This window comes from Kocuria oxytropis (assembly GCF_040981195.1).
In the GTDB taxonomy this organism is placed as follows: domain Bacteria; phylum Actinomycetota; class Actinomycetes; order Actinomycetales; family Micrococcaceae; genus Kocuria; species Kocuria oxytropis.
In genome coordinates this window covers 55,766-111,204 of record NZ_JAVFXA010000002.1, presented here as the reverse complement: position 1 = coordinate 111,204, position 55,439 = coordinate 55,766, and the positions used below count along the sequence as shown (strand labels likewise).

The window sequence follows — 55,439 nt, the reverse complement described above, 5'->3', positions numbered from 1 at the left end:
ACGGGACTCCGACGGGCTAAAGCGGTCCGCCGGGACGGGGCCCGCTCCCGGCGTCCTGCCCGGGGGCCGGGACGAGGACGGCCAGCAGCTCCCCGATCTCGTGCGCGGCGACGGCCGGGTGCCGGAAGGGCCGGTGCCCGTCGACCGTGTAGTGGCTGCGCCGTCCGTTCCGGTGCCGGCGGAGGTAGCCGGCCGACTCGAGGTCCTTGAGGATCGTCAGGGTGGCGCGCTCCGAGATGCCCACCTGGGCCGCGATCTCGCTGACCCGGGCGTCCTGGGACCCGGCCACGGCCAGGAGCACGTGGCCGTGGTTGGTGAGGAAGGTCCACGCCGGCCGGGAGAGAGCGGGGCCGCCGCTCCCGGTGCTCCGCCCGTCCGGACCCGGGACGCCCGGGGCCGGGGCGTCCGAACCGTTAGCGGGAGCGGGAGGGGCCGGGGCGACCGGACCGGGTGCGGGAGGGGCCGGGGCGTCCGGGCCGGGAGCGGGAGGGGTCATGGCGGGGTCCTTCCGGAGGGCGGGCGGTTCACAGCTGGTCCAGCCGGCGGGACCGTGCGGGGCGGTGCACGGCCAGCCGGGCGGCCGCACGGGCGGCGACGAGCACCACGCCGGGGCCCTGCTCCACCGTGGGCACCGGGACGTGGGCCGGCGTGACCACCAGCACCGCCCCGGCACGGTGCGCCGCGTGGGCCAGGGCGACGGCCCGGGCCTGCCGGGCGCGGCGCAGCGGGCAGTTGCGGTGCCACACCACCTGCACCCGCCACGGCACGCCGGCGGCCTCCAGCGCCGGCCGGGCCCGGGCGGCGACGGCCTGCGCCTCCAGGAGCGCCTCCTCCTGGGCCCGCCGGGCGATGACGGCGTCGGCGCTGAAGGCCGAGCGCAGCGTCGGCACCAGCAGGAGCACGGGCCGGCCCTCCTCCGTGGCGACGCCCGCGGCGCGGCGGGCGACCGCCGCGGCCTCGGGCCCGTCGGTGACCACCGCGGCGACCGGGCGCCGGGTCCCGGTGACCGGGCCGCTCACCGCGCTCCCCCTCCGTGCGGCCGGTCGCGGTCGTCCCGGGCACCCGTGCGGGCCTCGTCCCCGGCCCGGGTGCCGGTCCCGGTGTCGGCCCCGGCGTCGGCCCCGGCGTCGGCCCGCGGGCCGTCCCCGGCCGGCACCGTCCCGGCAGCGGTCTCCCGGCCGCCCCGTCCTGCGCGGGTCCTGCGGCCCCACACCGGGTCCAGGGCGGCGATCTCGTCCTCGGAGGCGGTGCGGAAGGGCGGCTCCGCCGGGGCCGGCAGCGGGCGGCGGCCCGCACCGCGCGTGGCCCGCAGGCTGGCGACGACGGAGACGGTGATGATCGTGGCGACCACGGCCAGCGAGACCGGGGTCGGGATGTAGAACACGTCGATCTTCAGCAGCATCTTGATCCCCACCCAGACCAGCACCAGGGCCAGGCCGATCTTGAGGTAGACGAAGCGGTGGATCAGGTCGGCCAGCAGGAAGTACATCGCCCGCAGCCCCAGGATCGCGAAGGCGTTAGCGGTGAAGACCAGGAACACCTCGTCGGTGACGGCGAAGATCGCCGGGATCGAGTCGACGGCGAAGACGACGTCGGTGACCTCGATCAGCACCAGCACGGCCAGCAGGGGCGTGGCCAGCAGCACCCCGTTCCGCCGGACCAGCAGCCTCTGCCCGTGGTAGGCCTCGGTCATCGGCACGAAGCGGCGGAAGCCGCGCAGCACCGCCGACTGCTCGGGGTCCAGGTGCTCGTTGCGCTGACGGATCATCCGCCACCCGGTGTAGAGCAGGAACGCGGCGAAGACGTAGAGGATCCAGGAGAAGTTCTGGATCAGCACCGCCCCGGCGGCGATGAAGATCCCGCGGAACACGAGGGCGCCGAGCACGCCCAGGAACAGCACCCGGTGCTGGAACTCCCGCGGCACGGCGAAGTAGCTGAAGATGATGGCCCAGACGAAGACGTTGTCCACGGCCAGGGACTTCTCGATGAGGTAGCCGGCGAAGTACTGCTGGCCGAACTCCGCGCCCCAGACCTGCCAGACGACGACGCCGAAGGCCACGCCGAAGGCCACCCACACCCCCGACCACGCGGCCGCCTCGCGCACGCCGATCACGTGGGCGTGCCGGTGGGCGAACAGGTCGACGGCCAGCATCACCACGATGAAGCCGACCACCGCGGCCCAGATCCAGAACGGGACATCCATGACAGCACCTTCCGATCGATCCGATCGGAGGTCTCTCCCGGCCCTCGCGGGCCCGCCCGCCGGGCCCCTCGCGGGGCCGTAGTGACGACGGAACGGTGGTGGGATACTCCCCTCCCTGTGCGGACAAGTGAAGCACACTTCACCTGTTGCGACAAGGTCCCCGCGCCGCCGGTGGTGCGTGGCGGGTCGGAGGCGCCCGGTACGGTGGTGCCATGTCGTCGCCCTCACGCCCCGCCGAGCCCACCGACCAGCCGCCCCTGTTCGAGGCCGCACCGTGGCGCGCCCCGCGGCCGGAGCCCTCCGGGGCCGCCGCCGGCGCCGAGCAGGAGGTCCTGTTCGAGCTCGACCCGCCGCAGGACGCGTCCGGCGCCACCGCGGCGTGGACCCGGGGCCCGCGGGCGGCGTTCGACCTGGAGACGACCGGCCGCGACCCGCACACGGCCCGCATCGTCACGGCCTCCGTGGTGCGCACCGACGCCGGGGGCGCCGTGACGGACGAGTGGGAGTGGCTGGCGGACCCGGGGGTGGAGATCCCCGAGGAGGCCGCCGCCGTGCACGGGGTGAGCACCGACCGGGCCCGCGCCGAGGGCAGGCCCGCCGCGGAGGTGGTCGGGGAGATCGCCGGCCTCCTGGACGCCCTCTTCGCGGCGGGCACGCCCGTGCTGGTGTTCAACGCCTCCTACGACTTCACCGTCCTCGCCCACGAGGGGCGGCGCCACGGGGTCGAGGTGCCCCGGCCCTTCCCGGTACTGGACCCGTACGTGCTCAACAAGCAGGTGCACCGGTACCGGCGCGGCAAGCGCACGCTCGGGGCGCTGTGCGAGGAGTACGGCGTGGAGCTCACGGCGGCGCACACCTCGGCCGCGGACTCGCTGGCCACGGAACGGCTCGCGGTCCTGATGGCCCGCCGCTTCCCCGAGCTGGTGCGTCCCGCCGCCGAGCTGCACGAGGCCCAGGTCGGCTGGGCCGCCGACCAGGCGGCGAGCCTCCAGGAGTACTTCCGCAGGACCTGCCCGGACGCCGTGGTCGACGGCGCCTGGCCGCTCCGCCGCCCCGAGGACGCCTGAGCGCTCCCCGGGACGGCGGCCCGGTCCGGGCTCAGGCGGCCGGCCGGGCCTCGGCGGCCGCGCGGGCCGCGGCCGGCAGGGCGGAGACGATCCGGTCCATCGCGGCGTCGTCGTGCGCGGCGGAGAGGAACCACGCCTCGAACACTGAGGGGGGCAGGTAGACGCCCTGGTCCAGCATCGCGTGGAAGAACGCCGGGTAGCGGAACGTCTCCTGCGCCTTCGCCTGCGCGTAGTCGTGCACGCCGGTGGCGGAGGTGCCGAACGCCACGGAGAACAGGTTGCCGGCCGACTGCACGGAGTGGTCCACACCGGCCTCGGTCAGTGCGGCCCGCACCGCCTCCTGGAGCTGGGCCGAGCGCCGGTCCACCGTCTGGTAGGCGATCCGGTCGGCGGTGCGCAGGGTCACGGCCCCGGCCGCCATCGCCACCGGGTTCCCCGAGAGGGTCCCGGCCTGGTAGACGGGCCCCAGGGGGGCGAGGTGGTCCATGACCTCGGAGCGGCCGCCGACGCCGGCGACGGGCAGGCCGCCGCCGATGACCTTGCCGAACATGAACAGGTCGGGCTCCCACCCCTCCTCGCCGGCGGCCGTGAGGCCCCAGTAGCCGGCCTCGTGCACGCGGAAGCCCGTCAGCACCTCGTCGAAGATCATCAGGGCCCCGTGCTCGCGGGTGATCCGGCGCAGCCCGGCGTTGAAGCCCTCGCCGGGGGTGACCACGCCCATGTTGGCGGGTGCGCCCTCCGTGATGACGGCGGCGATCCGGCCCGGGTGGGCGGCGAAGGCCTCCTCCACGGCGGCGAGGTCGTTGTACGGCAGCACGAGGGTCTCGGCCGCGGTGGCCGCCGTGACACCGGCGGAGCCCGGCAGGGCCAGGGTCGCGACCCCGGAGCCCGCCTCGGACAGCAGCGAGTCCACGTGCCCGTGGTAGCACCCGGCGAACTTCACCACGAGGTCCCGGCCCGTGACGCCGCGCGCCAGGCGGATCGCGGTCATGGCCGCCTCGGTGCCGGTGGAGACCATGCGCAGCTCGTCGATCGCCCCGACCCGCTCGACCACGAGCTCGGCGAGCTCCGTCTCCCCGCGGGTCGTGGCCCCGAAGGACAGGCCGCGCTCCACGGCCTCGTGCACGGCCTCGATGACGGCCGGGTGGGAGTGCCCGACGAGGGCGGGCCCCCACGAGCTGACGAGGTCGACGTACTCGCGGCCGTCGGCGTCGGTGAGGTACGGCCCCTTGGCCGCGGTGATGAAGGGCGGGGTGCCGCCCACGGACGCGAAGGCGCGCACCGGGGAGTTGACCCCGCCGGGCATGACCTTGCGCGCGCGGTCGAAGAGTTCCTGGGAAACGCTCATGAGTTCTGTGTGTGTCCTTCCGCCGGGGCTGCCGGCTCGGGGGTCGGTGGGGGTCAGGAGAGGCCGTTCTCGTCGCGGAACCAGTCCGCGAGCTCGACGGCGAAGTAGGTGAGCACGGTGTCGGCGCCGGCGCGGCGGATGGACAGCACGGACTCCTGGACCGCGGCCCTGCGGTCGATCCAGCCGTTGGCGGCCGCGGCCTCGATCATGGCGTACTCGCCGGAGATCTGGTACGCGGAGACCGGCACCGGGGACACCTCGGCCACGTCGCGGAGGATGTCGAGATAGCTCATAGCCGGCTTGACCATGACCATGTCGGCGCCCTCGTCGAGGTCCAGCTGCAGTTCGTGCAGGGCCTCCCGGCGGTTGGCGGGGTCCATCTGGTAGGTGCGGCGGTCGCCTTGGAGCTGGGAGTCCACGGCCTCCCGGAACGGGCCGTAGAACGCGGAGGAGTACTTGGCCGAGTACGCCAGGACGGAGACGTCGTGGCGCCCGGCCTCGTCGAGGGCCGAGCGGATCACGCCGACCTGGCCGTCCATCATGCCGGAGGGGCCGAGCACGTGGGCGCCGGCCTCCGCCTGGGCCACGGCCATCCGGCCGTAGATCTCCAGGGTCGCGTCGTTGTCCACGGTGCCGTCCTCGGCGAGGACGCCGCAGTGGCCGTGGTCGGTGAACTCGTCCAGGCACAGGTCCGCCATCACGACGAGGTCGTCGCCGACCTCGGCGCGGACGGCGCGCAGCGCCCGGTTCAGGATCCCCTCGGGATCGCACCCGGCGCTGCCCTCGGGGTCCCTCTCGGCGGGCACGCCGAAGACCATGAACCCGCCGAGGCCCTTGGCCGCGGCCTCGGCGGCGGCGCGCCGCAGGGAGTCCAGGGAGTGCTGGACGACTCCCGGCATGGACCCCAGGGGGGCCGGCTCGGAGAGTCCCTCCCGGACGAACACGGGCAGGATGAGGTCCGCCGGGTGCACCCTGGTCTGCGCGGCGAGCCGGCGCACGGCCGGGGTGGTGCGCAGTCGGCGGGGGCGGGAGACCAGGTCGTAGCGCGGGGTCGGGTGGGTCACGGAGTTCGTCTCCTCGGTCGTCGGGATCGATGTGGTCGGGGCGGGTGCCAGGGGGTGCGGCGCCACGGGTCCAGGTGCCTCGGACCTCCGCACGCGGGGCCCGGCTGTCCCGGCCGCGGCGGGCGCGGGGGCCGGGACCGGCGCGGGGGGTGGGTGCGCCGCGGCGGCGGGCGCCAGGCGCCCCGGGGCGGCGAGGGCCCGGACGAGGGCGTCACGGATCCCCGCGGGGGTGGGCCGGGAGGCGGCCACGGACGGCAGGCCCAGCGCCGCGGCGGCCCGCCGCGTGGGCTCGCCGATGGCCACGAGGACGGTGCCCGCCAGGACGGACGGGTCGTCGCCCACCAGCTCCGCGAGGTGGGACGGGGCCGTGAGCACCACGGCGTCGGCCTCGCCCGCGGCCAGGGCCGCCAGCAGCTGCGGACGGCGCAGCGCCTCCACGCCGCGGACCGGGCCCGGCGGCACGAGGGGCGCGGCGGCCGGCCAGGGCACGGTCTCGTAGGCGGTGGCCGTCAGGACAAGGTACCCGCGCCCGGTGAGGCCGTCCGCCAGCACGGGCCGGGCCCGGGCCGAGAGCGGCAGCAGGACCGTGCCCGGGTCCGGCTCCCGCGGCCAGTCGGCGAGCAGCCCGGCCGCCGAGTGCGCGGTGCCGGGCACCAGGTCCGGCGCCAGCCCCGCCGCGGTGAGGGCCGCGGCCGTGGCGTCCCCCACCGCGGCGACGCGCAGCCCGGCCCGCCGGGCCGCCGCGAACCGGTCGCCCAGCGACGTCCCGTCCCGGTCCCCCGAGATCGCGCGCAGCGCGTGGACCGTGGTCACCGCGGTGACCGCCAGCCAGGTCCGTCCGGCGGGCGCCGGGTCCGCCGCCCGCTCGAGAAGGGCGGTCACGGGGCCGGTGTCCCGGGGCAGGGTCGCCTCGAGCAGCGGCGCGAGCCGCACCCGGGCCCCGTGCCCGGTCAGCAGGTCCACGAGCTCCCGGGCCCGGTCGGCGGAGCGGGTCACGACGACCCTGGCGCCGCGCAGGGCGGCGGCGGGGTCGTCGTGGCGGTCTGCGGGCCCGGCGGACGGCACGGGGCTCAGAGCGTCAACCGGGCCAGCCGGCCGGCGCCGTCGGCGAGCAGCTCGTCGCCCAGCCGGGCGCCGAGGCCCCGGGCGGCGTCGAGGTCGGGCTCCGCGGCGCGGCCGCTGCGGCGCATGACCCGGCTGCCGTCCGGGTCGGCCACCACGACGTCGAGCACGAGCTCACCGTCCTCGATCCGCCCGAACGTGCCCACGGGGGCGGCGCACCCGGCCTCGAGCCGGGTCAGCAGCGCCCGCTCGGCGGTCACGGCCAGCCGTGTCCCCGGGTCGTCCACCGCGGCGAGGCCGGCGGCGAGCGCAGTGTCCCCGGAGGCGTCCTCCGTGCGGCACTCCAGGGCCAGGGCGCCCTGCCCGGGGGCCGGGAGCATGACAGACGGGTCGATCAGCTCGGTGATCGCGTCCTCGAGCCCGAGGCGCCGCAGCCCGGAGGCCGCGAGCACCACGGCGTCGAGGTCGCCGGGGGCCACCCGCCCCAGCCGGGTGCCCACGTTGCCGCGGATGTCGACGATCTCGAGATCCGGTCGCGCCGCGCGCAGCTGCGCCGCCCGGCGCGGGGAGCCCGTGCCGATGCGGGCCCCGGCGGGCAGGCCGGCCAGGGTCAGCCCGTCACGGGCGCACAGGGCGTCCCGGGGGTCCTCCCGCACCGGCACCGCGGCGACCTCGAGCCCCGGCACGGGGGCGGTGGGCAGGTCCTTGAGGGAGTGCACGGCCAGGTCCACCGAGCCGGCCAGCAGGGCGGCCCGCAGCGCCGTGGCGAAGACCCCGGTGCCGCCCATCTGGGACAGAGGGCCGGTGAGGACGTCGCCCTCGGTGCGGATCGTGACGAGCTCCGGCTCCAGCCGGCCCGCGGCCGCGACGGCGCGGGCGGCCGTGGTGGTCTGGGTCAGCGCGAGCTGGGAGCCCCGGGTGCCGACCCGGAACACCGGCAGGTTCTGCGCGGCGGCCGTCACGCCCACTGCACCTCCCCGGAGTCGTCGAGACCGACCGGGAGGGGCTCGCCGTGGGGGCGCTGGGCGATGGTGGGGCGCGGCCCGGCGGCGCCGCGCAGCACCTTGACGCAGCAGTCCGGGGCGCAGTCGTCGAACCACGTGCCCGGGGCGCACGCGGAGACGCGCGGCGGGGCGGTGCGCCCGGCGACGCGCTGCTCCACGAGGTCGGCGAGCCCGGCCACGAACGCCGGGTGGGTGCCGGCGGTCGGGGTGCGCACGGCCGGCAGCCCGAGCCGCTCGCAGGTCTCCAGGGCCTCGGTGTCGAGGTCCCACTTGACCTCCATGTGGTCGGAGACGAAGCCCAGCGGCACGAGGACCGCGCCGGCGACCCCGCGCCCGGCGACCTCCTCGAGGGCGTCGTTGACGTCCGGCTCGAGCCACGGCACCTGCGGGGGCCCGGAGCGGGACTGGTAGACGAGGTCCCAGGTGTGCTCGCCGAGCTCCTCGGGGCCCACCCGCTCGAGCACGGTGCGGGCCACCGCCAGGTGCTGGGCGACGTAGGCGGAGTTCTCCTCGAAGTCCATCCGGGCCGGCCCGGACGCCTCGGCGTCCGTGGTCGGGATGGAGTGCGTGCAGAACAGGATCGCGATCCTGCCCTCGCCGGCGCCGAGCCGGTCGCGCACCTGCGCGAGCCCCTCGCGGAGGCCCTCGACGAACGGCTGCACGAAGCCCTCGGAGTCGTAGTACTGGTGGACCTTGTCGACCTGCATCGTGTCCGTGAGGCCGAGCTCCTCGAGCGCCACCCCGTAGTCCTCGCGGTACTGGCGGCAGCCGGAGTAGCTGGAGTAGGCGCTCGTGGCGAGCACGAGCAGCCGGCGCATCCCGCGGTCGTGGCACTCCCGCACCACGTCGGCCACGTAGGGCGCCCAGTTGCGGTTCGCCCACAGCACCGGCACGCCCACGCCGCGGCCGAGCAGCTCGGCCTCGAGGGCGGAGCGCAGCGCGCGGTTCTGCGCGTTGATGGGGCTCACCCCGCCGTTGGCCCGGTAGTGGGTGGCGACCTCCTCGAGCCGCTCGTCGGGGATGCCGCGGCCGCGCGTGACGTTGCGCAGGAACGGCAGGACGTCGTCCTGGCCCTCGGGGCCGCCGAAGGACGAGAGGATCACGGCGTCGTACGGCTCCGGCGCGTGCGCCCGGGCCCGGGACAGGGCGTTCTCCGCGCTCATCGGAGCACCTCCGCGAGCTCCTCGGCGCCGACCCGGCGGCCCGTGTAGAACGGCGTCTCCTCGCGCACGTGCAGCCGGGCCTCCGTGTTGCGGAAGGCGCGCATCACGTCGACGAGGTCCACCAGCTCGGGGGCCTCCAGCGCCAGCAGCCACTCGTAGTCGTTGAGCCCGAAGCACGCGATGGTGTTCGCGAGGACCTGCGGGTAGTCGCGCGCCGCCATGCCGTGGTTGCGCAGCATCTCGGAGCGGCGCTGGGGGTTCATGTAGTACCACTCGTACGAGCGCACGAACGGGTAGACGCAGACCCACTCCTCCGGGGCCAGGCCCCGCGCGAAGGACGGGGAGTGGTTGCGGGTGAACTCGGCGTCCCGGTGGACCCCCATCGCGTTCCAGGCCTGCCCGGTGCCGGCGAGGAGCTCCGTGCGGCGCAGCCGGCGGACCGCCGACTGGAGGGCCCGGGGGTCGTCGCCGTGCAGCCACGTGAGGACGTCGGCGTCCTCGCGCATCCCGGAGACGTCGTAGGCGCCGCGCAGCGTCACGCCCTCGGCCGCCAGCTGCTCGACCACGCCGTCGAACTCGGCGGCCGCCGAGGCGTCGTCGCCGGCCGTGCGGGCCGGGGCGCCGCCGGCGGGACGGGCGAACACGGACCAGACGGCCCAGTGCAGCTGCTCCGCGCCGCCGTCCTCCGTCGGCTCGGGCCGCGGGGCCGAGGGGCCGCCGTTCTCGTGGGAGCTGGTGTCGTGGGACAAGGCTCAGTCCTTTCGTCGGGTGCTGGTCGGTGGGGTGCGCGCCGGCTCGGGGCCGGCCGGCGCGGCGGGGTCCGGGACGCCCGCCTCGGCGAGCAGCGCGCGGACCTGGGATCGGGTGTCGGCGACGACGGAGGCGAGGCCCGTGCCCGCGAGCCACCCGCCGACGGCGACGGCGTCGGGCAGCACGGACAGCGCCCGGCGGAACTCGGCGACGCGCCGGGCGTGGCCCACGCCGGCGCGGGGCAGCGCGGAGCGCCAGCGCACGACGTCCGCGCCGGCGAGCTGGCCGGGCCGCAGCGGCATCCCCAGGAGGGTGGAGGCGTCCGAGAGGGCCAGCCGGATCAGCTGGTCGTCGGGCAGGGCCACCTCGGGCGGGACCGCCGAGGCGTCGGGCTGCGCGCGCCCGTAGGAGAGCCGCAGCACGTGCCGGCCGGGACCGGCGGCCTCCCGGACCCAGTCCCACTTGGCGCTGGCGTGGGTCAGGGCCTTGGCGCGCACGCCGCGGGCGTCCTCGCTCACGAGCAGGCCGGTGCCCCGGGGGGCGCCGTCGAGCCGCGGCTCGTCGAGCACGAGCGTGGCCAGGGCCACCTGCGGCCCGGCCTGGGGGGCGAAGCGCTGGAGCTCGTGCTCGTGCCCGGCGAGGAGCCGGACGGCGGTCGTGCCGTCGGTGGCCAGCACGAGCAGCTCCCCGCGGGCCACGGCCGTCTTGTGCCCGTGGCGCGGCTGGCGCTGGATCACCATCCAGCCCTCGCGCCGCGGGTCGCGGTCGAGGGCGATCACGTCGTAGCCGGTGACGAGCTTCACGCCCGTCCGCTCGAGGTCGTGCACGAGCGTCTCGGACAGCGCGTTCATCCCGCCGCGCAGCCCGGCCACGTTCGCCCCGGCCGGCGCGGCGCGGCGCAGGGCGCCCGCCGCGGCACCGAGGGAGCCGTGCTCGCGCAGGGCCCGGCGCAGGCCGGGGGCCACGGCGTCGACGTCGAGGTCGTCGGGGTGGGCGGAGTGCACGCCCGTGGCGAACGGCGCCACGAGCCGGTCGACGACCCGGTCCCCCATCCGGGCCCGGACGAGACCGCCGAGGGAGCGCTCGGTCATCCCGACGAAGGCCGGCAGCCGGCGGTCGAGGCCGGCGCGCAGCATGCCGGCGCGGCCCAGCGCCGCCCGCAGCCGGGGCGCCGTGGGGTCCGCGGGGATGCCCAGGATCCCGGAGTCGGGCGCGGGCACGGCGCCGTCGGGCAGGAACAGCCACGACCCGGAGCGGTTGGGGTGCACCACGCGCTCGCCGAGGCCGAGCTCCTCCAGGAGCTCGGGGACGGCCCGGGAGCGGGTCGCGAAGGACTCGGCGCCCGAGTCCAGCACGAGGCCCGCCACCTGGTGGGCGCCGACCGCCCCGCCCAGGTGGTCCTCGGCCTCGACCAGGGTGACCCGCAGCCCGCGGGCGGCGAGATCACGGGCGGCGACCAGCCCGGAGATGCCGCCGCCCACCACGAGGGCGGAGCGGGGCGGAGTCCGCCGGGGGGCCGCGGCGTCCGGCTCCGCGCTCACGGCCGGCCACCGCCCGGGGACTGCTCCAGCGGCTGGTCGTGCACGAAGGACACGAGGTCCGTGAGCACCTGGGGGTCGGTGCCCGGCGGGACACCGTGGCCCAGGTTGACGACGTGGCCCGGGGCCGCCGCGCCGCCGCGCAGCACCTCGCGCACGTGCTCGGCGAGCACGGGCCAGGGCGCGGCGAGCAGGGCCGGGTCGATGTTGCCCTGGAGCACGGTGGACCCGCCGAGCCGGCGGTTGGCCTCCGCGAGCGGGAGCCGGTAGTCCACACCCACGGCGTCCGCGCCGGCGTCCCGCATCGCGGCGAGGAGCTCACCGGTGCCCGTCCCGAAGTGCACGCGGGGCACGGCGAGGTCCTCGACGGCCCGCAGCGCGGCCGCCGAGTGCTCCAGGACGTGCCCGGTGTAGTCGTCCAGGAACAGGGAGCCGGCCCAGGAGTCGAAGAGCTGCACGGCGGAGGCGCCGGCCTCGACCTGGGCGCGCAGGAACGCCCCGGACGTGCGGGCCGCCCACTCGGCGAGCGCCCGCCAGGCCGCCGGGTCGGCGTGCATCATCGTGCGCGGCAGCAGGTGGTCCCGGGAGGGGCCGCCCTCGACCATGTAGGCCGCCACGGTGAACGGCGCGCCGGCGAAGCCGATGAGCGGGGTCGGGCCGAGCTCCGCGACGGTGCGGGCGACGGCCTCCCGGATCGGGTCCAGGGCGGCCTCGGCGAGCTCGGGCAGCGCGGCGACGTCGGCGGCCGTGCGCACGGGGCGCTCCAGCACCGGCCCGCGGCCCGGGACGATCTCGACGTCCACACCGGCCACGCGCATGGGAACGACGATGTCGGAGAAGAAGATCGCGGCGTCGACGTCGTGCCGGCGGACCGGCTGGAGCGTGATCTCCGCGGCCATCGCGGGGTCCAGGCACGCGTCGAGCATCGCGGTGCCCTGGCGCAGGGAGCGGTACTCGGGCAGCGACCGGCCCGCCTGCCGCATGAACCACACCGGGCGGCGGTCGGGGGCGCGGCCGGTGAGGGCCTGCAGCAGCGGGGCGTCCAGCGTGCCGGCCGCGCGCAGCGGATGGCCCTGCGGCAGCGCGCCGAGCGATCCGGTCAGGCGCCGGAACGCCGTCGAGGGGTGGGTGCCGCCCGTGGGGTGCCCGGGAGCGGCTGCGGTCGACGTGTCCGGCGTGCTCGCCGTCTCAGGGGTGGTAGGCATAGTGCTCCCATTGTGCCAAGGAACACCGACGTCGTTTGCCGACGCAGCGTCAGCGGGGCCGGGGCGCGGGCTCGACGGCGGGGGTGAGTCTTCTCTCGCACGTCACCGAGCCACGGATCGGCGGCGACCGTCTAGGATGGGTGCACTGTGGTCCTCTTCGCTCTCGTCGCCTCTCATCAGAACGTCGATCTGAACACCGTTGCCCGTCTGAGCACCGGTGCGCTCGGGCTGTCCGAGGAGATGGTCCGCGGCGGTCCCCTGCGGGGCGCCGTGACGCTCTCTACGTGCAACCGGCTCGAGATCTACGGCGAGCTCGAGGACGTCCCGGGCACCTCCCCCGGGGCGGCGCTGGACCGGGTCCTCGCCGAGCTCGCGGAGCAGATCGGCTCCCGCGCCGGGCTCGACCCCGAGTTCGTGGCCGGCTCCCTGCGCGCGTTCACCGACTCGGGCGCGGCCCGCCACCTGTTCACCGTGGTCTCCGGGCTGGAGTCCGCCGTGGTGGGCGAGCGCGAGATCACCGGGCAGGTCCGGCGGGCCCTCAACGACGCCCAGCAGGCGGGCACCGTCTCCGGGACGCTGCTGCGGCTGTTCGAGGCCGCCGCCCGCACCGCCCGGAAGGTGGGCACCCAGACCGCGCTCGGCGAGCGCGGCCGCTCCATCGTCTCCGTGGCCCTGGACCTGGCCGACGACGTCACGGCCGGCACCTGGCCGTCCCGCCGGGCCCTCGTCTTCGGCACGGGCGCCTACGCGGGGGCCACCATGGCGGCCCTGCGCGACCGCGGGTGCGCCGACATCGAGGTGTACTCGGCCTCGGGCCGCGCCGAGCAGTTCACCGAGAACCGCGGCGGCACGCCGGTGGACGGCGAGGGGCTGGCCGCCGCCCTGGAGCGCGCCGACGTGGTCATCGGCTGCAGCGGCGGTGCCGCCCCCATGGGAGCCGCCGCGTTCCCGGCCGGGCCCCGCACGGTGGTGGACCTCGCCCTGACCCGGGACTTCGACCCCGCCGTGGCGGACCTGCCCGGGGTGGAGCTCATCTCCCTCGAGTCGGTGCGCCTGGCCGCCCCGGAGGAGACCCGGGAGTCCGTCGAGGCCGCGAGCGGAATCGTCGAGCGCGCCGCCCAGGAGTTCACCGCGAGCCAGGAGGCCCGGGACATGGACGCCGCGATCGTCGCCCTGCGCAAGCACACCATGGCCGTCCTGGACGCCGAGCTCGCGAAGGTCACCTCCCACCACGGGTGCACGGCGGCGCAGGAGCAGATCGAGCTCGCGATGCGCCGCATGGTGCGCTCCCTCCTGCACACCCCCACCGTCCGCGCGCGCGAGCTCGCCGCGCAGGGCCGGCAGGACGAGTACATCACCGGTCTCGCGGCGCTGTACGGGATCGAGGTCCCCGCGCCCGCCGCGGAGCGGACCGGTCCCCCGGCCGCCGGGCCGGCGCAGGACACCCGGCGCCCGCAGGCGGGGTAGGCCGGCAGTCGTTCGGCCGGCGCCGCCGGCCGGTTGAGGAGGAGCGGTTCATGACCACTGAGACCAGGAGAGGCCGCCCCGCGCGCCTCCCGCGCGAGGCCCGCCGACGGCAGCTGCTCGAGACGGCCCTGACCGTGTTCTCCTCGAACGGCTACCACGGCTCGTCCATGGACGACATCGCCGACGCCGCGCAGGTGAGCAAGCCCGTCCTGTACCAGCACTTCCCCGGCAAGCGGGAGCTCTACCTCGCCCTCGTGGACCACTACCTCCAGGAGCTCTCGGCCGGGCTCGTCTCCGCGCTGCAGGCCAGCGACGTCAACCGCGAGCGGGTCGAGTCCATGCTGGACGTGTACTTCGGCTTCGTGGAGGCCAACCCGGAGGCCCACCGGCTGATCTTCGAGTCGGACCTGCTGGCGGACCCCGAGGTCGCGGAGCGCTTCGAGAACTTCCACCTGGCCGTGGCCGACTCGATCGCCGGGGTCCTCGGGCCCAACGCGGGGCTGAGCCACCCGCACGCGGTGCTCGTCTCCCGCTCCCTCACCGGCATGGCGCAGACGGCCGCGGTGCACTGGATCCGCAACCCGGGCACCGGCGGGCGGGCGGAGGCCCAGCGCCAGATCTTCCGTTTAGCTTGGGGCGGAATCTCCATCATCGACGAGGACTGGCAGTAGCGGACTCCTAGACTGGCCGGGACGAAGACCGCAGCCCCGTCCAGGAGGAACCATGGAAATCAAGATCGGTGTCCAGCACGTCGCCCGGGAGATCGTCGTCGAGTCCGCCCTCGAGGCGCCGGAGGCCGTGGAGCTGATCACCGCGGCGGTCTCCGCCGGGTCCCCGCTGACGCTGACGGACACCAAGGGCAACGTGACGGTCGTCCCCGGCGGCGCCATCGGCTACGCCGCCGTCGGCGCCGAGCAGAAGCGCCCGGTGGGGTTCATGCCCTTCACGAAGGACGACTGAGACCCCGTCCGCCGGCCACGGCGGACCCGGCCCGGCGACCGCACGGATGGTGCGCGGTCGTCGGGCTACACTGTTAAGCGCACTGGATGACCGGTCGTACCCGCGATCCCACGAACGACAGACACCTTCTCGCCCCCGCTCCCCGCGGCCAGGCCCCGCACGGCGGCCTCGCGCAGGACCGGATCCGGGCGCCACGCTCCCGTGGCCCGCCCGGTCGAGGCGGCGCACGCTCACGATCGGCTTCCACCCAACGCACCCCCGGCGGCCGCCGGCACGGCGGCCCGGAGGCCGGACCCCGGTCCCCTCCCCGCACCGGGCGTGCCCGAACGAAGGAAACCGACCGTGACCGACTACATCACCGACACCGCACCGGAGGCCTCCGTGCCCGGTGCCGACCTCGCGGACACCCCCGAGGTGGTCGTCGAGACCACCGAGCACCCCGAGCCGCTGCCCCAGGACTTCGCCGAGTTCGGGGTCCGCCAGGACATCGTGGACTCCCTCGCGGCCGAGGGCATCGTCCACCCCTTCCCCATCCAGGCCATGACCCTGCCGGTGGCGCTGTCCGGCCAGGACATCATCGGCCAGGCCAAGACCGGCACCGGCAAGACCCTCGGCTTCGGCATCCCCGTGGTCCAGCGGGTCGTGGGCCGCGGCGACGCCGGGTGGGACCGGCTGGCGAAGCCCGGCGCCCCGCAGGCGCTGATCGTGGTGCCCACCCGCGAGCTCGCCGTCCAGGTCGGGCACGACCTGGCGACCGCCGCGCGGACCCGCAACGCCCGGGTCGCGACCATCTACGGCGGCCGCGCCTACGAGCCGCAGATCGAGGAGCTGCAGGCGGGCGTGGAGGTCGTGGTCGGCACCCCCGGCCGGCTCATCGACCTCAACCGGCAGCGGCACCTCGACCTCTCCGCCGTGCGCGCCGTGGTGCTCGACGAGGCCGACGAGATGCTCGACCTCGGGTTCCTGCCCGACGTCGAGAAGCTGCTCTCGGCGGTGCCCGAGGTCCGCCAGACCATGCTCTTCTCCGCGACGATGCCCGGTCCCGTGGTGGCCATGGCGCGCCGCTACATGACCAAGCCGATGCACATCCGGGCGGCGGCCCCGGACGAGGGCGCCACCAAGAAGGACATCCGCCAGGTGGTCTACCGGGCCCACCATCTCGACAAGGACGAGGTCGTGGCCCGGATCCTGCAGGCCGAGGGCCGGGGCCGCACCATCGTGTTCACCAAGACGAAGCGGGCCGCGGCCAAGCTCGCGGACGAGCTGATCGCCCGCGGCTTCGCCGCCGCCCCGCTGCACGGCGACCTGGGCCAGGGCGCGCGCGAGCAGGCGCTGCGCGCGTTCCGCAACAACAAGGTCGACGTTCTCGTGGCCACGGACGTCGCCGCGCGCGGCATCGACGTGGAGGACGTCACCCACGTCATCAACTTCCAGTGCCCCGAGGACGAGAAGACCTATCTGCACCGGACCGGGCGCACCGGCCGCGCCGGCAACAAGGGCACCGCCGTGACCTTCGTGGACTGGGACGACGTCCCGCGCTGGCGGCTGATCGACAAGGCCCTGGAGCTCGGCATCCCCGAGCCCCGCGAGACCTACTCCTCCTCGGAGCACCTGTACGAGGAGCTGAGCATCCCGAAGGGCACCAAGGGCCGGCTGCCCCGGTCCAAGCGCACCCACGAGGGGCTCGGGGCCGAGGTGCTCGAGGACCTCGGCGAGCCCGGCGGGCGCAAGGGCGGCCCGCGCGGGGACGGGCGGTCGCGCGATCGCGGCGACTCCCGCCGCCGTGACGGCCGCGGCGGGGACCGCGGGGAGAGCCGCGGCGGGTCGCGCGGCGGCGGCCGCGGGACGGGCCGCGCCCGCCGCGACGACGCCGGGGCGGGTGCGCCGCGGGAGACCACGGCGGCCCCGGCCGCCGCGGGCGAGCGCGCCCGGGAGACCTCCGTGGAGCGCAGCGCGGACGGCACCACCCGCCGGCGCCGGCGCCGGCGCGGCGGCGGCACCAACGGCGGGGCCCGGCAGGAGCAGAGCGGCACCGCCGGCGAGTGAGCCCCTTCGTCTTCGACGCCGAGGGCCCCGACGCGGTGGTCGCCGCGGAGAACCTGGATCTCCTGCGGCGGCTGCCCGACGGGGCCTTCCGCATGATCTACGTGGACCCGCCCTTCAACACGGGCCGCACCCAGCGCCGCCGGGAGTCGACCGTGACCCCGGCGGCGGCGGGGGCGGGCGACCGCACCGGGTTCGCCGGCCGCTCCTACACCACCGTGCTCGGGGCCCTGCGCAGCTATGACGACGCGTTCGCCGACTACTGGGGGTTCCTGGAGCCCCGGCTGCGGCAGGCGTGGCGGGTGCTCGCCGACGACGGCACGCTGTACCTGCACCTGGACTACCGCGAGGTGCACTACGCGAAGGTGATGCTGGACGCGATCTTCGGCCGGGAGTGCTTCCTCAACGAGATCATCTGGGCCTACGACTACGGCGGGCGCTCCCGGCGCCGGTGGCCCGCCAAGCACGACAACGTCCTGGTGTACGTCAAGGACCCGGGACGCTACCTGTTCGACAGCGCCGAGGTGGACCGGGAGCCGTACATGGCCCCCGGGCTGGTGACCCCGGAGAAGGTGCGGCTGGGCAAGCTCCCCACCGACGTGTGGTGGCACACGATCGTCTCCCCCACGGGCCGGGAGAAGACCGGCTACCCCACGCAGAAGCCCGTGGGCCTCGTGCGGCGGATGGTCGCCGCCAGCTCCGCCCGGGGGGACTGGGTGCTGGACTTCTTCGCCGGCTCGGGCACGCTCGGCGCGGCCGCGGCGCAGCTGGACCGCCGCTTCGTGTGCGTGGACCGCAACCCGGAGGCGGTCGAGGTCATGCGCGCGCGCCTGCCGGGGGCGACCGTGTGGGACTGAGCGCGGGACGGCCCCGGTGACGGCCGCGGGCCCGGACCGCACGGTGCGGTCCGGGCCCGCGGCCTCCGGGGACCGGGTAGGGGCTCAGACGAGGTCGTGCCCCTCGCGCCGGGCCCGGGCCGCCTCCCGGCCGAAGGCCGTGCAGATCACGGCGAGCGTGCCGGCGACCAGGAGGGGCCAGACGAGGACGTAGACGGTGAGGGCGAACGCGGACATGGGTGTCCTTTCCGGGGTCGTGGGGTTCAGTGCGCGCCGCGGGCGCCGGTGAGGGCGTCCTCGGCGCGGGGCTCGGCGTCGTCGGTGAAGTCACCGGTGCGCCGCCGGATCGAGTCGAAGTCGAAGTCGTCGCGGTGGCGCACGGACATCGCCCAGCACACCACCGTGCTGACCGCGTAGGCGACCAGGGAGCCCGTGAGGGCCTCGTAGTCGCGCAGGAAGCCCAGCACGAACGGTGCCGAGACGAGCGCGGCCAGCACCCCGACGACCAGGGCGGGGCGGGTGCCCAGGAAGCCGAAGACCATCAGGCCGAGCACCACGCCCACGCCCACCACGGCCAGCACCTCCGCGAGCAGCGGCAGCGGCCCGGCGGCGGGCAGGGCCCCGAAGCGCACGGGCAGGAACGCGGCGAGCGCCGCCAGCACCGAGACGGTGAACGCCCTGTTGGTGACCCTGCCCCAGTAGAAGCTGGCGATGACGGGGAACACCAGCGCGCCCCAGAGCGCGCCCACGAACACCAGCAGGTCGAGGATGTTCAGCTGCAGGCTCGCGAACACCACGGCCACGACCGTGGCGACCAGCATGGTCAGCCGGCCGACGAGCAGCATGGTCCGCGGGTCGGCCCGGCGGCCGCGGCGCCGCACGCCCTGGCCGTAGATGTCCGCCATGGTGATCGAGGAGAGCGCCGAGAGGTCGGAGTCGGCGGTGGAGGACAGCGAGCCGATGACCATGACGAAGAACACGGCCAGCAGGATGCCGGGCAGGTAGCCGGCGGCGACCTGCGGGAGCAGGTTGTTGGTGTCGCCGCCGGCGGGCTCGAGCCCGGCGTAGAGGGCGAGCACGCCGATCATGCCGATGCCGATGATGGTCGCGCCGTAGCCGATCGTGGCGGTGACGAAGGTCGGCTTGATGAGGTCCTCGCGCACGGCGAACAGGCGCTGGGCGATGGTCTGGTTGCCGATCGCGTAGGCCAGCACGGCCGCGATGTACGGGGCGCCCTGGTTGAGGAACGCGTCGCCGGAGAAGAAGGTGCCCTGCTGGGGCGTCAGGTTCCCGGCGCCCTCCGTGAACAGCGCCGGCCCGCCCAGCAGGAGGAACAGCGCCGGGACGATGACCACCACGGCGCCGAGCATCGCCACGACCTGCGCGAAGTCGGTCAGCACCGAGGCCCGGAAGCCGGACCACAGGGTGTACAGCAGCACGCCCGCGGCGATGACGAGCACGCCCTGCACGAAGCCGAACGGGGAGAGCATCGAGATGAGCGCGCCGCCGGCGATGAAGTTGGACATCAGGCTGATGACGCTGCCCACCACGTTGGAGCCGGCCAGCATGAGCTGGCTCGAGCGGCCGTGGCGGGCGTACATGACCTCGGCCAGGGTGTGGGCGTGCGGGGCGACCGCGCGGATGCGGCGGCCGAACGGATAGATGAACAGGATCATCAGGGCGCCCCAGAGCCCGTAGTGGATGGGGCCCGAGATCCCGTAGGTGTAGCCCGAGGTGACCGAGGCGTACATCGAGGACGCCCAGATCCAGGTCGCCGTCATGGACGCGGCGGAGACGCCGAAGCCGACCCCGTGCCCGGCCGTCATGTAGCTGTCCGCGTTCTCCTTCTTGTGCCCGATGCGCACGGACATGAGAAAGGTCCCCCCGTAGAAGAGCACGAGGAGACCGAGGGTCAGGAGGAGGCCGAAGGGCGCGTCACCGGCGGCGGGCGGCATGCAGGTCCTTTCGTCGGGGCGGAGGGCACTGCGGGGCGCCGGCCGCCGGCTGATCAGGAGGGTGCCGCGCGGCGGGCGTTGCTGCGTCGACGCACGTCCGGGAGCGGCCTGGGCGAACGTAACACACGGCCGACGGCCGGCCGGGGGCGGCGCCGGCCCCCGGAACGGCCGTTCCGGCCCGTCGTGACGGGGCAGAACGGGCCTCGGGGCACGAGGCCCGACGTGAGCGATCTCACCACCCCCAGCGGGTCGGGCAGGGCGTGGCGGCGGCCGCCGGGTGGTAGAACCCGGGGCGGCGGGGGCTCAGGGATAGCGCACGGACACGCCCGAGGTCGCCTGCTCCTCGATCCGCACGAGCGACTGGACGGAGGTGAGGTTCTCGCCCAGCCGGTTGGGCTTGCCGGCCCCGTGGTAGTCGCTCGAGCCGGTGACCACGAGGTCGTGCTCGGAGGCCATCCGCACGAGGCGGGCCCGGGCCTCGTCGGGATTGTCCCGGTGGGCGACCTCGAGCCCGCCCAGACCGGCGTCGATCATCGCCTCGAAGACCTCGGGGCCGACCACGCGCCCGCGGGCCTCGGCGAGCGGGTGGGCGAACACGGGCACGCCGCCGGCGGCCCGCACCAGGCGCACGGCGTGCACCGGGTCCGGCGCGTAGTGCGGCACGTAGTAGCGGGAGCGGCTGTGCAGCACGGAGGCGAAGGCCGCCGTGCGGTTCTCCACGACCCCCGCACTGACCAGGGCGTCGGCGATGTGCGGCCGGCCCACCGTGGCGCCCTCGTGCACGTGGTCCAGGACCACCTCCCAGTCGATGGGGTAGTCCTCGGAGAGCAGCTCGACCATCCGCTCCGCCCGGGTGCGCCGGGAGCAGCGGGAGGACTCGACCTCGGCGAGCAGCCCCGGCTCCCCGGGGTCGTGCAGGTAGCTCAGCAGGTGCACCGAGATCCCGTCACCGGTGGTGCAGGAGATCTCCATCCCGGGGACGAACGCGACGCCCAGGGCCACGGCGGCGTCCCCCGCCGCCCGCCACCCGGACGTGGTGTCGTGGTCGGTGAGGGCGAACACGTCCAGACCCGCGGCGTGCGCGGCACGGGCGACGTCGGCCGGGCTCTCCGTGCCGTCGGAGTCGGACGAGTGGGTGTGCAGGTCGATCTTCACCCGCTCCACGATACCGGCCGGGGCCGGGCGGCCCGCCGGCTCCCGTGGCACGATGAGACGGACGACACGAGGAAAGGGATCATGACAGAGCACAGCACGACACCCCAGGACGACGCGCAGCCGCTCTCGGACCGCGTCGAGAACCGCTCCCAGCGCCCCGACTCCCCCGCCTTCCAGGAGTTCATGGCCTCCCGGTGGGCCGAGCCGGAGCCCACCGAGGTGCAGCGGCTGCCGGTGGCCGGCTTCGCCGCCGCGCGGCGGCGGCGGATCTCCGAGCGGTTCCCCGGCGAGCGCCTGGTGCTCCCCGCCGGGCCGCTGAAGGTCCGCTCCAACGACACCGACTACCGGTTCCGCCCGCACTCGGCGTTCGCGCACCTCACGGGGCTGGGCGTGGACCACGAGCCCGACGCCGTGCTGGTGCTCGAGCCCGTGGAGGAGGGCGCGGGCGACGACGGCGGCCACCACGAGGCGACCCTGTACTTCCACCCCATGGCCGGCCGGGACTCGAAGGAGTTCTACGCCGACGCCAAGAACGGCGAGTTCTGGGTCGGTCCCCGCCCCACCCTCGAGGAGCTCGCGACCGCCTACGGGCTGCGCACCCGCGACCTCGGCGGGCTCGAGGACGCGGTCACCAAGAACGCCGGGCCCACCGCGCTGGGCGGCCTGCGCGTGCGGCTCGTGCGCGAGGTGGACCTGAACGTCGACGCCCTGGTGGACACGTCCCGGATCAACACCGGGGTGGACCTCGAGGCCTCGGACGCCCTGGACGGCGAGCTGGCCGAGGCGCTCTCGGAGCTGCGCCTGGTCAAGGACGAGCACGAGGTGGGACAGCTGCGCGAGGCCGTGGACGCGACCATCGCCGGGTTCACCGACATCGTGCACGTGCTCCCGGCGGCAGCGGGCCACCGCCACCGCGGCGAGCGCATGGTCGAGGGCGCGTTCTTCGCCCGCGCCCGCACGGACGGCAACGACCTCGGCTACGACACCATCGCGGCGTGCGGCAACAACGCCACCGTCCTGCACTGGATCCGCAACACCGGCAGGGTGATCCCCGGGGAGCTGATCCTCGTGGACGCGGGGGTGGAGGCCGACTCCCTCTACACCGCGGACATCACCCGCACGCTGCCCGTGAACGGGCGCTACACCGAGGTGCAGCGGCGGATCTACCAGGCGGTCCTCGACGCCGCCGACGCCGCGTTCGATGCCGCGGTGCCCGGCAACCGGTTCCGCGACGTGCACGCCGCGGCGATGGAGGTCCTGGCCCGGCGCCTGGAGAGCTGGGGCCTGCTGCCCGTGCCCGCCGAGGTCTCGCTCTCCGCGCAGGGCCAGCACCACCGCCGGTGGATGCCGCACGGCACGAGCCACCACCTCGGCCTCGACGTGCACGACTGCGCGCAGGCCAAGCGGGAGCTCTACGTGGACGGGGTCATCGAACCGGGCATGGTGTTCACCATCGAGCCGGGCCTGTACTTCAAGGCCGAGGACCTTGCGGTGCCCGAGGAGTACCGCGGGATCGGCGTCCGGATCGAGGACGACGTGCTGATCACGGAGGACGGCAACGTCAACCTCTCCTCCGGGCTGCCCCGCACCCCCGACGAGGTGGAGGCGTGGATGACGGGCCTGTGGCACGCCCGGGAGGGCGTCGACCCGAGCTGAGCCCCGGGGCCGTCAGCGGGAGGCGTCGGCGGACGTGCTCCCGCCCGCGGCCGGCCCGCCGGGCTCCTGCCCGGCGTCGCCGCGCTCCCCGGAGTCCTGGTCCCCCGCACGGGGTCCTCCGGAGTCCTGCCCCCGGGGGTCGTCCCGGTGGGCGTCCTGGCCGCGGCGGTCCGGGCCGGGGACGGCCTGCCCCCCGGGGTCCTGCCCGGGGTCGTCCTGCCGGCCGGGCGCCGCTGCGGCGGTGCTGCCGGCCGGGTCCCCGGCGGGCACGCGGATGCCGTACTGGGGCCGCCCGTCGGGCAGGTCCTGGAACGTCGCGGTGGGACCGGGCCCGGCGGGCTGCCCGCCGCGGTCCTCCGGCCGGGCCGCCGGCGCGGGGCCCTGCTCCGGGGCACCGGAGGGCCGCTGCCACGGCGCGCCGGCCCCGGGCTGGGTCGGGGGCGGGCCCTGCTGCGGCTGCGCCGGGCCGTGCTGCGGTCCCGGGCGGGCACCCGGCTGCGGCCAGGGCCCGGGCGCCGTCCGCGGCAGCCCCTGCAGACCCCGCAGCCCCTGCAGCACCTGCTGGGCGCGCCGGGCCACCTCGGGGGCCGCCACCACGTCGTAGGAGGTGGCGACGATCTGGTTGGTCGAGGTGAAGTCCCGCTTCCCGCGCTGCATCGCGTAGGTGATCGTGGCGAGCAGCATCCAGAACGCCCCGCCCATCAGGACCGACACGAGCAGCGTGGACACCCACTGCTCCCCGCCCAGCAGCGACAGGATCAGTCCCAGGAACGCGCCGAAGACCATGCCGTTGAGCGCGCCCTGCCCGGCCACCTTCGGGTAGCTGAGCCGGCCGGTCACCTGCTCCACGGACTTCAGGTCGTTGCCGACGATCGCGATCCGGTCCACCTCGAACTGCTCGTCGGCGAGGTGGTCCACCGCCTTCTGCGCATCGGCGTACGTGCCGTAGCGCCCGATCACCTCCCCGCGGGGCAGACCGCGGACGGCGGGGCTGGCAGGGGGCAGGGACCGTGGCGCACTCATGGCCCCATTCTCCCCCATCCGCCCGTCCCGCCGCGCCCCGCGCCCGGTCCGGGGCCCCGCCCCGGCCCCGTGGAGCCGGTGGGTAGTCTTGTACGGTGAGCAGCCACATCGACAAGATCTTCATCGCGCGCCTCATCGGTCTCGACGTGTTCGACCCCCTGGGGGACCGTCTGGGCCGGTTGCGCGACGTCGTCGTGCTCATGCGCGGCAGCGCGCGGTACGGCCGCTCCTCCCGGCGCCCCCTCGTGGTCGGCCTCGTGGTGGAGGTCCTCGGCAAGAAGCGCGTGTTCGTGCCCATGACCCGGGTGACCAGCATCGACGCCGAGAAGATCATCAGCACCGGTCTCGTGAACCTGCGCCGCTTCGAGCAGCGCGGAGCGGAGACCCTGGCCGTCGGCGAGGTCTTCGACCGCACCGTGGTGCTGCGCGACGGCTCCGGCTCGGCCACGGTCGAGGACATGGCGATGGAGCGCAAGCGCAACACCGGGGACTGGCTGATCACCCAGCTCTTCGTGCGCCGCACCGGCACCGGCGGCGGCCTGATGCGCCGGCGCAACGAGACCCTCATCATCGACTGGGAGGACGCGGGGGACCCCTCCGCCGCGGGCCACCAGCCGGCCACCCAGTGGGTGGCCTCGCACGAGGAGCAGCAGCCCGCCGACCTCGCCGACGAGCTGCACGACATGTCGGCCAAGCGCATGCTCGAGATCGCGCACGAGCTCCAGGACGACCGGCTCGCGGACGTCCTGGAGGAGCTCCCGGAGGAGGACCAGGTCTACATCCTCACCAACATGGAGCCGGACCGCGCGGCCACGGTGCTCGAGGAGATGGAGCCCGACGACGCCGCCGACCTGCTCAACGAGCTGCCCGACACCCAGGCCGAGGCGCTGCTGGCGCTCATGCAGCCCGAGGACGCCGAGGACGTCCGGCGGCTGCTGGAGTACGAGGAGGGCACGGCCGGCTCGCTCATGACCCCCGTGCCCATCATCCTGCCGCCCGAGGCCACGGTCGCCGAGGCGCTCGCGCACATCCGCCAGGAGGAGCTCAGCCCCGCCGTCGCGGCGGCGGTGATCGTCTCCCGGCCGCCGCTGGAGACCCCCACCGGCAAGTACCTGGGCATGGTGCACACCCAGAAGCTCCTGCGCTATCCTCCGCCCGAGGCCGTGGGCAACCTGATCGACCGCTCGCTCGAGCCGGTCTCCGACCTCGCCTCGCTCCAGGACGTGGCCCGGGAGCTCGCGACCTACGACCTCACCATCATCCCGGTGGTCAACGACCACGACCGGGTGGTCGGGGCGATCACGATCGACGACGTGCTCGACGCCCTGCTGCCCGAGGACTGGCGCACCGCCGATGACGGCACCCCGATCCGGAAGGTGGGCAAGCGGTATGAGTGAGCGCGAGCCCGGACGGCCCCGCGTCAGCGCCCGCGGCAGCTCCCGCGGCAACGCGCTCGACCAGCCTCGCGAGCACCGGCCGGGGCTGCTGGACCGGCTCCGGCCGAACCCGGACGCCTTCGGGCGGATGACCGAGGGCTTCGCCCGCTTCATGGGCACCCCGCAGTTCCTGCTGTGGATGACCGTGTTCGTGGCCCTGTGGCTGGGCTGGAACACCCTCGCCCCCCGGGAGCTGCAGTTCGACTCCAAGGACCTCAACTTCACGCTGCTCACGCTGATGCTCTCGCTGCAGGCCTCCTACGCGGCGCCCCTGCTGCTGCTCGCGCAGAACCGGCAGGACGACCGGGACCGGGTGACCCAGGAGGAGGACCGGCGCCGGGCGCAGCAGAACCTCGCCGACACCGAGTACCTGACCCGGGAGATCGCCTCCCTGCGGATCGCGCTGCGGGACGTGGCCACCCGCGACTTCGTGCGCTCGGAGCTGCGCTCGGTGCTCGAGGAGATCCTGGAGTCCCAGGACGAGCCCTCCGACGCCGAGGAGCCCGGGGCCCCGCCGCGGCGTGGCCCCCGCCGCAGGAGCAGGACCACCGACCGCCCCGCCAGCCCCGAGACCCGAGGGATCCCCCGTGCCTGAAACCCCCCGCCCCGACGACGTCCTGGCCCCCGAGGCCCTCGACCCCGCCCTGCGCGCCGCGCTGGACCGGGTGCTCGACCCCGAGCTGCGCCGGCCCGTGACGGAGCTGGGGATGATCCGCTCCGCCGCGCTCGACGCCGCCGGCCGCGCCCACGTGCACGTGCTGCTCACGATCAGCGGATGCCCGCTGCGCTCCACCATCGAGCAGGACGTCCGGGACGCCGTGGGGACCGTGGACGGGGTGCGCTCCGTGGACGTGCGGATCGGGGTCATGACCCCCGAGCAGCGCACCGCCCTCAAGGAGCGGGTGGGCCACACCCGGACCGTGCCCTTCAACGACCCGTCCTCCCTGACCCGGGTGCACGCCGTGACCAGCGGCAAGGGCGGGGTCGGCAAGTCGACGGTCACGGTCAACCTCGCCGCGTCGCTGGCCGCGCAGGGCCGCTCGGTGGGCATCGTCGACGCGGACGTGCACGGCTTCTCCGTGCCCGGCCTGCTCGGCATCGACCGGGCGCCCACGCAGGTCGGCGACATGATCCTGCCCCCCGTGGTGGAGGTCCCCGAGGCGGCCCGGGAGGACTCCGGGCGCGCCGGGGTGCTCAAGGTCATCTCGATCGGGATGTTCGTGGACCCGGACCAGCCCGTGGCCTGGCGCGGGCCGATGCTCCACCGCGCCGTGGAGCAGTTCCTCACGGACGTGCACTTCGGCGACCTGGACCACCTGTTCCTCGACCTGCCCCCGGGCACGGGCGACATCGCGATCTCCGTGGCGCAGCTGCTGCCCTCGGCGGAGGTGCTCGTGGTCTCCACGCCCCAGCAGGCGGCGGTCGAGGTCGCGGAGCGCTCCGGCGCCCTGGCGGTGCAGACCGGGCAGAAGGTCGCCGGGGTGGTCGAGAACATGGCGGGGATGCCGATGCCGGACGGCACGGTGCTCGAGCTCTTCGGCGCGGGCGGCGGCGCCCGGATCTCCGGGTCCCTGACCCGCCGGCTGGGCTACGACGTGCCGCTGCTCGGGACCGTGCCCCTCGACGTGGCCCTGCGCGAGGGCGGTGACGCGGGCCGCCCGGTCGTGTGGTCGGCGCCGGGCTCGCCCGCCGCGGTCGCGCTCCGCTCGGTGGCCGGCGCCCTGGGTTCCCGCCCGCGCGGGCTCGCCGGCCGTCCGCTGGGCCTGGGGCCGCGCTGAGCCGGCGCGGGCAGCGGCGGTCCGGCGGTCCGGGACCGCGGGCGGTCGGCTCAGGTGGCCTCGGTGTCGAAGGGGGCCCGTTCGCCGGGGGCCAGGCGGGTCAGCGCCGGCCTGGCCGGCCGGGCGGCGGGCGCCGCCGGCTCGTCGTCCTCGAGCAGGGCCTGGCGCACGATGGTGCGGGGGTCGTACTGCCGGGGGTCGAGCTTGCGCCAGTCGACGTCGGCGATCTCCGGTCCGAGGGTCTCCTTGAGCTCCTCGGTGGCGCCGGTCGCGTACCGCTTGGCGGCCTTGACCAGGTCCTTGAGCTTCTCCGCGTACTCCGGCAGCCGCTCCGGTCCGATGATGAACAGCGCCAGGAGCACCAGGATGATCGCTTCGCCGCCGTTGATACCGAGCACAGGAGCTGATTTTACCAGTCGGCGGGACGCGACCCGGTCAGCCGAAGATCTCGCCGAGCCCCGCCGCCACCGTCTCCACGACCCCCGGATCCGCCGGGGCGGGCGCCACCACGCGCCCGCGCTCGTCGGAGACGACGAGGTGCACGGTGCGGGCCATCGCGGAGGGGCCCGAGGTGCCGGTGACGGTGTAGACCACGGCGTCCCCCACGACCACCACCCGCCACGGCGGCCCGGCCTCCACCCACAGGGGGACGCCCTCCACGGCCACGGGCTCGAGGCCCTCCGCGCTCACGGGCAGGCCCGTGAGCCCGTCCATCGGGTTCTCCCGGTCGACCCGTCCGCGCTGTTCGACGACGACGACCTCCTCCTCGCCGCGGTGCAGCCGGACCGCCACGACGGGGTGCCCCGAGAGGGACCCCCGGGTCATCGAGACCACCCGGTAGCCGTCCGAGGCGAGGGTGGGCAGGGTCCACCCCTGCTCGCGCAGCCCGTCCGCGGAGATCTCGTTCGCGGAGATCTCGTCCGGGTGCAGCACCCCGTCGGTGCCGCGCCACGCCGAGACCGGGACCTGGTCGCCGGCACCGTCCGGGGAGCCCGCCACGACCGTGCGCCCGACGGCGTAGCCGGAGCCCAGGACGAGGGTCAGGACCGCGCTCACGGTGGCCGCGAGCACGGGGACCGTGCTGCTGCGGCGCGCCGGGGCGGTGCGGTCCGGGCGGGGCATCGGTCCTCCTCGTGGGGCGGTGCGGGCGGTGCGGGCCGGACGGCGGGGGTCCGGCGTCCGGCCCGTCCGCGGCGCGGCGGTCGTCTCCGGGGAGGGTCCGCGGACCCCTCCATGATCGTCGGGGAAGCTGGACGCCGACTGGACGGTGGCCGGGCGCCACGGCTCAGCCGGTAGGATGGCGCGCATCCACTACAGCGACGAAGGGCGGACCATGGGCGCGGACAAGACGACGAGCTGGTCGTACGCCGAGGCGTTCGCCGCGGAGGACGAGCTCGCCTACCGTGCCCGGGAGCGCTCCCTCGCCCTGCGCATCCCCCCGGTCAGCCCGGGCACGGCCGCCGCCCTGACCGTGCTCGCCGCGGCGGCGCGGCCCGCCACGGTGGTCGAGGTGGGCACGGGTGCCGGGGTCTCCGGGCTCGCGCTGCTGCGCGGACTGCCCGGGACGTCCGTGCTGACGACCATCGACACCGACATCCGGGCGCTGCGCGCGGCGCGCGACACGTTCCGGGAGGCCGGGGTGCCCACCAGCCGGACCCGCACCATCCCCGGCCGCGCGTCCCTCGTGATGCCCCGGCTCAGTGCCGGCGCCTACGACCTCGTGTTCCTCGACGGGGACGCCGAGGGGACCCTGGACTACGCGGAGGAGGCGGTCCGCCTGCTGCGCCCCGGCGGGATGCTGGTGGTCAACGACGCCCTGTCCCAGGACAAGGTGGCGCAGCCGGCGAACCGGGAGGAGAACACCCGGACGATGCGGGCCGTGCACCGGCTGTTCCGGGAGGACGAGCGCTTCAGCACCGCCCTGCTGCCCACCGGTTCGGGACTGCTGCTGGCCGTCCGCCGCTGAGCGGCCACGGCCTGGCCGACGCCGGACAGCCCCCGCGCACGGCAGTCGGACAGCGCCCGCGCACGGCAGTCGGACAGCGCCCGCGCACGGCAGTCGGACAGCGCCCGCGCACGGCAGTCGGACAGCGCCCGCGCACGGCAGTCGGACAGCGCCCGCGCACGGCAGTCGGACAGCGCCCGCGCACGGCAGTCGGACAGCGCCCGCGCGCGGCGAGGGGCCCGGCACCACCGGTGGTGCCGGGCCCCTCGCCGTGCGCGCCGGGGGTCACTCCGTGACGCCGGCCAGGCACTCCTTGAGCTCCGCGGCCTCGCCGGGCTTCAGCTCGACCACCAGCCGGCCGCCGCCCTCGAGCGGCACCCGCATGATGAGGCTGCGCCCCTCCTTGGTGACCTCCATCGGTCCGTCACCGGTTCTCGGCTTCATGGCCGCCATGTGGGAACTCCTCTTCCTCGATTGGTGTGGCTCCCATCCTATCCGAGCCGCCGCCGTGGCCCCGGACCGCCCCGGCCCTGCGCGGTCCGCGCCGGTGCGCCCGCCGGTGGGCTCAGGGCGGGTAGTCCCCGCCGCCGGGCAGCTGCTTCCAGTGCCACAGCCAGCCGACCCAGACGAGCTGGAGCACCGCGCCGGAGACCGCGCAGGCCACCCGGTAGGCCCGGGAGTCGGAGACGGCCGCCAGCGGCAGCGCGAGCGGGAACAGGGGCAGCAGCAGCCGGAACGTGCTGGTCTGGGGGTGCAGGAACAGGAGCAGGTACACGGCGTAGCTCGCCACCCACACGCGGGCGAGCAGGTCGAGCCGCTCCCGCACCACGCGGGCGCGCAGCAGCCCCGCCCCGCCCACGACCAGCAGCGCGGGTGCCACGAGCCCGAGCACGGGCCCGAACAGCCCCGTCGCGGCGTCGAACCACGGGACGACCGGCTGCAGGGCCCCGCCGCCCCGCCACACCGTCTCCGTGTCGGTGTACGCCGTGGGCTCGCCCGTGACGGCCCACGCGATCGCCGGCCAGGCGAGCGCGGCGCCGCAGGAGAGGACCGCAAGACCGAGGAGCCCGTCGACGGCGTCGACGGCGCGGCGCAGCCGCCCCGCCCGGTGCCGGCGCACGGTGCGCACGAGCCACGTGATCCCGAGGGCCGCGGCGAAGGGGACCCCCGCCGGCCGGGTCAGGCACATGACGACCACCACGGGGGCGGCCGCGAGGTGACGGCCCTGCGCCGTCAGCAGCAGGGCCGCCGCCAGCAGCAGCAGGTGCAGGGCCTCGGCGTAGGGCACCTGCAGCACGGGGGCCACCGGGTTGAAGCCGACGAGCACGAGACCCCACCGGGCCGTGGACGGCGGGGCGAGGCGCAGGAACAGCCGGTGGACGAGCAGGAAGGCGCCCAGGCTCGCCGCCAGCGACACGGCCGAGGCGGTCGCGTCCCACCCCGTGCCGGTGACCGCCGTGACGGTCCGCACGAGCAGCGGGAAGACCGGGTAGAAGGCCCAGGCGTTCTCCTGCACCCGTCCGTCCGCGTCCCGGGGCAGGGACGCGGGATAGCCCTCCCGGGCGATGCGCTCGTACCAGTCCGAGTCCCACGTGCCGGTGAACCCGAGGTAGCCCAGGGGGCCGTCCCCCCACGGCCCGGGGCCCTGCTGCCGGCCCACCGTGCTGAAGACCGCCCAGGCCCAGGCGCGGGAGGCCGCCCACACCACCAGGGTCTGCACCCACCAGGGCGCCGCGGCCAGGCGGGAGCTCACTCCCCCGGCACCGGACGGGCCGGCGGGTCCGCCGGCGGCAGCCGGTCCGCCAGGTGGGCGAGCACGGCGTGCACCTCGGCGGGGTCGTAGCCGCGGCGCCGGACGGTGAACGCGATCCGTTCGACGTCCTCCGCCGCCGGGTGCTCGGGCAGCAGCAGCGGCGCCCGGGGCGCCGGGCCCACGTCGACCCCGTCCCGGGCCGGCACGACCCGCCCGGAGAGCCGGTCGCGGCCGAGGACGACGACGCCGACCACGGTGAGCAGCAGCACGAGCCCGGTCAGCACCACGAGGAGTTCGGTCATGCCCCCAGGCTAAGCGCCCGCCGGGGACCGGCGGCCGCACACGGGGTCCGCACGCTCCGCAATATTTCTACGGATCAGTACCGGATTTCTCCGATCGCAACGTGTCGGACATCACACGGACCGAATCCGGGGTATCTTTCCGGTATGTCACACGCCACTCCGCCGGCCGCCGCTCCGTCCGCCTCCGCCGCGGGCACGGCCGAGCCCCTGGTCCGCATGTCCCACGTCAACAAGCACTTCGGGGACCTGCACGTGCTCCGGGACATCAACCTGGAGGTGCAGCGCGGCGAGGTGGTGGTCGTGATCGGGCCCTCGGGCTCGGGCAAGTCGACGCTGTGCCGGGCCATCAACCGGCTCGAGAGCATCGACGACGGCGAGATCCTCATCGACGGCAGACGGCTGCCCGAGGAGGGCAAGGCGCTCGCGAAGCTGCGCGCCGACGTCGGCATGGTCTTCCAGTCGTTCAACCTCTTCGCGCACAAGTCGGTGCTGCAGAACGTGACCCTGGGCCCCGTCAAGGTGCGCGGGAAGTCGGGCGCCGAGGCGAAGCAGCAGGCCATGGAGCTGCTGACCCGCGTGGGCGTCGCGAACCAGGCCGAGAAGCTGCCGGCCCAGCTCTCCGGCGGGCAGCAGCAGCGCGTCGCCATCGCCCGCGCCCTGGCCATGGAGCCGAAGGTCATGCTCTTCGACGAGCCGACCTCGGCCCTGGACCCCGAGATGATCAACGAGGTGCTCGACACCATGGTCTCGCTCGCGAAGCAGGGCATGACGATGATCGTGGTCACCCACGAGATGGGCTTCGCCCGCAAGGCGGCGGACCGCGTCGTGTTCATGGCCGACGGCATGATCGTCGAGGAGAACACCCCCGAGGAGTTCTTCACGAACCCGCGCTCCGAGCGCGCCCAGGACTTCCTCGGCAAGATCCTGGGCCACTGACCGTCCACCGTCCCTCCGACCCGACGCCACCACCTCCACAGCAAGGAGCACATCATGCGCAGCAGCAAGCCCCTCGGACTGGCCGCGACGGCCGCGATCGCCGCCCTTACCCTCACCGCGTGCGGAGGTGGCGACGACGGCGGGTCCGGCTCGGGCGGCGAGACCGGCGGCTCGGGCGACTCCGTGCGGATCGGCATCAAGTACGACCAGCCGGGGCTGGGCTTCCGCGACGGCAGCGAGTACACGGGCTTCGACGTCGACGTCGCCGAGTACGTCGCCGGTGAGCTCGGCTACTCCGAGGACCAGATCGAGTGGGTCGAGTCCCCGTCCGCCAACCGCGAGAACATGCTCGCGAACGACCAGGTCGACATGATCTTCGCGACCTACTCGATCACCGACGAGCGCGACCAGACCGTGGACTTCGCCGGCCCGTACTTCATCGCCGGCCAGGACCTGCTGGTCCGCGCCGACGACAACAGCATCCAGGGCCCCGCCGACCTCGACGGCAAGAACCTGTGCTCGGTGACCGGCTCGACCTCCGCGGTGAACGTGCAGGAGGAGGTCCCCGGCGTGAACCTCGTGGAGCAGGGCGGCTACGCCGAGTGCGTGACCTTCCTGGAGTCCGGCCAGGTGGACGCCGTGACCACCGACGACATCATCCTCGCAGGGCTCGCCTCCACCGACGCCAACCAGGGCAAGTTCAAGGTGGTCGGCAACACCTTCTCGGAGGAGCGCTACGGCGTGGGCCTGCCGCAGGGCTCCGACCAGTGCGAGGCCGTCAACGAGGCGATCACCAAGATGATCGAGGAGGGCGCCTGGGAGGAAGCGGTCACCGCCAACACGGAGGGCGCGAACTACTCGTACAACGAGGAGCTCAACCCGCCGACGCCCGAGCCCTGCGGCGAGTGACGGCACCCCGGTGACCCCGTGGCCGGCCCCTCGGCCGGCCACGGGGCCCGCCCCGGCAGCAGAGCGACCGATCGACCCACGACGAAGGGCCCGCGCGTGACCCAGCACCAGCCCCAGCACAGGGAGCTCCCGTGTCCGACTACCTGACCGACTTCGTCAGCCTGTTCGACCAGTACGACGTCCTCGCCGCCTTCTGGGTCAACCTCCGGCTGACCTTCTTCGCCGCGCTGGGCTCCGCGGTCCTCGGCGCGCTCATCGCCCTGATGCGCATCTCCCCGATCGCCTCGCTGCGGCTGCTGGGCACGGGCTACGTCAACCTGTTCCGCAACACCCCGCTGACGATCATCCTCGTCTTCCTGGTGCTGGGCGTGTGGAGCCAGCTGGGGATCAGCCTCTCCACGGACTTCGACCAGAACTTCTTCAACTGGGCGGTCCTGGGCCTGAGCCTCTATCACGCGGCGTTCGTCTGCGAGGCGATCCGCTCGGGCGTCAACACCGTGCCGGCCGGACAGGCGGAGGCCGCGCGGGCCATCGGCCTCAGCTTCCTGCCGGCGGCGCGGCTGATCATCTTCCCGCAGGCGCTGCGCGGGGCGATCACCCCGCTCGGCAACACCCTGATCGCCCTGACCAAGAACACCACGGTGGCCGCCGCGGCCTCCGTGACCGAGATCTCCTCCCTCATGAAGACGATGATCGAGTTCCGCCCGGACGTGATCATCGCGATCTTCCTGGTCGTGGCCCTCGGCTTCGTCCTCATCGTGGTCCCGGTGGGTCTGCTCACCACCTGGGCCTCCCGGAAACTGGCGGTGAAGCGCTGATGGCCACGACCCAGAACGTCCTGTTCGACGTCCAAGGACCCCGCGGCCGGCGGATCAGCGCGGCGCTCAACGTGGTCGGCGTCCTGCTCGCCGCGGCCCTGGCCTGGGTGGTGCTGGGGGAGCTCGCCGAGCAGGGCCAGCTCGACGCCGCGAAGTGGACGCCCCTGATCTCGGCGCGCACGTGGGAGAACTTCCTGCTCCCGGGCCTGTGGGACACCCTGCGGGCCGCGCTGCTGGCGGTGGTGCTCTCGATCGCCTTCGGCCTGGTCTTCGGCCTCGGCCGGCTCTCCCAGCTCGCCCCGGTGCGCTTCGTGTGCACCGTGGTGGTCGAGTTCTTCCGGGCCGTGCCCGTGCTGGTGATGATGATCTTCTTCTACCTGGGCATCGGCCGGGCCGGGCTGGTGGAGCCGTCCAACGTGCCGTTCTGGGCCGTGGTCCTGGGACTGATGTTCTACAACGGCGCCGTGATCGCCGAGCTCATCCGCTCCGGCGTCCACCAGCTGCCCAAGGGCCAGCGGGAGGCGGCCCTGGTCATCGGGCTCACCCCGTCCCGGTCCCTGCGGATGATCGAGCTGCCCCAGGCCCTCACGGCGATGCTGCCCTCGATGGTCAGCCAGTTCGTGGTCATCCTCAAGGACACGGCCCTGGGCTACATCATCACGTACCCGGAGCTGCTGGCGAGCGGCCGGCGGCTGGGCGCCGGGGACGGCAACATCCTGCAGACCCTCTTCGTGGTGGCGCTGGTCTTCGTGCTCATCAACTACCTGCTGACCGTGCTGGCCGCGTGGCTCTCCCGGTTCCTGAGCTTCCGCACGGGGGGCACGACCAAGGCCGCGGAGGGTCCCCTCGCCGCGGAGGAGAGCACGGTCTGAGCCGGGTCAGCGGGTGAGCCACCCCTCGAGGGCGCGGTAGCACTGCCGGACCGCGTCGGCGCTGACGTGCTCGTCGTCCGTGTGGGCCAGCAGCGCGTCGCCCGGGCCGAAGTTCACGGCCGGCACGCCCATCTGCGAGAAGCGGGCCACGTCGGTCCAGCCGTACTTGGGCTTGGGCTCCTGGCCCACGGCGGCCACGAACGCGGCGGCGGCCGGGCGGTCCAGGCCGGGCCGCGCCGCCGGGGAGAGGTCCGTGAGCTCGAGCTCGTAGCCGGCGAAGACCTCCTGCACGTGCGCCACGGCGTCCTCGGGGCTCTTGTCCGGGGCGAAGCGGTAGTTGATCTCCACGTGCGCGGTGTCCGGCACCACGTTGCCGGCCACGCCCCCGCCGATCCGGATCGCGTTGAGCCCCTCCCGGTACTCGAGCCCCTCCACCGCGACGGTCCGCGGCTCGTAGGCCGCCAGCCGGGCGAGGACGTCGGCCTGCTTGTGGATCGCGTTGTCCCCGATCCAGGACCGCCCCGAGTGGGCGGCCCGGCCCCGGGTGGTGATGCGGAACCGCATCGTGCCGTTGCACCCGCCCTCCACGGTGCCGTCGGTGGGCTCGAGGAGCACCGCGAAGTCCGCCTCGAGCAGCTCGGGGGCGTGGCGCTGGAGCCGGCCCAGTCCGCTGGCCGAGGCCTCGACCTCCTCGTGGTCGTAGAACACGTAGCTGATGTCGCGGTTCGGCGCGGTCAGGGCCGCCGCCAGGGCCAGCTGGACGGCCACCCCGCCCTTCATGTCGGTCGCGCCCCGGCCGTGGAGCACCCGGGACGGGCCCGTCCCGGTCCACGTGGACGGCACGGTACCCCGCGCGCCCGGGACGGTCGGCAGGGGAACGGTGTCGAGGTGGCCGGCGAGCACCACCCGCTCGGGGCGGCCCAGCTCGGTGCGCGCCACCACGGCGTCCCCGTCCCGGTGCACCGTGAGGTGCGGCAGCCGGCGCAGCGCGTCCTCCACGGCGTCGGCCAGGGGCCCCTCCGAGCCCGAGACGGAGGCGATGTCGATGAGGGCCGCCGTGAGGTCGGCGGGGTCGGCGGCGAGGTCGAGCTCCGGTGCGGTCATGGCCGTCAGCATAACGGGGCCTCCCCCACCACCGGCCGGGCCGGGCCCGGCGCCCCCGTAGGATGGACGCCATGACTGCTTCCACCTCTCGTCCCGCCTCCGGTCTCGGCCTGGCCACCGTCGTGGCCTCGGGCCCCAAGGAGGGCACCGTCCTCGACGTCTGGTACCCCGCCCCGTCGCTCTCCGACGCCGTCGACACCTCCCTCGACGCGGACCTGCGGCTCGCGGCCACCGCCGACCCCGACCGCAACGTCCGCAGCGAGATCGTCGAGACCGTGATCGACCTCGACACCGCCCCCGCCGACGCCCCGGACGCGTACCTGCGCCTGCACCTGCTCTCCCACCGGCTCGCGCGTCCCAACACCCTGAACCTCGACGGCGTGTTCGGCCTCCTCGCCAACGTCGCCTGGACCGACCGCGGCCCCGTGCTCGCCGAGGAGCTGACCCTCGCCCTGCTGCGGATGAGGGCGACCGGCGGGCACGTGACCGTGCACAGCGTGGACAAGTTCCCCCGGATGGTGGACTACGTGGTCCCCACGGGCGTGCGGATCGGCGACGCCAACCGGATCCGGCTCGGCGCCCACCTCGCCGAGGGCACCACCGTGATGCACGAGGGGTTCGTCAACTTCAACGCCGGCACCCTCGGGCAGTCCATGGTCGAGGGCCGGATCAGCGCGGGGGTGGTGGTCGGCGACGCCACGGACCTCGGCGGCGGCGCCTCCATCATGGGCACGCTCTCCGGCGGCGGCAAGGAGCGGATCACCGTGGGCGAGCGGGTGCTGCTCGGCGCCAACTCCGGCGTGGGGATCTCCCTGGGCGACGACTGCGTGGTCGAGGCCGGCCTCTACGTCACCGCCGGCACCCGCGTGAGCGTGCACGCCGACGGGGAGCGGTCCACGGTCAAGGCCTCCGAGCTCTCCGGCGTGTCCAACCTGCTGTTCCGCCGCAACTCCCTCACCGGCACGGTCGAGGTGCTGCCGCGGGCCGGCGGGACCGTGGAGCTCAACGCGGCGCTGCACGCCAACTGAGCGCCGCGGGCCACGGCCCGCCGCCGGACGCCGCGGGGGCGGCACCCCCGACCTCGCGGCGTCCTCCCGTCCCCGGCCCGCCCGTTCCCGCCCCGTGCCCGGCCCACCCCGTCCCCGGCCCTCTCCGGCCCGCCCGTACCCCCCGTCCGTCCAGGAGCCCCCGTGTCATCCCCCGCCCGCGGCCGTCTCGGCTCGCTCCGGCTGCCGCTGTTCGTCCTCCTGCTCGCCGGTGCCCTGCTCGCCGCGGGCGTCCTCGTGGCCGTCGAGCTGCGCGCCGGACGGCCCTCGGCCGGCGAGCCCCGGTGCGTGGTCCGGAGCACGGAGGCGGACGGCGGGAGCACGCGCCACACGCTCTCGGCGGAGCAGGCGTCCCACGCCGCCCTGATCACCGCGGAGGCCGTGGCGCGCGGCACCGACCCCTACGCCGCGGTCGTCGCCCTGGCCACCGCGATGCAGGAGTCGCAGCTGGTCAACATCGACTACGGGGACCGGGACTCCGTGGGGCTCTTCCAGCAGCGCCCCTCCCAGGGCTGGGGGACGGCCGCGCAGATCATGGACCCGGCCTACGCCACGGCCGCCTTCTACGACGGCCTCGCGGAGCTCGACTACACCACGATGTCGGTCACCGACGCCGCCCAGGCCGTCCAGCGCTCCGCGCACCCGGAGGCCTACGCCCGGCACGAGGGCCTCGCCCGGGCCTTCGCGGGGAGCCTCACCGGGGCCACGGAGGGCTCGCTCAACTGCGTGCTCGGCGATCCCGAGAGTCCCGGGGACCCGGAGCGGGCGGCCCGCGCGCTGGCCGCCGCCTTCGGGGCGGCCGCCCCCGCCCCGCGCACGGACGGGACCCGGGTGGTGATGCCCGCACCCGGGGAGCGGACGGGCTGGGCGGTGGCGCACTGGGCGGTCGCACAGGCCGAGGCCCTGGGCGTGGCCGAGGTGTCCTTCGACGGGCGCAGCTGGATCCGGGCCGACCAGCGCACCACCCGCTTCGCGCCCGCCCCGGGCTGGGTGGCCGCCGGGGAGGCGCACCCGGAGGGCGCGCCTCCGGCCGGTGACGTGGTCATCGTGCTCGCGAGCCGCTGACCGGTCCGCCGAGGCCCGGCCGATACGCTGGGGCCATGAAGATTCTCGTGACCGGGGGAACCGGCTACATCGGCTCGCACACCGTCCTCGCCCTGCTGCAGGCGGGCCACGACGTCGTCGTCATGGACAACCTCGCGAACTCCTCACGGACCTCGCTGGACCGGGTCCAGGACCTCGCCGGCCGGGCGGTCGCGGCCTTCGAGGAGGTGGACCTGCTCGACCCGGCGGGACTCGACGCGCTGTTCGCCCGGCACCGCCCGGAGGCCGTGATCCACTTCGCCGGGCTCAAGGCCGTCGGCGAGTCGGCGGAGAAGCCGCTCTGGTACTACCGCACCAACGTGGCGGGCACCCTCAACCTCCTGGACGCCATGGGCAACCACGGCTGCCGGACCATCGTGTTCTCCTCCTCGGCCACGGTCTACGGCGCCCCGGAGGAGATGCCGCTGACCGAGAAGCAGCCCATGGACGCCCAGAACCCCTACGGGCGGACCAAGGAGCACATCGAGGACATGCTCGTGGACCTCGCCGCGGCGGACGCGTCCTGGAACGTGGCCCTGCTGCGCTACTTCAACCCGGTGGGGGCCCACGAGTCCGGCCGGATCGGCGAGGACCCCACGGGCGTGCCGAACAACCTGCTGCCGTTCATCGCCCAGGTGGCCGTGGGCCGGCGCGAGAAGCTGCGGGTCTTCGGCGCGGACTACCCGACCGCCGACGGGACGGGCGTGCGCGACTACATCCACGTCGTGGACCTCGCCGACGGCCACCTCAAGGCCCTGGACCACCTCGCCGAGCACGGCGGGGTGCACACGTGGAACCTGGGCACGGGCAAGGGCTACTCGGTGCTCGAGGTGCACGCGGCCTTCGAGCGCGCCTCCGGGCGCAGCATCCCCTACGAGGTCGTGGCCCGGCGTCCCGGCGACGCCGCGGTGTCCTACGCCGATCCCTCGACGGCCCTGGCCGAGCTGGGCTGGTCCGCCGACCGGGACCTCGACACGATGTGCCGCGACCACTGGAACTGGCAGCGGAGCAATCCCGAGGGCTACGCGGCGGGAGCCTGAGCGCCGGCCGCGGGGCTCACCAGCCCCGCGGCCGGACCACGTTGGCCGGCGCACCGGCGAACAGGGCGGCCACCTCCCGCTCGTCGTGACCGGCGATGCCCGTGCCCACCCGGGTCAGCCAGAACGTCAGCCCGGGGTGCTCGCGGGCGAAGGCCACGAACGCGGCCGCCTCCCGCTCGAGCTCGGCGAACCCGCTCATGGTGTCGATCGCGTACGAGCGTCCCTGCAGACCGTGCCCCTGCCCCATGACGGCGCCGAAGCGCTCGACGGCCGTGCGGGCCGCCCCCGCCCCGTGGGCGCCGCGGGCGTTGGAGCCGAAGACGAAGACGTCGTCCGGCCCCAGCTCGGTGATCCGGTCCGGGGTGTGCCGCTGCTCGCTCATGCCCTCCACGGTACCGGGGCCGCGGCGGCCCGGGAACAGCGCGACGCCGGGCCCGCACCCCGGAGGAGGTGCGGGCCCGGCGTCCGGCACGGCGGGAGCGGGTCGGCTCAGCCCTGCGGGTAGTGCCGCTCGGCCGGGCCCACGTACAGCTGGCGCGGGCGGCCGATCTTGGTCTCGGGGTCCTCGATCATCTCCCGCCACTGGGCGATCCAGCCGGGGAGCCGGCCGATCGCGAAGAGCACGGTGAACATCTTCTCGGGGAAGCCCATCGCCTTGTAGATGAGTCCCGTGTAGAAGTCGACGTTGGGGTAGAGCTTGCGCTCCACGAAGTAGTCGTCGGCGAGGGCCTTCTCCTCGAGCCGCAGGGCGATCTCGAGCTGCCGGTCGTTGCCGCCGAGCTTCTCGAGGATCTCGTGGGCGTAGTCCTTCACGATCCGCGCCCGGGGGTCGTAGTTCTTGTACACGCGGTGGCCGAAGCCCATCAGCCGGGCGCCGGACTCCTTGTTCTTGACCTGCTCCATGAAGTCCTCGGGCTTGACGCCCTCGGTCTCGATCCGGTTGAGCATCGCGAGCACGGCCTCGTTGGCGCCGCCGTGCAGCGGGCCGTACAGGGCGTTGATGCCCGCGGACACCGAGGCGAACATGTTGGCGTGGGAGGAGCCCACGAGCCGGACGGTGGAGGTGGAGCAGTTCTGCTCGTGGTCGGCGTGCAGCATGAGCAGCACGTCCAGGGCCTTGGCCATCGCCGGGTCGATCTCGTAGTCCTCGGCCGGCACGCCGAAGCACATGCGGAGGAAGTTCTCCGTGTAGTTCAGGTCGTTCTGCGGGTAGAGCATCGGCTCGCCCTTGGACTTCTTGAACGCGTAGGCGGCCAGCGTGGGCACCTTGGCGAGCAGCCGGATGGTGGAGATCTCCACCTGCTCCTCGTCGAAGGGGTCGAGGGAGTCCGCGTAGAACGTGGACAGCGCGGAGACCGCCGAGGACAGCACGGGCATGGGGTGGGCGTTGCGCGGGAAGCCGTTGAAGAAGCTCTTGAGGTCCTCGTGGACCATGGTGTGCCGGCGGATCCGGGTGTCGAACTCCTCGAGCTCGCCGGCCGAGGGCAGCTCGCCGTAGACGAGGAGGTAGGCGGTCTCGATGAAGCTCGAGTGCTGGGCGAGCTCCTCGATCGGGTAGCCCCGGTACCGCAGGATCCCGTTGTTGCCGTCGATGTAGGTGATGGCCGAGCGCGCGTTCGCCGTGTTCATGAAGCCCGGGTCGAAGGCGACGTTGCCGGTCTCCTTGAGCATGTTCGTGATCGCGTATCCGCGGTTGCCCTCGGTGGCGTCCTGGATGGGCAGCTCGAGCGGGCTGCCGTTGCCGTAGTCGAGCCGGGCCGTCCCGGTCTTCTGTGCAGACTCAGTCATGTTCGTCCTCCGCGAGTGGATGTCGGTGTCCGGTGCCCGTGGCCGCCGTGCCGGGCGCCGCCGGTGGCGCAGCACGTCCGTGTCGCCGGACACAGCGATCGTCACGGTCCAACCTACCCGCTCCGTCCACGCCGCGACCAATCCCGGCGCCGCCGGGGGCCCGTGTCCGGGGGCGCCGGGGAGCGCCTCAGGCGCCGCCCAGGCGCGCCACGGCGGCGTCGATGCGCTCGTCGGTGGCGGTGAGGGCCAGGCGCACGTGGCCCTCGCCGGCCGTCCCGTAGAAGACCCCGGGGCCCACCACGACGCCGCGCTCGGCGAAGCGCTGCACCGTGGTCCACGTGTCCTCCCCGGCCGTGCACCACAGGTAGAGCCCGGCCTCCGAGTGCTCGACCCGCAGCCCGAAGGCCTCGGCGGCGGGCACGAGCCGCTCCCGGCGGGACCGGTAGAGCGCCTTCTGGGCGGTGACGTGGGCGTCGTCCCCCAGGGCCGCCCGCATGGCCTCCTGGATCGGGGCGGGCACGATCATCCCGGCGTGCTTGCGGGAGTTCACCAGGCTCGCCATGAGCCGGGCGTCGCCGGCGAGGAACGCGGCCCGGTAGCCGGCGGCGTTGGACTGCTTGGACATCGAGTACGCGGACAGCAGCAGGGAGTGGTCCCCTCCGCTGACCCGGGGGTCGAGCACGGACGGCACCGGGGCGCCCCCCTGCTGGACGTCCCAGGCGCCCCAGCCCAGCTCGGCGTAGCACTCGTCGGAGGCGACGACGGCCCCGAGGGCGCGTGCCTGGTCGACCACGCGGCGCAGCGAGCCGGCGTCCCGGACGATGCCGGTGGGGTTGGCGGGCGAGTTCAGCCACACCATGCGCACGCGGGAGCGCACGTCGTCCCCGAGCTCGTCGAGGTCGTCCGCCGCCACGGCCTCGGCGCCCGCCAGCTCGGCGCCGATGTCGTAGGTGGGGTAGGCCACGGTGGGCCGCACGAGCACGTCGCCCGGGCGCAGGCCCAGGAGCAGCGGGAGCCAGGCGACCAGCTCCTTGGAGCCGACCGTGGGCATGACCGCGGCGGGGTCCAGCCCGGGCACGCCACGGCGTCGGGCGTACCACGCGACGACGGCCTCGCGCAGGGCGGGGGTGCCGTGGGTGGTCGGGTAGCCGTGGGCGTCGGCGGCCGCGGCCAGGGCGTCCTGGACGACCAGCGGCGTGGGGTCCACGGGGGTGCCGATGGACAGGTCCACGACCCCGTCGGGGTGCTCCGCGGCGACGGCCCGGTACGGGGCCATGGTGTCCCACGGGTAGTCGGGCAGGGCGAGGCCGAAGGGACGGTCCCCCTGCGTCACAGGGCGACGTCCTGGTTCTGCGGCGGCAGCGCGGCGATCATGGGGTGGTCGGTGTGCGTGTTGCCGAGCTTCGCGGCGCCGCCGGGCGAGCCGAGGTCGTCGAAGAACTCGACGTTGGCCTTGTAGTAGTCGGCCCACTCGTCGGGGGTGTCGTCCTCGTAGTAGATGGCCTCGACGGGGCACACGGGCTCGCACGCCCCGCAGTCCACGCACTCGTCGGGGTGGATGTAGAGCGAGCGCTCCCCCTCGTAGATGCAGTCGACGGGGCACTCCTCGACGCAGGCCTTGTCCTTCACGTCGACACAGGGCTGGGCGATGACGTAGGTCACGGCGGTTCGAACCTTTCTCCTGGGATGCTCCGACCAGTCTAGCCACGGTGCCCTGGCTAGGATGACAGGCATGGTGCATCCGACATCCGGCTCAACATCGGCGTCCGGGGCCACGTCCCCGGCGCTGGAGCTGCTCACCGGGCTGGGCCCCGGCACCCGGGTGAGCGTGCGCTACGCCCTGCCGGCCGGCGACGCCTCAGGGAAGCCGCTCACCGACGCCCTGGGCGAGCTGGTCTCGGCGGACGGGGCATCCGTCACCGTCCGCACCCGCCGCGGGGACGTGCGGATCGCGTCCGGCGCGGTGCGGGCCGCGCGCGTGGTGCCGCCCGCGCCGCCGCGGCGGGCCCCACGGCCGCGCTGAGCACCACCGGCTCCGGAGGGCCCCGATCCGGTCCGGGTGACGCCCGTCCGGCTGCCTGCGGTCCGGCTGCCTCCGGTCCGGCTGCCTCCGGTGGGGGTGGCGCCGGTGGGGGGGTGGCGCCGGGCCGGGTTCCTCCGGGCGTCGTCCGGCGGGCCGGAGGCTCAGGCGGCGACGGTATCCCGGCGCCGGGCGCGCAGCCAGCGTCCCGTGATGAACACGGAGAGCAGGGTCACGGCGAAGACCAGCACGAACCAGGCCAGGCCCAGGACGCCCACGGGCGTGCCGGGGTTCGTCACGACGATCACGGAGCCGTCCCCGCCGTAGGCGAAGAGCCAGGAGACGAGGTAGCCGATGAGACCCGGGACGGCGGCGGCCCACACGCGGCGGGTGGCGGTGCCCACCCACAGGGACACGCTGAGCAGCAGGGCCGTGGCGAAGAGCAGGCCCCAGGGCAGCCACCACCCGGAGGCGGAGTACCAGGCGGCGCCGTGCAGGACCGTGGCCACGGAGGCCGCCACGGCGCCGGCCGCCACGGAGGTCACGAGGGCCGAGGCCACGGAGGCGGGGGCGCGCCGGGGCTCCTCCTCCTCGGGGACGACCGCGTCGGGGTCCCCGGCAAGCAGCCGGTAGGTCTCCAGGGCGCTGAACGGCTGCCACACCCCGTTGGACAGCGCGAAGCGGGAGCCGTCCTCGGCCAGCACGAGCTGGGTGGCGTGGGCGGTCATCGCCGCCCGCTTGCGCTCGGCGGAGCCGTGCACCGCGGCCTGCGGCCGCGGGTCCCCGGCCCGCGCCTCGCCCTCCACGGCCCACACGAGGGGCGTGCGCCAGGCCTCGGCGGGCTCGCCGCCCGCGTCCGCCGCCGGCCGGGCGGCGAGCTCCGCGCCGCGCACCGCGACGGCGGAGGTGCGGACGTGGTCGGGGTGGCCGTAGCCGCCGTCGTCGTCGTAGGTCACGAGCACGTGGGGTCGCACGGCTCGGACCGCGGCGGCCACGTGCGCGGCGGCCTCGTCCGGGGAGGCCGCGGTGAGACTGTGCGGGGAGGCGTCCGGGGCGGGGGCCGCACGGCCGTCGGGACCCCAGGACATCCCGGAGTCGTGGTAGTAGCCCGTGCCGCCGGCGAATCCGACGGCGGGGTCCAGGGCGGGGGGCTCCCCCGCGAAGAAGCGTTCGGCCACGCCCAGGCGCGCCGCGGCGTCGTCCAGCTCGCCCGTGCGGTGGCGGCCCAGGGCCGTCCCGTCGTCGGTGCACTCCGGGCGGCCGACCTCGAGCGCGCGCAGCGGCTCGGGGATGACCTCCCCGCGCTCGCCGCGGGTCATCGTGAGCAGCACGACCCGCGCTCCGAGCGCCGCGTACCGGCCCATGGTGGCGCCGGTGGCGATGGACTCGTCGTCCGGGTGGGCGTGCACGAACAGCAGCCGGGCGTCCTCCGGGCGCAGCCCCGGGGGCAGCAGCCCCGGCAGGGCGTCCTCGCGCACGAGGGCGCCCTGCTCGGGGTAGTACGGGACGGGCTGGGTCACGGCCGGGCCTGGTGTGCTGCTGCCGCTGCGGTCCGGGATCAGGCGCGGGCCCGGGCCCGGTTGGCCTTCAGGCGCTCGTTGGCGTCGAGGATCACCTTGCGGATGCGGATCGCGTCCGGGGTGACCTCCACGCACTCGTCCTCGCGGGCGAACTCGAGGGACTCCTCGAGGGTGAGCTTGCGCGGGGGCGTGAGGTTCTCGAAGGTGTCGGAGGACGCCGCACGCATGTTGGTGAGCTTCTTCTCCTTCGTGATGTTCACGTCCATGTCGTCGGCGCGGGCGTTCTCGCCCACGATCATGCCCTCGTAGACCTCGGAGGTGGGCTCCACGAAGAACGCGCCGCGCTCCTGCAGGTTGATCATCGCGAACGGGGTGACCACGCCGGCGCGGTCGGCGATCATCGAGCCGTTGGTGCGGTACTCGATGTCCCCGGCCCACGGCTCGTAGCCGTCGGCGTAGGAGGACGCGATGCCCGCGCCGCGGGTCTCGGTGAGGAACTTGGTGCGGAAGCCGATCAGGCCGCGCGCGGGGACCTTGAACTCCATCCGCACCCAGCCGGTGCCGTGGTTGGCCATGGCCTCCATGCGGCCCTTGCGGCCGGCCATCAGCTGGGTCACGGCGCCGAGGAACTCGTCCGGCACGTCGATGGTCATGTGCTCGTAGGGCTCGTGCACCTTTCCGTCGACGGTCTTCGTGACCACCTGGGGCTTGCCCGCGGTCAGCTCGAAGCCCTCGCGGCGCATCTGCTCCACCAGGATCGCCAGGGCCAGCTCGCCGCGGCCCTGCACCTCCCAGGCGTCGGGGCGCTGGGTGGGGAGCACCTTGAGGGAGACGTTGCCGACGAGCTCCTTGTCGAGGCGGTCCTTGACCTGGCGCGCGGTGACCTTGGTGCCCTTGGCGCGGCCGGCCAGGGGGGAGGTGTTGATGCCGATGGTCATGGAGATCGCGGGATCGTCCACCGTGATCAGCGGCAGGGGCTGCGGGTTCTCGGGGTCCGTGAGGGTCTCCCCGATGGTGATGTCCTCGATCCCGGCCACGGCCACGATCTCGCCGGGCCCGGCGGACTCGGCCGGGACCCGGTCCAGTCCCTTGGTGGCCAGCAGCTCGGAGATCCGCACGTTCTTCAGCTCCCCGTCGGCCCGGGCCCAGGCGACGGTCTGGCCCTTCCGGAGGGTGCCGTTGAAGATGCGCAGCAGCGCGAGACGGCCCAGGAACGGGGAGGCGTCCAGGTTGGTCACGTGCGCCTGGAGCACGCCCTCGGGGTCGTAGGAGGGCGCCGGCACGTGCTTGATGATCGTGGCGAACAGCGGCTCGAGGTCCTCGTTGTCCGGCAGGCCGCCGTTCTCGGGCTGCGTCAGGGAGGCCCGGCCGTCACGTCCCGCGGCGTAGACCACGGGCACGTCCAGGACGGCGTCCAGGTCGAGGTCGGGGTCGTCCTCGGAGATGTCCGAGGCCAGGCCCAGCAGCAGGTCCATGGACTCGTGCACGACCTCCTCGATCCGCGCGTCCGGGCGGTCGACCTTGTTGACCACGAGGATCACGGGCAGCTTCGCCTCGAGGGCCTTGCGCAGCACGAAACGGGTCTGCGGCAGCGGCCCCTCGGAGGCGTCCACGAGCAGCACGACGCCGTCGACCATGGACAGGCCGCGCTCGACCTCGCCGCCGAAGTCGGCGTGGCCCGGGGTGTCGATGACGTTGATGGTGATGGTCTCCCCCTCGGCGGAGGGGCCGTCGTAGAACACCGTGGTGTTCTTGGCGAGGATCGTGATCCCCTTCTCGCGCTCCAGGTCACCGGAGTCCATCACGCGTTCCTCGACCTCACCGTGGGACGAGAACGCGTGCGTCTGCTGGAGCATCGCGTCCACGATGGTGGTCTTGCCGTGGTCGACGTGGGCCACGATGGCCACGTTGCGGAGGTCGGCGCGCTGGGCGGTGGTGGAGGTGACAGGCATACGCGTGGGTCTCTCTTCGGGTGGAGATGCGGGGGGAGGTGCAGCCCTCCCGATGGGTGCGGCCGGGGCGCCGCCGCACACCCGGAGGGACCCGGGCGGGAGCGCCCGCACAGCGGGCCGTCGACCATTCTACCCCGGAGGACCGCCGCGGCGGCACCCCGGGTGCCTGTGACCCCGCCGACCCCCGCGGCTCCGGCGCGGCGCCCCGGCCGCGACCTCGGCGGCGGGGGCGTTCGGGGAGGGCACCCGCCCGTCCGGGGACCGGCGCGGCGGGCGGGCTCACGCCTGCCGCGCCAGCGCGGCCCGGACCAGGGCGGGGGACGGATTGGTGTGCGGGACCCCGTCGAGCACGACGGTCGGCACGGTGGCGTCGCCCCCGTTGACGGACCGGACGTAGGCGGCCGCCTGCGGATCCGCCCAGATGTCGACCCAGCGTGCCCGCCGGGCGCGGGAGCCGAGGGACAGGCGCAGGCGCAGGCAGTACCCGCAGCCGGGACGGTAGTAGACGGTCACGGCGTCCGCAGCGGCGCCCCGGCGCGGGAAGACCAGCGGGGAGCAGACCGCGACTCCCACCGCCCCCGCCAGAACGGCGACGCCCGCCTCGCCGAGCTCTCCGCGCCCCAGCCGGACGGCCACGGCGGCGCCGGTCACCAGCAGGACCAGCGCCGCGAGCCACCAGCTGCGCACGGGGTGCCCGCTCACCAGGAGGGCAGCACCGGCAGGGGTCCGTCCGCCTCGACGTTCTCGTCGTCGCCGCGGGCCAGCCAGCCGAGCAGGCCCTCCCGGTCGGACTCGACCCGCAGGGCGCCGTCCCCGATCACCCACTCGTCGCGCTCCTCGGTGACCAGGGTCATGCCGGGGGCGCCCTTCGCGCGCATCGTGCGCACGGCCGCCTCGAGGGCGTTGAGCAGCGAGTCGGGGTCGGCCTCCTCGATGGTCCAGGCGGTGTCGAGGTCGTGGTGGTGGACGACGACCTCGGCGATGCGCAGCGCCACGATGGAGGTCGCGGGGATCTGCTTGCCGTGCAGGTGCACCTCCTCGACCGCGAGCTCACCGGCCAGGCGCTGGGACTGCTCGGCGAAGTAGGCCGCGGACTCGCGCGCCTTCTCGACCAGCTCCTCGCGGGGCAGGGCGGCCAGCTCGGCGATCTCCTGGTTGCGGGCCTCGGCCGAGGCGTAGGGAGCCTGCTCCTGCCCGGTGACGGCCCAGTCGACGAGCTTCACGAGGGCGCGCCCGTTGGAGGCGAGGTGCGCCACGACGTCGGCGCGGCGCCACCCCTCGCACAGCGAGGGAGCGGCCAGCTCGTCGTCGGACAGGGACGCGGCGGTGGCCAGGAACATCTCGGTCTCGCGGCCGAGGCGGGAGAGGTCCGAGTGCAGGCGGGCGGGATTGATCATGGCCTCACCCTACCGAGGGCCGGGTGAGCCGGACCACCTCCCGGCCCTCCGGACCCATACAGGGTTCGTCTCGGCTCAGAGCGCCGGCAGCCGCGCGAAGGCCCGTTCGGCGGCCCGGCGGCGCGCGGGCGAGAGCTCCTCGAACGGGTCGAGCACGAGCGCGGGCCCCCCGGCGCGGCGGGCGCGGCTCCAGGTCCCCACGATCCGCCCGCCGGCCACGACGGTGGGCTTGAAGACGCCGTTGCCGCCGGGGACGATGCTGCTCTCCCGCTCCGGGGCCAGCACGTGGGACCGGTCCCCGTAGCCCAGGACGAACTCGTCGAAGGGCGGCAGCAGGAAGACCCCGGCGGCCCGCCGGTCGCCGGGGGCGGGGCCGTCCAGCACCTCGGGGGCGCACCACAGCTCGCGCCCGGCGCGGTCGTGCACGGCCACGACACCGTCCAGACCGACCAGGGCTTCGCGCACCGCGGAGCGCGGCAGGGCCGCCCACCGGGCGGCGTCCGCCACGGAGGCCGGGCCGTGGCCGCGCAGGTACCGGCGGACCCAGCGCGCGACGACGGGCGGGGCGCCGCCGGCGCCCGCCCCGGGCCCGGCCGCCTCCTCCCCCGCCGCCGGGATCCAGTCCGCCACGGGGACCACGAGCTGGTCCCGCGCGTCCGCGCTCAGCGGGCCCATGCACAGGGTCGCGTCCAGGTGCAGGGCGAGCATCAGGTGGTAGCCCCGGCCCGGCTCCCCCAGCAGCCCGGCCTTCTCCCACGCGCCGTGCAGGCGCGCGCGGGGCTGCGGGCCGTGGCGCAGCGCGGCGAGCGCGGCCTCCCGGGCCGCGTCCAGCCGCTCGTCGATGCCCAGGGCACGGCGGCGGGCGGCCGTCGAGGCGACGGTGCGGGGACCCAGCACCGCCAGCCAGTCCCGCAGCTCCTCGGCGGGCACCAGGTGCAGGGTCCCGCGCATCGGCCAGGTGCGCACGATCCGGCCGTCGTCGAAGGCCTGCCGCAGGCCGGCGGACCCGCCGGCCCGCCGCAGGCCGACCGAGACCAGGGCGCCGGGCAGGTCCTGCGCCTGGACGGCCCCGAGGGCGCGCACCACGTCCTCGGGCGCCACGTCCTCGGGCCGCACGAGCCCGTGGGCCGCGAGCCGCGCGAGGCCGATCTCGCGGTCGGTCAGGACGACGGGGGCGGTCACTGCAGGGCCCGTCCCCGCTGCTCGGGCAAGGCGAACGCGGAGACCGCGGCCACGAGGAAGGCCGCGCCGAACACGGCGAAGACGGTCACCACGTCGTAGTCCTCCCCGCCGAGCACGAGCAGCACCGGCACGGCCAGGGGCGCCAGGATCGAGGCGATCCGGCCGAAGGCGGCCGCCGCCCCGGTCCCCGTCCCGCGCAGCGCGGTGGGATAGAGCTCCGGGCCGATCGCGTAGAGCGCGCCCCACGCGCCCAGGTTGAAGAAGGACAGCGCCATGCCGGAGCCGATCACCTGCCACGGGAGCACGATGCTGCCCATCGACACGATCCCGAACAGCACGGCGCTCGCCGCGGAGCCCCCGAGGAACACGGCCAGGGTGATCCGCCGCCCCCAGACCTCGATGAGCCAGGCGGCCGCGGCGTAGCCGGGCAGCTGCGCGAGCGTGATGACCAGGACGTAGCCGAAGGACGTCGTCAGGGTGAGGCCCTGCTGGAGCAGGAGCGTGGGCAACCAGGTGAACGCCCCGTAGTAGGCGAAGTTGATGCAGAACCAGACGGTCCACAGCGCCGCCGTGCGCCTCCGCAGCGCCCGGCTCCAGATCCCGGCCCGCCCCGTGGCGCGGACCGGCGGGGACTGCTCGGCGGCCCGGGCCTGCTCCGCGGTCTCGGCCCGGGAGCGGCCCAGGGGCCGGGCGCCCTCGAACGCGCGCACCGCGGCCTCCGCCTCGTCCGTCCGGCCCCGGTGCTCGAGGAAGCGCACGGACTCCGGCAGGGCCCGGCGCACGACCACGGCGTAGAGGGCCGGGACGAGGCCCACGACCAGCGCCCAGCGCCAGCCGTCCGGGGAGGAGGGCACCACGAAGTAGCCCACGAGCGCGGCGAGGACCCAGCCGACGGCCCAGAAGGACTCGAGGACCACCACCACGCGGCCGCGGATCCGGCGGGGGGCGTACTCGGAGACGAGGGTCGAGGCGACGGGCAGCTCGGCACCGAGGCCGAGGCCCACCACGAAGCGCAGGACCACGAGCGCGGCGAGGGAGCCGGCGAGCGCGGACGCGCCGGTGGCCAGGCCGTAGACCAGCAGGGTCAGGGCGAAGACCTGGCGCCGGCCGAGCCGGTCGGCCAGGAGCCCGCCGAGGCTGGCGCCCACGGCCATGCCCACGAAGCCGATCGAGGCGAGCAGGGACAGCTCCCCGGAGCCCAGGCCCCACTCCTGGGCGAGCGCGGCCATCACGAACGAGATGAGGCCCACGTCCATGGCGTCCAGGGCCCAGCCGACACCGGAGCCGACGAGCAGCTTCCGGTGCTGGGTGGTGAACGGCAGCCGGTCCAGCCGCTGGGACCGCGTCAGCACGGCCCCGGCGCCCCCGGTCCGCTCGCTCTCCTGCATGCTCCGGTCCTTCCCTCGCCGCCCCGTGCTGCGACCACTGTAGGCGCTCGGCGGACCGGGCGGGGCCGGACCGGCGCATGCCGTCCCGGCCCCGCCCGGGCTCCGCCGCGCCCCTAGACTGGAAGGGTCCCCACCCCCGGCGAGGGAGCCTGCTGTGACAACGGTCGCCGTGTACCTGGTCGTCGCCTTCGGCGCCGGCGCCCTCGCGGTCCTGCTCCGGCTGCCGCCCCTGGTGGGCTTCCTGGCCGCGGGCTTCGTGCTCAACGGCCTGGGCGTGGAGCGGCTCCCCGAGCTCGACCAGCTGGCCGACGTCGGGGTGACCCTCATGCTGTTCGGCATCGGGCTCAAGCTCGACGCCCGGTCGCTGCTGCGCAAGGAGATCTGGGGGACCGCCGGGATCCACATGGTCCTCAGCACGGCCCTCGGAGCGGGGTTCCTGGGCGTGCTCATGCTGGTGGGACTGCAGCTGCCGGGCGAGAACCTCCGCGCGCTGCTGCTGGCCGGGTTCGCCCTGTCCTTCTCCAGCACCGTGCTGGTGTTCAAGGTGCTCGAGGAGCGCAGCGAGACCACGTCCCTCTACGGGCGCGTGGCGATCGGCATCCTCATCATCCAGGACATCGCCGCCGTCGCGTTCATCACGGTCACGAGCGAGCACCCGCCGAGCCCGTGGGCCGCGGCCCTGCTGCTGCTGCTCCCGGCGGCGTGGCTGTTCCGCCGGATCTGGGACCGGATCGGGCACGGGGAGCTGCAGGCCCTGTTCGGGATCGTCATGGCCCTGGTGCCCGGCTACATCGCCTTCTCCTCGGTGGGCCTCAAGGGAGATCTCGGGGCGCTGCTGGTCGGCATGCTCCTGGCCTCCCACGCCAACGCCGGGGAGCTGTCCCGCACCCTGTTCACCCTCAAGGACCTCCTGCTGGTCGCCTTCTTCGTCTCGATCGGCTTCCACGGGATGCCGACCTTGGAGATGGTCACCATGGGCGCGCTGCTGCTGGGCCTCCTCCCGGTCCAGGCGATGCTGTTCGTGCTCCTGCTCTGGGGGTTCGGGCTGCGCCGTCGCACGTCGCTGCGGACGGGCCTGGCCCTGGGCAACCACTCGGAGTTCGCCCTGATCGTGGGGGCCATCGGGGTCTCGGCCGGGATGTTCGACGAGGACTGGCTGGTGATGCTCTCCGTGGCGGTCGCCCTGAGCTTCGTGGTCTCGGCCCTGGTCAACCGGCGCGGCTCCTCCCTGACCAGCGTCCTCGCCCGGCGGCTGCCGGAGCACCCCGACGAGAAGCTGCACCCGGAGGACCGCCCCATCGACATCGGCCACGCCGAGGTCCTGGTGCTCGGCATGGGCCGGGTGGGGCAGGCGGCCTACCGGGAGCTCGCCGACGAGCACGGATTCGCCGTGGTGGGCATCGAGAACGCCACGGACCGTGTGGCGCGGCTGCAGGCGCAGGGCTTCGACGTCCAGGAGGCCGACGCGACCGACCAGGAGTTCTGGGAGCGGGTGATCGCGACCGGCCACGTGCGGATCGCGGTGCTGGCCATGCCCTTCCACGGCTCCAACCTCGTGGCCCTGCGCCAGCTCACGGAGTCCGGGTTCGCGGGGGCCGTGGCCGCCGTGGCGCAGTACGACGACGAGGTGCAGGAGCTGCGCGGGCACGGGGTCCGCACGGTCTTCAACCTCTACAGCGGTGCCGGCCTCGCCCTGGCCGCGGAGACCGTCGAGGCGCTCGGCGACCGCTCCGACTGACCGCCGGGCGCCCGGGCCCGCCCCGTGACCCGGCCCGTGCGGCGGCCCGCCCCCGGTGCGGCGGGCTAGGCTCGCGGCATGAGGGCCCGGATCGACCGCTATCTGCTCAACGTCGCGGGACCCCGCCGCACCCCCGCCCTCAACCGGCACCTCGCCTACCTGCTCGCGCTCGTGGCCGGGGTGCTCAACTCCGTGGGCTTCGTGGCCGTGGCCGTGTACACCTCCCACATGACGGGGCTCACCGCGATGGTGGCCGACCACCTCGTGCTGGGCGACCTGCGGCTCGTGGGGCTCGGCGCGCTGGCCGTGGCCGCGTTCACGGGCGGGGCCGCGTGCTGCGCGCTGATGTTCAACTGGGCTCGGCGCCGCGGGCTGCACAGCCGCTACGCCAACGTCCTGCTGCTCGAGGGCCTGCTCATGCTCGGCTTCGGGCTGCTGGCGGAGAGCCTGACCTGGGAGCACCGGGACCTGCTGTTCGTCCCGGTGCTCGCCTTCACCATGGGGCTGCAGAACGCGGTGATCACCAAGATCTCGGGCGCCACGATCCGCACCACCCACGTGACGGGCATGGTCACGGACATCGGCATCGAGCTCGGCAAGTTCCTCTACCGCAACCGGCTCGCGGACACGGACCCGGTGACCGGCGACGCCGGGAAGCTCAGGCTGCTGGCCGCGCTCGTGGGGCTCTTCTTCGCCGGCGGGGTGCTCGGGGCCCTGGGCTACCTGGCGATGGGCTTCCCGGTCCTCGTGCCCACCGCGCTCGCCCTGCTCGTGGCGGCGTGGCGCCCGCTCGCCGCGGACCTGGGCTTCCGCCGCTCCCCCGCCGCCTGAGCCCCGGCCGGGGCTCGAGCGGCTCACGCGCCCCGCTGCACGGCCTTGCACAGCTGTACCAGCCGGCTGATCTCCCGGTGCGCGGCGCCGGTGGGGCGGAGGACCTCGTCCCGGGCCGCCACCGTGCTCCGCACGAGCGTCCACGCCCGGAGCCGCTCCTCGTCGGCGCCGGCCGCCAGGACGAGGGCCTCCATCCGGTCCGCCAGGGCCGCGGCCAGCGCCCCGCCGCGGCCGGCCTCCTCCGCGCGGTGCCACAGGGCGGGGACCAGCGCGAACTCCGGGGTGCCGACCACCGCGTCGGCCCCGGTGGCCAGCCACGGGGCGCGCGCCGACGCGCGCACGGCCCCGTAGTGCAGGTCCTGGTGCACGAGCGCCGCGTCCAGGTCGTCGCGCCGGAGCCGCTCGAGGCTCTTGACGGCCTGCAGGCGGAAGCGGCGCGGGAACCGGGCGTCCAGCTCCGCGGCCTCCGCCAGCTCCGTCTGCCACCGCCGGGCCGTTCCCGACAGCCGCGGGAACGGGGGCCGCGGCGGCCGGGCGAGGACGCGGGTCAGCTCGCCGAGCACGCGGCAGGCCTCCAGGACCGGCAGCGCGTGCAGGTCCCGGTCGTCGGTGCGCTCGAGCAGCAGCGCCCGGTCCGCCGGCTCCGCCCGGAGCAGCCGCACGGCCCCGCGCCCGCCCCACACGCGCAGGGCCAGGTGCTCGTGCTCGGCGCCGGGCCGCGGCGGGGCCAGCCGCAGCACGGCCGGTTCCCCGGCGCGGGTGCGCACCGGCAGGACCAGGACCCCGTCGTCCCGCGCGGGCCCGTCGGGGACCAGCTCCCATGCGGCCGTGTACCGGTCGGCGAGGAGGGCCGGCGGGCGGTCGTGCGCTCCCGCAGTGCTTCCGGTGGACGTCGTCATCCGGCCATTCTGGCCCACCGCCGGGCGGCGGCCGGGGGCGCTCGTCCCGTTCGCTAGACTGCGAGCGCCCCACCCCGGTCAGGAACGGAGTCGACGCGCCCGTGAACGAGCTGCTGTTCGCCTTCGGCCTGACGCTGTTCGCGGGTCTGGCCACCGGGGCGGGCGCCTTCCTGGCCCTGGTCACCCGGCGCACGGACGCGAAGTTCCTGGCGGTGAGCCTCGGCTTCTCGGCCGGCGTGATGATCTACGTGTCCATGATCGAGATCTTCGTCAAGGCCCAGGTCGCCCTGGTCGCGGAGCTCGGGGATCGCTCCGGGGCGTGGGCCACGGCGGGCGGGTTCTTCGGTGGCATCGCCCTGATCGCGGTGATCGACCGGCTCGTGCCCGCCCGGGCCAATCCGCACGAGTACCCGCACGACGACGCCGGGCGGCAGCGCCGGCTGATGCGGATGGGCACGATGACCGCGGTGGCGATCGCGATCCACAACTTCCCCGAGGGCTTCGCGACCTTCGTGGTGGCCATGCAGGAGCCGTCCGTGGCGATCCCGGTGGTGGTGGCCATCGCCCTGCACAACATCCCCGAGGGGATCTCCGTGGCGGTGCCGATCTACTCCGCCACGGGAAGCCGCCGGAGGGCGTTCCGCTGGGCGTTCCTCTCGGGCCTCGCGGAACCGGTCGGCGGGGTGCTCGGGTACCTCGTCCTGCGGCCGTTCCTCGACGACGTCGTCTTCGGCGTCGTGTTCGCGGGCGTGGCCGGGATCATGGTTTTCATCTCCCTGGACAAGCTGCTGCCCACGGCCCAGGAGTACGGCGAGCACCACCTGTCGGTCTACGGGCTGGTGGCCGGGATGGCGGTCATGGCCGTGAGCCTGCTCCTCTTCGTCTGAGCCGCCCGCCGCGGCCGGTCAAAACGGCGGCCGGGAAGGCAGGAGGCCCGCCGCCCGTCCCGCCTCGGCGAACGCGGCGGCCAGGCCCGCCCGGGACGCGTGGGCGTTGAGCCCGCTGGGGCTGGGCAGCGCCCAGAGCTGCGCCCCGGCCAGGTCCCGGTCCTGGCGCCCGAGCGCGGCCCTCGGCTCCGCGAAGGCGTGCCGGTAGGCGGTGACGCCGGCGACCGCGACGACCGCAGGGCGCAGCTCGGCGACGAGCCCGGCCAGCCGCTCCCGGCCGGCCACGAACTCGGCGGGGTCCAGCTCGTCCGCCCGGGCCGTGGCCCGGCGCACCAGGTTCGTGATGCCGAGGCCCCGGTCCAGCACGTGCTCCCGGTCCTCGGCGCTCATCCCGGCCGAGCAGTCGACGAGCGGGCCGGTGAGCCCGGCGTCGTGCAGGGCCGGCCAGAAGCGGTTGCCCGGCCGGGCGAAGTGCGCCTGGGTGGCCGCGGCCCACAGGCTCGGGTTGATGCCGCAGATCAGCAGCCGCACGTCCGGGCCCAGCAGGTCGGGCAGGGTCGTGTTCCGGGCGGCCTCGAGGTCCGCTCGGCCGGGCCGGGCGCCGCCGGACGCGTGCGGGGATGCCATGCCGACATGCTAGGCCCCGCCCCGGCCCGGCGGGCACCCGCCGGGCCGGGGCGGGGGACCGGCGCATCCGCACGAGGTCCGCACAGGGCCGGGGAGCGTGCGCCCCGCACTGCGACGGCCGCCCGGCTACCGTGGAGGCCATGCCCCGACCGACCGAGCTCACCGTGCCCACCGAGACCGGCCCGGGACGCCTGCTGGTCTCCCCCGCCGAGGACCCCACGGCGCTGCTGTGGCTCGGGCACGGCGCCGGCGGGGGCGCCGGAGCCCCCGATCTCACCGTGCTCGCCGAGGAGCTCCCCCGCCACGGCGTCACGGTCGCGCGCCACGAGCAGCCGTGGGTCCTGGCCGGCCGGAGGGTCGCTCCGCGCCCGGCCGCCCTCGACACCGGGTGGCTGGCCGCCCTGCCGGCCGTGGCCGAACTGGCCGCCGGGGTGCCCGTCGTCGTCGGCGGCCGCAGCGCGGGCGCGCGCGTGGCGTGCCGCACGGCCGCCGCGGTGGGCGCGTCCGCCGTCGTCTGCCTGGCCTTCCCCCTGCACCCGCCGGGCCGCCCGGAGCGCTCCCGGGCCGAGGAGCTGCTGCGCCCCGAGGTCCCCGTGCTCGTGCTGCAGGGCGGACGGGACGCCTTCGGCACGCCGGACGAGGTCGGGGCCGCGGCGGCCGGCGCGCCGGCGGTCGAGGTCGTGCCCGTG

Annotated in this window: 55 protein-coding genes and 1 pseudogene (1 of these 56 cut by a window edge); 23 read left to right on the top strand and 33 right to left on the bottom strand. The window is 74.9% G+C overall.

Annotated elements, in window-relative coordinates:
- Positions 1–16: 16 nt before the first annotated feature.
- The 3 genes from QYM41_RS02950 to QYM41_RS02940 are packed head-to-tail and all read right to left on the bottom strand — an operon-like array spanning position 17 to position 2,203.
- Positions 17–496, bottom strand: coding sequence for a helix-turn-helix transcriptional regulator (locus QYM41_RS02950; RefSeq protein WP_368798241.1), 480 nt, complete (start codon positions 494–496; stop codon positions 17–19).
- Between the two features lie 28 nt (positions 497–524).
- Positions 525–1,019, bottom strand: coding sequence for a hypothetical protein (locus tag QYM41_RS02945; RefSeq protein WP_368798240.1), 495 nt, complete (start codon positions 1,017–1,019; stop codon positions 525–527).
- The gene (locus tag QYM41_RS02940; RefSeq protein ID WP_368798239.1) at positions 1,016–2,203 is read right to left on the bottom strand and encodes a TerC family protein; all 1,188 of its coding nucleotides are present in this window, start codon (positions 2,201–2,203) and stop codon (positions 1,016–1,018) included. Before QYM41_RS02940 ends, QYM41_RS02945 begins: the two co-directional genes overlap by 4 nt.
- Before the next feature lie 212 nt (positions 2,204–2,415).
- Here QYM41_RS02940 and QYM41_RS02935 point away from each other — a divergent pair, with 212 nt between their 5' ends.
- Positions 2,416–3,270: a 3'-5' exonuclease gene (locus QYM41_RS02935; RefSeq protein WP_368798238.1), complete on the top strand. Its 855-nt coding sequence runs from the start codon at positions 2,416–2,418 to the stop codon at positions 3,268–3,270.
- A gap of 31 nt (positions 3,271–3,301) precedes the next feature.
- On the opposite strand, the gene hemL is transcribed toward QYM41_RS02935, so the two are convergent.
- The 8 genes and pseudogenes from hemL to hemE all read right to left on the bottom strand — a co-directional run bounded on the left by hemL (position 3,302) and on the right by hemE (position 12,404).
- On the bottom strand, positions 3,302–4,618 hold the full coding sequence (hemL, locus tag QYM41_RS02930) for a glutamate-1-semialdehyde 2,1-aminomutase (protein WP_368798237.1): 1,317 nt from the start codon (positions 4,616–4,618) through the stop codon (positions 3,302–3,304).
- 53 nt (positions 4,619–4,671) lie between these two features.
- Positions 4,672–5,682, bottom strand: coding sequence for a porphobilinogen synthase (gene hemB / locus QYM41_RS02925; protein ID WP_368798440.1), 1,011 nt, complete (start codon positions 5,680–5,682; stop codon positions 4,672–4,674).
- 231 nt (positions 5,683–5,913) lie between these two features.
- Positions 5,914–6,645: pseudogene (locus QYM41_RS02920) on the bottom strand (uroporphyrinogen-III synthase); the annotation flags it as partial.
- Positions 6,646–6,752: 107 nt separating this feature from the next.
- Positions 6,753–7,712 (bottom strand): hydroxymethylbilane synthase, encoded by a 960-nt coding sequence (gene hemC / locus QYM41_RS02915; protein ID WP_368798236.1) that lies wholly within the window; start codon positions 7,710–7,712, stop codon positions 6,753–6,755.
- A complete protein-coding gene (locus QYM41_RS02910; protein ID WP_368798235.1) occupies positions 7,703–8,911 on the bottom strand; it encodes a ferrochelatase in 1,209 nt (402 codons plus the stop codon). Before QYM41_RS02910 ends, hemC begins: the two co-directional genes overlap by 10 nt.
- Positions 8,908–9,660 carry a hydrogen peroxide-dependent heme synthase gene (gene hemQ, locus QYM41_RS02905; protein ID WP_368798234.1) on the bottom strand — a complete coding sequence of 251 codons (753 nt, stop codon included), beginning with the start codon at positions 9,658–9,660 and terminating at the stop codon, positions 8,908–8,910. Before hemQ ends, QYM41_RS02910 begins: the two co-directional genes overlap by 4 nt.
- Positions 9,661–9,663: 3 nt before the next feature.
- Entirely contained in the window at positions 9,664–11,202 is a 1,539-nt protein-coding gene (gene hemG, locus QYM41_RS02900; RefSeq protein WP_368798233.1) for a protoporphyrinogen oxidase, read from the bottom strand.
- On the bottom strand, positions 11,199–12,404 hold the full coding sequence (gene hemE, locus QYM41_RS02895; protein ID WP_368798232.1) for a uroporphyrinogen decarboxylase: 1,206 nt from the start codon (positions 12,402–12,404) through the stop codon (positions 11,199–11,201). The genes hemG and hemE overlap by 4 nt, the downstream gene beginning before the upstream one ends.
- Before the next feature lie 147 nt (positions 12,405–12,551).
- Between hemE and QYM41_RS02890 the strand changes: the two genes are divergently transcribed.
- From QYM41_RS02890 to QYM41_RS02870, 5 genes are all read left to right on the top strand, one after another.
- Positions 12,552–13,871, top strand: coding sequence for a glutamyl-tRNA reductase (locus tag QYM41_RS02890; protein WP_368798231.1), 1,320 nt, complete (start codon positions 12,552–12,554; stop codon positions 13,869–13,871).
- A gap of 50 nt (positions 13,872–13,921) precedes the next feature.
- On the top strand, positions 13,922–14,542 hold the full coding sequence (locus tag QYM41_RS02885) for a TetR/AcrR family transcriptional regulator (RefSeq protein ID WP_368798230.1): 621 nt from the start codon (positions 13,922–13,924) through the stop codon (positions 14,540–14,542).
- Between the two features lie 52 nt (positions 14,543–14,594).
- Positions 14,595–14,831, top strand: a complete 237-nt coding sequence (locus QYM41_RS02880; RefSeq protein WP_058874809.1) for a DUF3107 domain-containing protein — start codon at positions 14,595–14,597, stop codon at positions 14,829–14,831.
- Between the two features lie 342 nt (positions 14,832–15,173).
- Positions 15,174–16,877 (top strand): DEAD/DEAH box helicase, encoded by a 1,704-nt coding sequence (locus QYM41_RS02875; protein ID WP_438612538.1) that lies wholly within the window; start codon positions 15,174–15,176, stop codon positions 16,875–16,877.
- The gene (locus tag QYM41_RS02870) at positions 16,874–17,731 is read left to right on the top strand and encodes a DNA-methyltransferase (RefSeq protein WP_368798229.1); all 858 of its coding nucleotides are present in this window, start codon (positions 16,874–16,876) and stop codon (positions 17,729–17,731) included. The genes QYM41_RS02875 and QYM41_RS02870 overlap by 4 nt, the downstream gene beginning before the upstream one ends.
- Positions 17,732–17,815: 84 nt before the next feature.
- On the opposite strand, the gene QYM41_RS02865 is transcribed toward QYM41_RS02870, so the two are convergent.
- From QYM41_RS02865 to QYM41_RS02855, 3 genes are all read right to left on the bottom strand, one after another.
- Positions 17,816–17,947, bottom strand: a complete 132-nt coding sequence (locus QYM41_RS02865; protein WP_368798228.1) for a putative transporter small subunit — start codon at positions 17,945–17,947, stop codon at positions 17,816–17,818.
- 26 nt (positions 17,948–17,973) lie between these two features.
- Positions 17,974–19,665, bottom strand: a complete 1,692-nt coding sequence (locus QYM41_RS02860; RefSeq protein WP_368798227.1) for a sodium:solute symporter family transporter — start codon at positions 19,663–19,665, stop codon at positions 17,974–17,976.
- Positions 19,666–19,968: 303 nt separating this feature from the next.
- Entirely contained in the window at positions 19,969–20,820 is an 852-nt protein-coding gene (locus tag QYM41_RS02855; RefSeq protein WP_368798226.1) for a PHP domain-containing protein, read from the bottom strand.
- Positions 20,821–20,901: 81 nt separating this feature from the next.
- Between QYM41_RS02855 and QYM41_RS02850 the strand changes: the two genes are divergently transcribed.
- Positions 20,902–22,476 (top strand): aminopeptidase P family protein, encoded by a 1,575-nt coding sequence (locus QYM41_RS02850; protein ID WP_368798225.1) that lies wholly within the window; start codon positions 20,902–20,904, stop codon positions 22,474–22,476.
- Positions 22,477–22,488: 12 nt separating this feature from the next.
- Here the strand turns inward: QYM41_RS02850 and QYM41_RS02845 are convergent, their stop codons facing one another.
- Positions 22,489–23,499 carry a YflT domain-containing protein gene (locus QYM41_RS02845; protein ID WP_368798224.1) on the bottom strand — a complete coding sequence of 337 codons (1,011 nt, stop codon included), beginning with the start codon at positions 23,497–23,499 and terminating at the stop codon, positions 22,489–22,491.
- Between the two features lie 95 nt (positions 23,500–23,594).
- Between QYM41_RS02845 and QYM41_RS02840 the strand changes: the two genes are divergently transcribed.
- The 3 genes from QYM41_RS02840 to QYM41_RS02830 are packed head-to-tail and all read left to right on the top strand — an operon-like array spanning position 23,595 to position 26,713.
- Positions 23,595–24,896: a magnesium transporter MgtE N-terminal domain-containing protein gene (locus tag QYM41_RS02840; protein WP_368798223.1), complete on the top strand. Its 1,302-nt coding sequence runs from the start codon at positions 23,595–23,597 to the stop codon at positions 24,894–24,896.
- The gene (locus QYM41_RS02835; protein WP_368798222.1) at positions 24,889–25,530 is read left to right on the top strand and encodes a DUF1003 domain-containing protein; all 642 of its coding nucleotides are present in this window, start codon (positions 24,889–24,891) and stop codon (positions 25,528–25,530) included. Before QYM41_RS02840 ends, QYM41_RS02835 begins: the two co-directional genes overlap by 8 nt.
- Positions 25,523–26,713 (top strand): Mrp/NBP35 family ATP-binding protein, encoded by a 1,191-nt coding sequence (locus tag QYM41_RS02830; RefSeq protein ID WP_368798221.1) that lies wholly within the window; start codon positions 25,523–25,525, stop codon positions 26,711–26,713. Before QYM41_RS02835 ends, QYM41_RS02830 begins: the two co-directional genes overlap by 8 nt.
- 50 nt (positions 26,714–26,763) lie before the next feature.
- Here the strand turns inward: QYM41_RS02830 and QYM41_RS02825 are convergent, their stop codons facing one another.
- Both QYM41_RS02825 and QYM41_RS02820 read right to left on the bottom strand, forming a co-directional pair.
- On the bottom strand, positions 26,764–27,111 hold the full coding sequence (locus tag QYM41_RS02825; RefSeq protein ID WP_368798220.1) for a twin-arginine translocase TatA/TatE family subunit: 348 nt from the start codon (positions 27,109–27,111) through the stop codon (positions 26,764–26,766).
- 37 nt (positions 27,112–27,148) lie between these two features.
- A complete protein-coding gene (locus QYM41_RS02820; protein WP_368798219.1) occupies positions 27,149–27,835 on the bottom strand; it encodes a hypothetical protein in 687 nt (228 codons plus the stop codon).
- Between the two features lie 211 nt (positions 27,836–28,046).
- On the opposite strand from QYM41_RS02820, the gene QYM41_RS02815 reads away from it, so the two are divergent.
- Positions 28,047–28,679 carry an O-methyltransferase gene (locus QYM41_RS02815; RefSeq protein ID WP_368798438.1) on the top strand — a complete coding sequence of 211 codons (633 nt, stop codon included), beginning with the start codon at positions 28,047–28,049 and terminating at the stop codon, positions 28,677–28,679.
- Positions 28,680–28,943: 264 nt separating this feature from the next.
- Here QYM41_RS02815 and QYM41_RS02810 read toward each other — a convergent pair whose 3' ends face one another.
- From QYM41_RS02810 to QYM41_RS02800, 3 genes are all read right to left on the bottom strand, one after another.
- Positions 28,944–29,111, bottom strand: a complete 168-nt coding sequence (locus QYM41_RS02810) for a DUF3117 domain-containing protein (RefSeq protein WP_075872508.1) — start codon at positions 29,109–29,111, stop codon at positions 28,944–28,946.
- Between the two features lie 112 nt (positions 29,112–29,223).
- The gene (locus QYM41_RS02805) at positions 29,224–30,411 is read right to left on the bottom strand and encodes a putative hexosyltransferase (protein WP_368798218.1); all 1,188 of its coding nucleotides are present in this window, start codon (positions 30,409–30,411) and stop codon (positions 29,224–29,226) included.
- Positions 30,408–30,713: a DivIVA domain-containing protein gene (locus QYM41_RS02800; RefSeq protein ID WP_368798217.1), complete on the bottom strand. Its 306-nt coding sequence runs from the start codon at positions 30,711–30,713 to the stop codon at positions 30,408–30,410. Before QYM41_RS02800 ends, QYM41_RS02805 begins: the two co-directional genes overlap by 4 nt.
- A gap of 216 nt (positions 30,714–30,929) precedes the next feature.
- Between QYM41_RS02800 and QYM41_RS02795 the strand changes: the two genes are divergently transcribed.
- The 4 genes from QYM41_RS02795 to QYM41_RS02780 all read left to right on the top strand — a co-directional run bounded on the left by QYM41_RS02795 (position 30,930) and on the right by QYM41_RS02780 (position 34,248).
- Positions 30,930–31,649, top strand: coding sequence for an amino acid ABC transporter ATP-binding protein (locus QYM41_RS02795; RefSeq protein WP_438612543.1), 720 nt, complete (start codon positions 30,930–30,932; stop codon positions 31,647–31,649).
- A 54-nt stretch (positions 31,650–31,703) separates the two neighbouring features.
- The gene (locus QYM41_RS02790; RefSeq protein WP_368798216.1) at positions 31,704–32,558 is read left to right on the top strand and encodes a glutamate ABC transporter substrate-binding protein; all 855 of its coding nucleotides are present in this window, start codon (positions 31,704–31,706) and stop codon (positions 32,556–32,558) included.
- Between the two features lie 131 nt (positions 32,559–32,689).
- Positions 32,690–33,376: an amino acid ABC transporter permease gene (locus QYM41_RS02785; RefSeq protein ID WP_368798215.1), complete on the top strand. Its 687-nt coding sequence runs from the start codon at positions 32,690–32,692 to the stop codon at positions 33,374–33,376.
- The gene (locus tag QYM41_RS02780; protein ID WP_368798214.1) at positions 33,376–34,248 is read left to right on the top strand and encodes an amino acid ABC transporter permease; all 873 of its coding nucleotides are present in this window, start codon (positions 33,376–33,378) and stop codon (positions 34,246–34,248) included. The genes QYM41_RS02785 and QYM41_RS02780 overlap by 1 nt, the downstream gene beginning before the upstream one ends.
- A 6-nt stretch (positions 34,249–34,254) precedes the next feature.
- Here the strand turns inward: QYM41_RS02780 and dapE are convergent, their stop codons facing one another.
- Positions 34,255–35,364 carry a succinyl-diaminopimelate desuccinylase gene (gene dapE / locus QYM41_RS02775; protein WP_368798213.1) on the bottom strand — a complete coding sequence of 370 codons (1,110 nt, stop codon included), beginning with the start codon at positions 35,362–35,364 and terminating at the stop codon, positions 34,255–34,257.
- 50 nt (positions 35,365–35,414) lie between these two features.
- Here dapE and dapD point away from each other — a divergent pair, with 50 nt between their 5' ends.
- The 3 genes from dapD (at position 35,415) to galE (ending at position 38,521) form a co-directional block, all read left to right on the top strand.
- A complete protein-coding gene (gene dapD, locus QYM41_RS02770; protein ID WP_368798212.1) occupies positions 35,415–36,380 on the top strand; it encodes a 2,3,4,5-tetrahydropyridine-2,6-dicarboxylate N-succinyltransferase in 966 nt (321 codons plus the stop codon).
- 162 nt (positions 36,381–36,542) lie between these two features.
- Positions 36,543–37,463 carry a hypothetical protein gene (locus QYM41_RS02765; protein WP_368798211.1) on the top strand — a complete coding sequence of 307 codons (921 nt, stop codon included), beginning with the start codon at positions 36,543–36,545 and terminating at the stop codon, positions 37,461–37,463.
- A gap of 35 nt (positions 37,464–37,498) precedes the next feature.
- Positions 37,499–38,521 (top strand): UDP-glucose 4-epimerase GalE, encoded by a 1,023-nt coding sequence (gene galE, locus QYM41_RS02760; protein WP_368798210.1) that lies wholly within the window; start codon positions 37,499–37,501, stop codon positions 38,519–38,521.
- Between the two features lie 16 nt (positions 38,522–38,537).
- Here galE and QYM41_RS02755 read toward each other — a convergent pair whose 3' ends face one another.
- The 4 genes from QYM41_RS02755 to fdxA all read right to left on the bottom strand — a co-directional run bounded on the left by QYM41_RS02755 (position 38,538) and on the right by fdxA (position 41,971).
- The gene (locus QYM41_RS02755) at positions 38,538–38,903 is read right to left on the bottom strand and encodes an A1S_2505 family phage non-structural protein (protein WP_368798209.1); all 366 of its coding nucleotides are present in this window, start codon (positions 38,901–38,903) and stop codon (positions 38,538–38,540) included.
- A gap of 107 nt (positions 38,904–39,010) precedes the next feature.
- Entirely contained in the window at positions 39,011–40,309 is a 1,299-nt protein-coding gene (locus QYM41_RS02750; RefSeq protein WP_368798208.1) for a citrate synthase, read from the bottom strand.
- 187 nt (positions 40,310–40,496) lie between these two features.
- Positions 40,497–41,642 carry a succinyldiaminopimelate transaminase gene (dapC, locus tag QYM41_RS02745; protein WP_368798207.1) on the bottom strand — a complete coding sequence of 382 codons (1,146 nt, stop codon included), beginning with the start codon at positions 41,640–41,642 and terminating at the stop codon, positions 40,497–40,499.
- Positions 41,639–41,971 (bottom strand): ferredoxin, encoded by a 333-nt coding sequence (gene fdxA, locus QYM41_RS02740; protein ID WP_058872613.1) that lies wholly within the window; start codon positions 41,969–41,971, stop codon positions 41,639–41,641. The genes dapC and fdxA overlap by 4 nt, the downstream gene beginning before the upstream one ends.
- A 70-nt stretch (positions 41,972–42,041) precedes the next feature.
- Here fdxA and QYM41_RS02735 point away from each other — a divergent pair, with 70 nt between their 5' ends.
- Complete coding sequence (locus tag QYM41_RS02735) at positions 42,042–42,332, top strand: putative acetyltransferase (protein WP_368798206.1); 291 nt, start codon at positions 42,042–42,044, stop codon at positions 42,330–42,332.
- 161 nt (positions 42,333–42,493) lie between these two features.
- Here QYM41_RS02735 and QYM41_RS02730 read toward each other — a convergent pair whose 3' ends face one another.
- The 6 genes from QYM41_RS02730 to QYM41_RS02705 form a co-directional block, all read right to left on the bottom strand.
- Entirely contained in the window at positions 42,494–43,849 is a 1,356-nt protein-coding gene (locus tag QYM41_RS02730; protein ID WP_368798205.1) for a PIG-L family deacetylase, read from the bottom strand.
- Between the two features lie 38 nt (positions 43,850–43,887).
- Positions 43,888–45,801 (bottom strand): translational GTPase TypA, encoded by a 1,914-nt coding sequence (typA, locus tag QYM41_RS02725; RefSeq protein ID WP_368798204.1) that lies wholly within the window; start codon positions 45,799–45,801, stop codon positions 43,888–43,890.
- A gap of 279 nt (positions 45,802–46,080) precedes the next feature.
- Positions 46,081–46,503 (bottom strand): glutaredoxin domain-containing protein, encoded by a 423-nt coding sequence (locus QYM41_RS02720; protein WP_368798203.1) that lies wholly within the window; start codon positions 46,501–46,503, stop codon positions 46,081–46,083.
- Entirely contained in the window at positions 46,500–47,198 is a 699-nt protein-coding gene (locus tag QYM41_RS02715; protein WP_368798202.1) for a maleylpyruvate isomerase family mycothiol-dependent enzyme, read from the bottom strand. Before QYM41_RS02715 ends, QYM41_RS02720 begins: the two co-directional genes overlap by 4 nt.
- Positions 47,199–47,273: 75 nt before the next feature.
- Positions 47,274–48,380: a winged helix DNA-binding domain-containing protein gene (locus QYM41_RS02710; protein ID WP_368798201.1), complete on the bottom strand. Its 1,107-nt coding sequence runs from the start codon at positions 48,378–48,380 to the stop codon at positions 47,274–47,276.
- A complete protein-coding gene (locus tag QYM41_RS02705; protein ID WP_368798200.1) occupies positions 48,377–49,768 on the bottom strand; it encodes an MFS transporter in 1,392 nt (463 codons plus the stop codon). Before QYM41_RS02705 ends, QYM41_RS02710 begins: the two co-directional genes overlap by 4 nt.
- Before the next feature lie 154 nt (positions 49,769–49,922).
- On the opposite strand from QYM41_RS02705, the gene QYM41_RS02700 reads away from it, so the two are divergent.
- Positions 49,923–51,506 carry a cation:proton antiporter domain-containing protein gene (locus QYM41_RS02700; protein WP_368798199.1) on the top strand — a complete coding sequence of 528 codons (1,584 nt, stop codon included), beginning with the start codon at positions 49,923–49,925 and terminating at the stop codon, positions 51,504–51,506.
- 78 nt (positions 51,507–51,584) lie between these two features.
- Positions 51,585–52,337 (top strand): YoaK family protein, encoded by a 753-nt coding sequence (locus tag QYM41_RS02695; protein WP_368798198.1) that lies wholly within the window; start codon positions 51,585–51,587, stop codon positions 52,335–52,337.
- 23 nt (positions 52,338–52,360) lie between these two features.
- Here the strand turns inward: QYM41_RS02695 and QYM41_RS02690 are convergent, their stop codons facing one another.
- Positions 52,361–53,236: an aminoglycoside phosphotransferase family protein gene (locus QYM41_RS02690; RefSeq protein WP_368798197.1), complete on the bottom strand. Its 876-nt coding sequence runs from the start codon at positions 53,234–53,236 to the stop codon at positions 52,361–52,363.
- A gap of 101 nt (positions 53,237–53,337) precedes the next feature.
- Here QYM41_RS02690 and zupT point away from each other — a divergent pair, with 101 nt between their 5' ends.
- Positions 53,338–54,123 carry a zinc transporter ZupT gene (zupT, locus tag QYM41_RS02685; protein ID WP_368798196.1) on the top strand — a complete coding sequence of 262 codons (786 nt, stop codon included), beginning with the start codon at positions 53,338–53,340 and terminating at the stop codon, positions 54,121–54,123.
- Positions 54,124–54,141: 18 nt separating this feature from the next.
- Here the strand turns inward: zupT and QYM41_RS02680 are convergent, their stop codons facing one another.
- Positions 54,142–54,750, bottom strand: coding sequence for a mismatch-specific DNA-glycosylase (locus QYM41_RS02680; RefSeq protein WP_368798195.1), 609 nt, complete (start codon positions 54,748–54,750; stop codon positions 54,142–54,144).
- Between the two features lie 140 nt (positions 54,751–54,890).
- Between QYM41_RS02680 and QYM41_RS02675 the strand changes: the two genes are divergently transcribed.
- Positions 54,891–55,439 carry the 5' portion of an alpha/beta hydrolase family protein gene (locus tag QYM41_RS02675; protein ID WP_368798194.1) on the top strand. Its footprint extends 120 nt past the window's final position, so only the first 549 of its 669 coding nucleotides appear in the window; the start codon lies at positions 54,891–54,893; its stop codon lies beyond the right edge, outside the window.

What these genes read in the sequence shown, in the direction of transcription:
- QYM41_RS02680 (WP_368798195.1), bottom strand. Translation starts at nt 54,750, where the DNA reads ATGGCATCCCCGCACGCGTCCGGCGGCGCCCGGCCCGGCCGAGCGGAC.
- QYM41_RS02950 (WP_368798241.1), bottom strand. Translation starts at nt 496, where the DNA reads ATGACCCCTCCCGCTCCCGGCCCGGACGCCCCGGCCCCTCCCGCACCC.
- galE (WP_368798210.1), top strand. Translation starts at nt 37,499, where the DNA reads ATGAAGATTCTCGTGACCGGGGGAACCGGCTACATCGGCTCGCACACC.
- QYM41_RS02865 (WP_368798228.1), bottom strand. Translation starts at nt 17,947, where the DNA reads ATGTCCGCGTTCGCCCTCACCGTCTACGTCCTCGTCTGGCCCCTCCTG.
- QYM41_RS02910 (WP_368798235.1), bottom strand. Translation starts at nt 8,911, where the DNA reads ATGAGCGCGGAGAACGCCCTGTCCCGGGCCCGGGCGCACGCGCCGGAG.
- hemE (WP_368798232.1), bottom strand. Translation starts at nt 12,404, where the DNA reads ATGCCTACCACCCCTGAGACGGCGAGCACGCCGGACACGTCGACCGCA.
- QYM41_RS02705 (WP_368798200.1), bottom strand. Translation starts at nt 49,768, where the DNA reads ATGCAGGAGAGCGAGCGGACCGGGGGCGCCGGGGCCGTGCTGACGCGG.
- QYM41_RS02845 (WP_368798224.1), bottom strand. Translation starts at nt 23,499, where the DNA reads ATGAGTGCGCCACGGTCCCTGCCCCCTGCCAGCCCCGCCGTCCGCGGT.
- dapE (WP_368798213.1), bottom strand. Translation starts at nt 35,364, where the DNA reads ATGCTGACGGCCATGACCGCACCGGAGCTCGACCTCGCCGCCGACCCC.
- QYM41_RS02860 (WP_368798227.1), bottom strand. Translation starts at nt 19,665, where the DNA reads ATGCCGCCCGCCGCCGGTGACGCGCCCTTCGGCCTCCTCCTGACCCTC.
- QYM41_RS02690 (WP_368798197.1), bottom strand. Translation starts at nt 53,236, where the DNA reads ATGACGACGTCCACCGGAAGCACTGCGGGAGCGCACGACCGCCCGCCG.
- QYM41_RS02750 (WP_368798208.1), bottom strand. Translation starts at nt 40,309, where the DNA reads ATGACTGAGTCTGCACAGAAGACCGGGACGGCCCGGCTCGACTACGGC.
- QYM41_RS02935 (WP_368798238.1), top strand. Translation starts at nt 2,416, where the DNA reads ATGTCGTCGCCCTCACGCCCCGCCGAGCCCACCGACCAGCCGCCCCTG.
- QYM41_RS02755 (WP_368798209.1), bottom strand. Translation starts at nt 38,903, where the DNA reads ATGAGCGAGCAGCGGCACACCCCGGACCGGATCACCGAGCTGGGGCCG.
- QYM41_RS02735 (WP_368798206.1), top strand. Translation starts at nt 42,042, where the DNA reads ATGGTGCATCCGACATCCGGCTCAACATCGGCGTCCGGGGCCACGTCC.
- QYM41_RS02800 (WP_368798217.1), bottom strand. Translation starts at nt 30,713, where the DNA reads ATGACCGAACTCCTCGTGGTGCTGACCGGGCTCGTGCTGCTGCTCACC.
- QYM41_RS02780 (WP_368798214.1), top strand. Translation starts at nt 33,376, where the DNA reads ATGGCCACGACCCAGAACGTCCTGTTCGACGTCCAAGGACCCCGCGGC.
- typA (WP_368798204.1), bottom strand. Translation starts at nt 45,801, where the DNA reads ATGCCTGTCACCTCCACCACCGCCCAGCGCGCCGACCTCCGCAACGTG.
- QYM41_RS02880 (WP_058874809.1), top strand. Translation starts at nt 14,595, where the DNA reads ATGGAAATCAAGATCGGTGTCCAGCACGTCGCCCGGGAGATCGTCGTC.
- QYM41_RS02850 (WP_368798225.1), top strand. Translation starts at nt 20,902, where the DNA reads ATGACAGAGCACAGCACGACACCCCAGGACGACGCGCAGCCGCTCTCG.
- QYM41_RS02885 (WP_368798230.1), top strand. Translation starts at nt 13,922, where the DNA reads ATGACCACTGAGACCAGGAGAGGCCGCCCCGCGCGCCTCCCGCGCGAG.
- QYM41_RS02810 (WP_075872508.1), bottom strand. Translation starts at nt 29,111, where the DNA reads ATGGCGGCCATGAAGCCGAGAACCGGTGACGGACCGATGGAGGTCACC.
- QYM41_RS02820 (WP_368798219.1), bottom strand. Translation starts at nt 27,835, where the DNA reads ATGCCCCGCCCGGACCGCACCGCCCCGGCGCGCCGCAGCAGCACGGTC.
- QYM41_RS02715 (WP_368798202.1), bottom strand. Translation starts at nt 47,198, where the DNA reads ATGATCAATCCCGCCCGCCTGCACTCGGACCTCTCCCGCCTCGGCCGC.
- QYM41_RS02940 (WP_368798239.1), bottom strand. Translation starts at nt 2,203, where the DNA reads ATGGATGTCCCGTTCTGGATCTGGGCCGCGGTGGTCGGCTTCATCGTG.
- QYM41_RS02815 (WP_368798438.1), top strand. Translation starts at nt 28,047, where the DNA reads ATGGGCGCGGACAAGACGACGAGCTGGTCGTACGCCGAGGCGTTCGCC.
- QYM41_RS02695 (WP_368798198.1), top strand. Translation starts at nt 51,585, where the DNA reads ATGAGGGCCCGGATCGACCGCTATCTGCTCAACGTCGCGGGACCCCGC.
- dapD (WP_368798212.1), top strand. Translation starts at nt 35,415, where the DNA reads ATGGACGCCATGACTGCTTCCACCTCTCGTCCCGCCTCCGGTCTCGGC.
- hemL (WP_368798237.1), bottom strand. Translation starts at nt 4,618, where the DNA reads ATGAGCGTTTCCCAGGAACTCTTCGACCGCGCGCGCAAGGTCATGCCC.
- QYM41_RS02795 (WP_438612543.1), top strand. Translation starts at nt 30,930, where the DNA reads ATGTCCCACGTCAACAAGCACTTCGGGGACCTGCACGTGCTCCGGGAC.
- QYM41_RS02790 (WP_368798216.1), top strand. Translation starts at nt 31,704, where the DNA reads ATGCGCAGCAGCAAGCCCCTCGGACTGGCCGCGACGGCCGCGATCGCC.
- QYM41_RS02835 (WP_368798222.1), top strand. Translation starts at nt 24,889, where the DNA reads ATGAGTGAGCGCGAGCCCGGACGGCCCCGCGTCAGCGCCCGCGGCAGC.